Source organism: Streptomyces sp. NPDC001093, assembly GCF_040298985.1.
Classification (GTDB): Bacteria; Actinomycetota; Actinomycetes; order Streptomycetales; family Streptomycetaceae; genus Streptomyces.
Genome location: NZ_JBEPBF010000039.1, coordinates 1 through 55,730, shown reverse-complemented (window position 1 = coordinate 55,730; position 55,730 = coordinate 1). Strand labels below are relative to the sequence as shown.

At 72.5% G+C, this 55,730-nt stretch carries 57 protein-coding genes and 2 pseudogenes (1 of these 59 running past the window's edge); 27 read left to right on the top strand and 32 right to left on the bottom strand.

From position 1 onward, the window contains the following. Positions 1–453, top strand: the 3' portion of a protein-coding gene (locus ABT288_RS21000) for a succinate dehydrogenase/fumarate reductase iron-sulfur subunit (protein ID WP_351609797.1). The gene continues 297 nt to the left of window position 1, outside the view; the window shows 453 of its 750 coding nt (coding positions 298–750); its start codon lies off the left edge, out of view; its stop codon occupies positions 451–453. A 101-nt stretch (positions 454–554) separates the two neighbouring features. Here the strand turns inward: ABT288_RS21000 and ABT288_RS20995 are convergent, their stop codons facing one another. Then, positions 555–1,553 carry a GlxA family transcriptional regulator gene (locus tag ABT288_RS20995; protein ID WP_351609795.1) on the bottom strand — a complete coding sequence of 333 codons (999 nt, stop codon included), beginning with the start codon at positions 1,551–1,553 and terminating at the stop codon, positions 555–557. A gap of 144 nt (positions 1,554–1,697) precedes the next feature. Between ABT288_RS20995 and ABT288_RS20990 the strand changes: the two genes are divergently transcribed. From ABT288_RS20990 to ABT288_RS20970, 5 genes are all read left to right on the top strand, one after another. Beyond that, positions 1,698–2,288, top strand: coding sequence for a cysteine hydrolase family protein (locus ABT288_RS20990; protein ID WP_351609792.1), 591 nt, complete (start codon positions 1,698–1,700; stop codon positions 2,286–2,288). A 125-nt stretch (positions 2,289–2,413) separates the two neighbouring features. After that, a complete protein-coding gene (locus ABT288_RS20985; protein ID WP_351609789.1) occupies positions 2,414–3,559 on the top strand; it encodes a hypothetical protein in 1,146 nt (381 codons plus the stop codon). A 99-nt stretch (positions 3,560–3,658) separates the two neighbouring features. Continuing rightward, entirely contained in the window at positions 3,659–4,894 is a 1,236-nt protein-coding gene (locus ABT288_RS20980) for a CynX/NimT family MFS transporter (RefSeq protein ID WP_351609786.1), read from the top strand. 252 nt (positions 4,895–5,146) lie between these two features. After that, complete coding sequence (locus ABT288_RS20975; protein WP_351609784.1) at positions 5,147–5,917, top strand: GNAT family N-acetyltransferase; 771 nt, start codon at positions 5,147–5,149, stop codon at positions 5,915–5,917. Continuing rightward, the gene (locus ABT288_RS20970) at positions 5,917–6,726 is read left to right on the top strand and encodes a lysophospholipid acyltransferase family protein (protein ID WP_351609782.1); all 810 of its coding nucleotides are present in this window, start codon (positions 5,917–5,919) and stop codon (positions 6,724–6,726) included. Before ABT288_RS20975 ends, ABT288_RS20970 begins: the two co-directional genes overlap by 1 nt. Before the next feature lie 119 nt (positions 6,727–6,845). Here the strand turns inward: ABT288_RS20970 and ABT288_RS20965 are convergent, their stop codons facing one another. From ABT288_RS20965 to ABT288_RS20955, 3 genes are all read right to left on the bottom strand, one after another. Continuing rightward, complete coding sequence (locus ABT288_RS20965; protein ID WP_351609779.1) at positions 6,846–9,194, bottom strand: ATP-binding cassette domain-containing protein; 2,349 nt, start codon at positions 9,192–9,194, stop codon at positions 6,846–6,848. A gap of 28 nt (positions 9,195–9,222) precedes the next feature. Then, positions 9,223–9,417 carry an antitoxin gene (locus tag ABT288_RS20960; RefSeq protein WP_055705713.1) on the bottom strand — a complete coding sequence of 65 codons (195 nt, stop codon included), beginning with the start codon at positions 9,415–9,417 and terminating at the stop codon, positions 9,223–9,225. Positions 9,418–9,521: 104 nt separating this feature from the next. Continuing rightward, positions 9,522–10,529, bottom strand: coding sequence for an LLM class flavin-dependent oxidoreductase (locus ABT288_RS20955; protein ID WP_351609776.1), 1,008 nt, complete (start codon positions 10,527–10,529; stop codon positions 9,522–9,524). Between the two features lie 65 nt (positions 10,530–10,594). On the opposite strand from ABT288_RS20955, the gene ABT288_RS20950 reads away from it, so the two are divergent. Beyond that, complete coding sequence (locus ABT288_RS20950) at positions 10,595–11,086, top strand: phosphatase domain-containing protein (RefSeq protein ID WP_351609773.1); 492 nt, start codon at positions 10,595–10,597, stop codon at positions 11,084–11,086. Positions 11,087–11,099: 13 nt separating this feature from the next. On the opposite strand, the gene ABT288_RS20945 is transcribed toward ABT288_RS20950, so the two are convergent. Beyond that, positions 11,100–11,315: a dodecin gene (locus ABT288_RS20945; protein ID WP_153536743.1), complete on the bottom strand. Its 216-nt coding sequence runs from the start codon at positions 11,313–11,315 to the stop codon at positions 11,100–11,102. Between the two features lie 182 nt (positions 11,316–11,497). Between ABT288_RS20945 and ABT288_RS20940 the strand changes: the two genes are divergently transcribed. Further along, on the top strand, positions 11,498–12,751 hold the full coding sequence (locus tag ABT288_RS20940; protein ID WP_351609770.1) for an extracellular solute-binding protein: 1,254 nt from the start codon (positions 11,498–11,500) through the stop codon (positions 12,749–12,751). Positions 12,752–13,133: 382 nt separating this feature from the next. Continuing rightward, positions 13,134–14,168: an alpha/beta fold hydrolase gene (locus ABT288_RS20935; protein ID WP_351609841.1), complete on the top strand. Its 1,035-nt coding sequence runs from the start codon at positions 13,134–13,136 to the stop codon at positions 14,166–14,168. Between the two features lie 22 nt (positions 14,169–14,190). Here ABT288_RS20935 and ABT288_RS20930 read toward each other — a convergent pair whose 3' ends face one another. Beyond that, on the bottom strand, positions 14,191–14,451 hold the full coding sequence (locus ABT288_RS20930; RefSeq protein ID WP_351609767.1) for an SDR family oxidoreductase: 261 nt from the start codon (positions 14,449–14,451) through the stop codon (positions 14,191–14,193). 62 nt (positions 14,452–14,513) lie between these two features. Between ABT288_RS20930 and ABT288_RS20925 the strand changes: the two genes are divergently transcribed. Beyond that, the gene (locus ABT288_RS20925; RefSeq protein WP_351609765.1) at positions 14,514–14,885 is read left to right on the top strand and encodes an SDR family NAD(P)-dependent oxidoreductase; all 372 of its coding nucleotides are present in this window, start codon (positions 14,514–14,516) and stop codon (positions 14,883–14,885) included. Positions 14,886–14,917: 32 nt separating this feature from the next. Here the strand turns inward: ABT288_RS20925 and ABT288_RS20920 are convergent, their stop codons facing one another. Further along, complete coding sequence (locus tag ABT288_RS20920; RefSeq protein WP_351609762.1) at positions 14,918–15,877, bottom strand: SDR family NAD(P)-dependent oxidoreductase; 960 nt, start codon at positions 15,875–15,877, stop codon at positions 14,918–14,920. Between the two features lie 159 nt (positions 15,878–16,036). Between ABT288_RS20920 and ABT288_RS20915 the strand changes: the two genes are divergently transcribed. The 4 genes from ABT288_RS20915 (at position 16,037) to fumC (ending at position 20,723) form a co-directional block, all read left to right on the top strand. Beyond that, on the top strand, positions 16,037–16,621 hold the full coding sequence (locus ABT288_RS20915) for a TetR/AcrR family transcriptional regulator (protein WP_351609760.1): 585 nt from the start codon (positions 16,037–16,039) through the stop codon (positions 16,619–16,621). Positions 16,622–17,116: 495 nt separating this feature from the next. After that, a complete protein-coding gene (locus ABT288_RS20910) occupies positions 17,117–17,278 on the top strand; it encodes a hypothetical protein (RefSeq protein ID WP_351609758.1) in 162 nt (53 codons plus the stop codon). 293 nt (positions 17,279–17,571) lie between these two features. Then, positions 17,572–19,245: an NAD-dependent malic enzyme gene (locus ABT288_RS20905; protein WP_351609755.1), complete on the top strand. Its 1,674-nt coding sequence runs from the start codon at positions 17,572–17,574 to the stop codon at positions 19,243–19,245. Next, the gene (fumC, locus tag ABT288_RS20900; protein ID WP_351609752.1) at positions 19,242–20,723 is read left to right on the top strand and encodes a class II fumarate hydratase; all 1,482 of its coding nucleotides are present in this window, start codon (positions 19,242–19,244) and stop codon (positions 20,721–20,723) included. The genes ABT288_RS20905 and fumC overlap by 4 nt, the downstream gene beginning before the upstream one ends. A gap of 94 nt (positions 20,724–20,817) precedes the next feature. On the opposite strand, the gene egtD is transcribed toward fumC, so the two are convergent. The 4 genes from egtD to egtA are packed head-to-tail and all read right to left on the bottom strand — an operon-like array spanning position 20,818 to position 25,257. Then, the gene (gene egtD / locus ABT288_RS20895) at positions 20,818–21,777 is read right to left on the bottom strand and encodes an L-histidine N(alpha)-methyltransferase (RefSeq protein WP_351609750.1); all 960 of its coding nucleotides are present in this window, start codon (positions 21,775–21,777) and stop codon (positions 20,818–20,820) included. Continuing rightward, positions 21,774–22,589, bottom strand: a complete 816-nt coding sequence (gene egtC, locus ABT288_RS20890; protein ID WP_351609748.1) for an ergothioneine biosynthesis protein EgtC — start codon at positions 22,587–22,589, stop codon at positions 21,774–21,776. Before egtC ends, egtD begins: the two co-directional genes overlap by 4 nt. Next, positions 22,589–23,926, bottom strand: a complete 1,338-nt coding sequence (gene egtB / locus ABT288_RS20885; RefSeq protein WP_351609746.1) for an ergothioneine biosynthesis protein EgtB — start codon at positions 23,924–23,926, stop codon at positions 22,589–22,591. Before egtB ends, egtC begins: the two co-directional genes overlap by 1 nt. Next, positions 23,923–25,257 carry an ergothioneine biosynthesis glutamate--cysteine ligase EgtA gene (gene egtA, locus ABT288_RS20880; RefSeq protein ID WP_351609744.1) on the bottom strand — a complete coding sequence of 445 codons (1,335 nt, stop codon included), beginning with the start codon at positions 25,255–25,257 and terminating at the stop codon, positions 23,923–23,925. Before egtA ends, egtB begins: the two co-directional genes overlap by 4 nt. Before the next feature lie 278 nt (positions 25,258–25,535). On the opposite strand from egtA, the gene ABT288_RS20875 reads away from it, so the two are divergent. Beyond that, positions 25,536–26,396, top strand: coding sequence for a TIGR02452 family protein (locus tag ABT288_RS20875; protein ID WP_351609741.1), 861 nt, complete (start codon positions 25,536–25,538; stop codon positions 26,394–26,396). Here the strand turns inward: ABT288_RS20875 and ABT288_RS20870 are convergent. Both ABT288_RS20870 and ABT288_RS20865 read right to left on the bottom strand, forming a co-directional pair. Then, positions 26,381–26,827, bottom strand: a complete 447-nt coding sequence (locus ABT288_RS20870; RefSeq protein ID WP_351609738.1) for a type II toxin-antitoxin system PemK/MazF family toxin — start codon at positions 26,825–26,827, stop codon at positions 26,381–26,383. The two genes, ABT288_RS20875 and ABT288_RS20870, sit on opposite strands and share 16 nt — an antisense overlap. 205 nt (positions 26,828–27,032) lie before the next feature. Continuing rightward, positions 27,033–28,454 carry an amidase gene (locus tag ABT288_RS20865; protein WP_351609735.1) on the bottom strand — a complete coding sequence of 474 codons (1,422 nt, stop codon included), beginning with the start codon at positions 28,452–28,454 and terminating at the stop codon, positions 27,033–27,035. Between the two features lie 123 nt (positions 28,455–28,577). On the opposite strand from ABT288_RS20865, the gene ABT288_RS20860 reads away from it, so the two are divergent. After that, positions 28,578–28,952 carry an Lrp/AsnC family transcriptional regulator gene (locus ABT288_RS20860; protein WP_351609838.1) on the top strand — a complete coding sequence of 125 codons (375 nt, stop codon included), beginning with the start codon at positions 28,578–28,580 and terminating at the stop codon, positions 28,950–28,952. Between the two features lie 195 nt (positions 28,953–29,147). Here the strand turns inward: ABT288_RS20860 and ABT288_RS20855 are convergent. After that, positions 29,148–30,104, bottom strand: a pseudogene (locus tag ABT288_RS20855) (MFS transporter); the annotation flags it as partial. 110 nt (positions 30,105–30,214) lie between these two features. Here ABT288_RS20855 and ABT288_RS20850 point away from each other — a divergent pair. Beyond that, positions 30,215–31,192, top strand: a complete 978-nt coding sequence (locus ABT288_RS20850; RefSeq protein WP_351609732.1) for an ArsR/SmtB family transcription factor — start codon at positions 30,215–30,217, stop codon at positions 31,190–31,192. 264 nt (positions 31,193–31,456) lie between these two features. On the opposite strand, the gene ABT288_RS20845 is transcribed toward ABT288_RS20850, so the two are convergent. Continuing rightward, on the bottom strand, positions 31,457–32,020 hold the full coding sequence (locus tag ABT288_RS20845; protein WP_351609729.1) for an NADPH-dependent FMN reductase: 564 nt from the start codon (positions 32,018–32,020) through the stop codon (positions 31,457–31,459). A 99-nt stretch (positions 32,021–32,119) separates the two neighbouring features. Between ABT288_RS20845 and ABT288_RS20840 the strand changes: the two genes are divergently transcribed. After that, complete coding sequence (locus ABT288_RS20840; protein ID WP_351609726.1) at positions 32,120–32,800, top strand: TetR/AcrR family transcriptional regulator; 681 nt, start codon at positions 32,120–32,122, stop codon at positions 32,798–32,800. Positions 32,801–33,086: 286 nt separating this feature from the next. On the opposite strand, the gene ABT288_RS20835 is transcribed toward ABT288_RS20840, so the two are convergent. Next, a complete protein-coding gene (locus ABT288_RS20835; RefSeq protein WP_351609724.1) occupies positions 33,087–34,232 on the bottom strand; it encodes an FAD-dependent oxidoreductase in 1,146 nt (381 codons plus the stop codon). A gap of 16 nt (positions 34,233–34,248) precedes the next feature. Then, positions 34,249–34,911 carry a TetR/AcrR family transcriptional regulator gene (locus ABT288_RS20830; protein ID WP_351609721.1) on the bottom strand — a complete coding sequence of 221 codons (663 nt, stop codon included), beginning with the start codon at positions 34,909–34,911 and terminating at the stop codon, positions 34,249–34,251. Positions 34,912–35,076: 165 nt separating this feature from the next. On the opposite strand from ABT288_RS20830, the gene ABT288_RS20825 reads away from it, so the two are divergent. Together ABT288_RS20825 and ABT288_RS20820 are read left to right on the top strand one after the other, a co-directional pair. Continuing rightward, positions 35,077–36,090, top strand: a complete 1,014-nt coding sequence (locus tag ABT288_RS20825; RefSeq protein ID WP_351609718.1) for a LacI family DNA-binding transcriptional regulator — start codon at positions 35,077–35,079, stop codon at positions 36,088–36,090. Positions 36,091–36,254: 164 nt separating this feature from the next. Then, positions 36,255–37,691 (top strand): aldehyde dehydrogenase family protein, encoded by a 1,437-nt coding sequence (locus tag ABT288_RS20820; protein ID WP_351609716.1) that lies wholly within the window; start codon positions 36,255–36,257, stop codon positions 37,689–37,691. 24 nt (positions 37,692–37,715) lie between these two features. Here the strand turns inward: ABT288_RS20820 and trxA are convergent, their stop codons facing one another. Further along, entirely contained in the window at positions 37,716–38,099 is a 384-nt protein-coding gene (trxA, locus tag ABT288_RS20815; protein WP_351609713.1) for a thioredoxin, read from the bottom strand. 140 nt (positions 38,100–38,239) lie between these two features. Here trxA and ABT288_RS20810 point away from each other — a divergent pair, with 140 nt between their 5' ends. Further along, positions 38,240–39,679, top strand: a complete 1,440-nt coding sequence (locus ABT288_RS20810) for a dihydrolipoyl dehydrogenase family protein (protein ID WP_351609710.1) — start codon at positions 38,240–38,242, stop codon at positions 39,677–39,679. Positions 39,680–39,696: 17 nt separating this feature from the next. Here the strand turns inward: ABT288_RS20810 and ABT288_RS20805 are convergent, their stop codons facing one another. The 10 genes and pseudogenes from ABT288_RS20805 to ABT288_RS20765 all read right to left on the bottom strand — a co-directional run bounded on the left by ABT288_RS20805 (position 39,697) and on the right by ABT288_RS20765 (position 45,695). Then, positions 39,697–40,341 carry a peptide deformylase gene (locus ABT288_RS20805; protein WP_351609707.1) on the bottom strand — a complete coding sequence of 215 codons (645 nt, stop codon included), beginning with the start codon at positions 40,339–40,341 and terminating at the stop codon, positions 39,697–39,699. 637 nt (positions 40,342–40,978) lie between these two features. Further along, complete coding sequence (locus ABT288_RS20800) at positions 40,979–41,257, bottom strand: hypothetical protein (RefSeq protein WP_351609704.1); 279 nt, start codon at positions 41,255–41,257, stop codon at positions 40,979–40,981. A gap of 82 nt (positions 41,258–41,339) precedes the next feature. Continuing rightward, the gene (locus tag ABT288_RS20795) at positions 41,340–41,687 is read right to left on the bottom strand and encodes a tetratricopeptide repeat protein (RefSeq protein ID WP_351609835.1); all 348 of its coding nucleotides are present in this window, start codon (positions 41,685–41,687) and stop codon (positions 41,340–41,342) included. 62 nt (positions 41,688–41,749) lie between these two features. Further along, the gene (locus ABT288_RS20790; protein ID WP_351609702.1) at positions 41,750–42,058 is read right to left on the bottom strand and encodes a winged helix DNA-binding protein; all 309 of its coding nucleotides are present in this window, start codon (positions 42,056–42,058) and stop codon (positions 41,750–41,752) included. Continuing rightward, positions 42,055–42,306 (bottom strand): annotated as a pseudogene (locus ABT288_RS50275) (MarR family transcriptional regulator); the annotation flags it as partial. The gene ABT288_RS20790 and the pseudogene ABT288_RS50275, both read right to left, overlap by 4 nt. A gap of 60 nt (positions 42,307–42,366) precedes the next feature. Continuing rightward, on the bottom strand, positions 42,367–43,182 hold the full coding sequence (locus ABT288_RS20785) for an alpha/beta fold hydrolase (protein ID WP_351609700.1): 816 nt from the start codon (positions 43,180–43,182) through the stop codon (positions 42,367–42,369). Between the two features lie 120 nt (positions 43,183–43,302). After that, positions 43,303–43,464: a hypothetical protein gene (locus tag ABT288_RS20780; protein ID WP_351609699.1), complete on the bottom strand. Its 162-nt coding sequence runs from the start codon at positions 43,462–43,464 to the stop codon at positions 43,303–43,305. Continuing rightward, positions 43,458–43,712, bottom strand: a complete 255-nt coding sequence (locus tag ABT288_RS20775) for a hypothetical protein (RefSeq protein WP_351609697.1) — start codon at positions 43,710–43,712, stop codon at positions 43,458–43,460. Before ABT288_RS20775 ends, ABT288_RS20780 begins: the two co-directional genes overlap by 7 nt. A gap of 174 nt (positions 43,713–43,886) precedes the next feature. After that, positions 43,887–44,582 (bottom strand): class I SAM-dependent methyltransferase, encoded by a 696-nt coding sequence (locus ABT288_RS20770; RefSeq protein WP_351609694.1) that lies wholly within the window; start codon positions 44,580–44,582, stop codon positions 43,887–43,889. A 69-nt stretch (positions 44,583–44,651) separates the two neighbouring features. Beyond that, positions 44,652–45,695, bottom strand: a complete 1,044-nt coding sequence (locus tag ABT288_RS20765; protein ID WP_351609691.1) for a YncE family protein — start codon at positions 45,693–45,695, stop codon at positions 44,652–44,654. Positions 45,696–45,944: 249 nt separating this feature from the next. Here ABT288_RS20765 and ABT288_RS20760 point away from each other — a divergent pair, with 249 nt between their 5' ends. Next, positions 45,945–47,153: an MFS transporter gene (locus tag ABT288_RS20760; RefSeq protein ID WP_351609689.1), complete on the top strand. Its 1,209-nt coding sequence runs from the start codon at positions 45,945–45,947 to the stop codon at positions 47,151–47,153. A gap of 86 nt (positions 47,154–47,239) precedes the next feature. Here ABT288_RS20760 and ABT288_RS20755 read toward each other — a convergent pair whose 3' ends face one another. After that, on the bottom strand, positions 47,240–47,731 hold the full coding sequence (locus ABT288_RS20755; protein ID WP_351609833.1) for an inorganic diphosphatase: 492 nt from the start codon (positions 47,729–47,731) through the stop codon (positions 47,240–47,242). Between the two features lie 272 nt (positions 47,732–48,003). Between ABT288_RS20755 and ABT288_RS20750 the strand changes: the two genes are divergently transcribed. Beyond that, positions 48,004–48,483 carry an inorganic diphosphatase gene (locus ABT288_RS20750; protein ID WP_351609686.1) on the top strand — a complete coding sequence of 160 codons (480 nt, stop codon included), beginning with the start codon at positions 48,004–48,006 and terminating at the stop codon, positions 48,481–48,483. A gap of 168 nt (positions 48,484–48,651) precedes the next feature. Further along, positions 48,652–49,479, top strand: coding sequence for a ZIP family metal transporter (locus ABT288_RS20745; RefSeq protein ID WP_351609683.1), 828 nt, complete (start codon positions 48,652–48,654; stop codon positions 49,477–49,479). 22 nt (positions 49,480–49,501) lie between these two features. Here ABT288_RS20745 and ABT288_RS20740 read toward each other — a convergent pair whose 3' ends face one another. Beyond that, positions 49,502–51,259, bottom strand: coding sequence for an ABC transporter ATP-binding protein (locus ABT288_RS20740; protein WP_450864021.1), 1,758 nt, complete (start codon positions 51,257–51,259; stop codon positions 49,502–49,504). A 262-nt stretch (positions 51,260–51,521) separates the two neighbouring features. Next, positions 51,522–51,878 (bottom strand): ArsR/SmtB family transcription factor, encoded by a 357-nt coding sequence (locus tag ABT288_RS20735; protein WP_351609681.1) that lies wholly within the window; start codon positions 51,876–51,878, stop codon positions 51,522–51,524. Between the two features lie 200 nt (positions 51,879–52,078). Here ABT288_RS20735 and ABT288_RS20730 point away from each other — a divergent pair, with 200 nt between their 5' ends. Beyond that, complete coding sequence (locus ABT288_RS20730) at positions 52,079–53,059, top strand: cation diffusion facilitator family transporter (protein ID WP_450864032.1); 981 nt, start codon at positions 52,079–52,081, stop codon at positions 53,057–53,059. A gap of 198 nt (positions 53,060–53,257) precedes the next feature. On the opposite strand, the gene ABT288_RS20725 is transcribed toward ABT288_RS20730, so the two are convergent. Further along, the gene (locus ABT288_RS20725) at positions 53,258–54,112 is read right to left on the bottom strand and encodes an EamA family transporter (RefSeq protein ID WP_351609675.1); all 855 of its coding nucleotides are present in this window, start codon (positions 54,110–54,112) and stop codon (positions 53,258–53,260) included. A 128-nt stretch (positions 54,113–54,240) separates the two neighbouring features. Between ABT288_RS20725 and ABT288_RS20720 the strand changes: the two genes are divergently transcribed. Both ABT288_RS20720 and ABT288_RS20715 read left to right on the top strand, forming a co-directional pair. After that, positions 54,241–55,068, top strand: a complete 828-nt coding sequence (locus ABT288_RS20720; RefSeq protein ID WP_351609673.1) for a MurR/RpiR family transcriptional regulator — start codon at positions 54,241–54,243, stop codon at positions 55,066–55,068. Positions 55,069–55,454: 386 nt separating this feature from the next. After that, a partial coding sequence (locus tag ABT288_RS20715; RefSeq protein ID WP_351609670.1) for a hypothetical protein occupies positions 55,455–55,730 on the top strand: 276 nt, incomplete at its 3' end.

Below are 55,730 nucleotides of genomic sequence, written 5' to 3'. Positions count from 1 at the left end.
CCGTGGCGGGCGGCGGCCTTCCCCGTGATCAGGGACCTGGTGGTGGACCGGTCCGCGTTCGACCGGATCATCCAGGCCGGTGGCTACGTCACCGCGCCCACCGGGTCCGCGCCGGAGGCGCATGCCACACCGGTACCGAAGGCCGACGCCGACTTCGCGTTCGAGCACGCGGAGTGCATCGGGTGCGGGGCGTGTGTGGCCGCGTGTCCCAACGGCGCGGCGATGCTGTTCACCTCCGCCAAGGTCAACCACCTGAACGTGCTGCCCCAGGGCGCGCCCGAGCGGGAGACCCGGGTGCTGGACATGGTGGCGCAGATGGACGCGGAGGGCTTCGGCGGGTGCACGCTGACGGGGGAGTGCGCCACCGCCTGCCCGAAGGGCATCCCGCTGGTGTCGATCACGAACATGAACAAGGAGTGGCTGAGGGCCACCCGGAAGGCGGGGAAGCGGTAGCGCCTGCGCGGGAGGAACGTTCGCCGGAGTGGCGGGCGGGCGGGGTCGGGACGGTGCTCTCCCGGCCCCGTCTGGTTTTCCCCGGCTGCTCCCTTGGTCGCTCAGCGTGCGCTGTCCGAGGGGCGGAACCGGTTCCGGTACTCGGTCGGAGTGATGTCCAGGCGGCGGCGGAAGGCCCGTATGAGGGTGTCGATGGTGTTGAAGCCGCAGAGTGCCGCCACGCGGTCAAGGGTGTCGTCCGTCGTCTCCAGGCGGTTGCGCGCCGCTTCCAGGCGGGCGGATTCGACGTAGGCGCCCGGTGTGGTGCCGAGTTCGTCGCGGAACAGCCGGTTGAGCTGTCGTTCGCCGATGCTGGCGTGGGCGGCGAGATCGGCGACGGAGAGCGATCCCGCGATGTTCCGCGTGATGTACAGACGCAGGTCGTCCATGCGGCGGGATGCGGAGCCGGCTCCGATGGGCACGCTGAACTGACTCTGTCCGCCGGGGCGTTTGAGGTACATCACGAGCTGGCGGGCGACGCGCATCGCCGCGGGCTCGCCGAAGTCCTCGGCGACCAGGGCGAGCGACAGGTCGAGGCAGGCCGTGAGCCCCGCGCCGGTCCAGACGTTGCCCTGCCGGATGAAGATCGGGTCGGCGTCGACCTCGACGGACGGATGATCCGCGGCGAGCTGCTGGGCGGTCGACCAGTGGGTCGTGGCCCGCTTGCCGTCCAGCAGGCCGGCGGCGGCGAGGAGATGCGCACCGACGCAGACGGAGGCGACACGCCGCGACCGGCCGGCGAGTTCCTTCACCCGGACGACCACGGCCGGGTCCACCAGGGCGTGCACCTGACGCCGGTCGTCGACGTCGACGGAGCCCGGGACCACGAGGGTGTCGATGCGGCGAGTGGCCGCCTCGTCGAAGGTCACGTCGGGCAGGACCCGTACGCCGGCCGCCGTGGTGACGGGTGCCAGGGTCTCGGCCGCCAGGACGACGTGGTAGCCGGTGTCACCGTCCAGCTCGCGGCGCAGCAGGGCGAAGACCTCGGGTGGTCCGGTGACGTCGAGCAGGCCGACGCCCTCGAACAGCACGATGACGATGAATCTTCGGATCAGGCTCATTCGGTTCCCCCGTGGACGTCCGGGCAGCACGTCATTTTCTGCAAGTAGTACGACATTGCCGCCAACTGTGCCGGATCGTAGCGTCTACTCGGCCACCACAGATGGCCAGAAACTTCCGATGTGTGTTTGTGAGAAGGGATAGTTGTGCCTTCGAAGACCCTGCGCGACCTCAGCGCCCTCGACCAGACCCCGGCGTCGCTCGCCGACTCGACGCTGATCCTGATCGACATCCAGAACACGTACACCCAGGGCGTCATGGAGCTGGAGGGCTGGGAGCCGGCCCTGGACCGGGCTGCCGAGCTGCTGGAGCAGGCTCGCGCGGCGGGTGCCAAGGTCATTCACGTCCAGCACGACGGCGGGCCGGGCAGCCCGTACGACCTGGACGCCGAGGTGGGCCGGATCCACAAGAAGGTCGCGCCCCTCGCCGGTGAGCCGGTCGTCACCAAGCAGGCGCCCAACGCCTTTCACGGCACCGACCTGGGCGAGCTGGTGGACGGAGCCGGGAACACCGATGTGGTGCTGGCCGGCTTCATGACGCACATGTGCATCGCGTTCACGGCCCAGGGGGCGTTCCTGCGGGGCAACCGGCCCACGGTGGTGGCCGACGCCACCGCCACCCGTGCCCTGAGGACGGACGTGGCCGAGGTGTCCGCCGAGCAGCTCCACCACAGCGCCCTGGCGACGATCGCCGACCTGTACGGCGTGGTCGTACCGTCCGCCGCGTTCCTCGGCTGACGCCGGGCCATGTAACTCCGTTGCGGAGAACGGCGCTTGCCCTCCGGCACCGATGGGGGCAAGCGCCGGACACAACGCGCGTAGATGGGGATATCGCGCGCCATTCCAGAGGGGGAAGACCGAAAGTGCCCACCCGAAGAACCGTCCTCGGCGCCGCCGCCGCTGTCGGCGCCACCGCAGCTCTCACCAACCTGACCACGGCCGGTGCCGCGCACGCCGGCACGGACGCCGACCGGAAGACCGCCGCACGTGACAACATCCGTGCCGTCGACACGGGCATGCGCGGCAACTACGACACCCTGCGCGCCAACCTGACCAAGCACCTCGGCCCCGTCATCATCGTCAACAACGACATGGTGGGCGGCACCTACCACCTTGTCGACAACGGCACCGTGCTGGAGCGGATCCGGCCCGTGGACGAGGTCTTCGAGCTGGCCAAGTCCATCGCCCACACCCCGCTCGGCATCTACTCGATCTGCGCGCCCTACCTGGACCCGAAGAACATCCCGGCGTCACAGGCGAAGTACATCGATCCGCACGACCTCGCCATGGTCGCCTCCACCGGGCCGAAGGACACCGGCTGGACCGTGCCGCTCCAGGCCTTCGCCGACATCCTCGACACCGCCCGCGCGACGCTGGAGGAAGCCGGCCTTCCCACCGACCTGCACGACGCCTGCGCGTTCATCCTCGACCACGCGCACGATTACATCGCGGACACGATCCGCACCCGCGAGTTCGACATGAAGTCCTTCGAGGACTTCTCCAACGCGGTCTACCCGAGCATCCGCACCAACATGTACTGGTCGTCCAAGGTGCAGATCCAGGGCGTCGGCAACCTTCTGACGCGCTGGCGCAAGCAGGTCGGGGACGACGCCTGGTCCGGGCTGTACGCGGTGGTGCTGTCGCTGTGGACCACCTACGAGCTGAACCAGAACAGCATCATCATCAAGAACTACATGAACCAGGACAAGGTCGGCTCGCATCTCATCGACCTGATGACGGCGCAGCCCCCCGCCGACCCCGTGGCCGTCGCCCTGGACAACCTCGCGCGCATCGTCCAGGACAACATCGCCGCCGAAATGGTCTTCGCTGCCGACCAGACCACCGCCGACGCCCTCAAGGGCAGGCAGGACCTCCTCTCCACCGAGATCCTGCGCCTCCTCGGCGGCGGCACCACCGCCTCCGGCGCCGCCGCGCTCACCAAGGGGCAGACCAACCAACTCGTCTGCCCGTTCCACAACCGGTCGGCAGCGACCCCGGCCCTCGTCTGAGCACCCACCGGCCCGGCGCCACACACCGAAGGCTTCCCCCCGTCACGGAGACACCGTCTGCGCCCTGGGGGAAGCCTTCGGTCATGTCCAGGGGGAACAGTGAAGAACTCATCCGTCATTCACCGCGCGAGAGGACTCCGGGCACTCTGCGGCCTGGTACTCCTCGCACTGAACCTACGAGCCGCCATCACCGGCGTCTCACCCGTCCTCGGCCGGCTCCAGCACGCCTTCCACCTCACCGGAACCCAGGTCAGCGTCCTGACCACGCTGCCCGTGCTGTGCCTCGGCGTCTTCGCCTCGCTCGCCCCGCCGACAGCCCGGCGCATCGGCGCCGAAACCACCATCACCGCGGCGCTTCTCCTGCTCACCACGGGCATCCTGCTGCGCGCCCTCCCCTCGACGGTGCTGCTGTTCACCGGCACCGTCCTGACCGGCGCCGGAATCGCCTTCGGCAACGTCCTCGTCCCCGTCGTGATCAAACGCCGCTTCGCCGGCCGGGTCGGCTCCCTGACCGGCCTCGCCATGATGCTCATGGCATCCAGCGGAGCCATGGGCGCGGGCCTCGCCGTCCCCCTGAGCCACGCCGTCGGATGGCGCATCGCGCTGGCCGCATGGTCGCTTCCGTCCCTGCTGGCCGCGCTCGTCTGGAGCCCGCTGGCGGCGCGCGGCCGGCCCGACCCCGCCCCGCGCACGGCCTCCGCCGACGACACGGGCTCACTGCTGCGCTCACCGCTCGCCTGGGCGGTCGCCGGGTTCCTCGGCCTGGTGTCCCTGATGTTCTACGCACTCACGGCGTGGCTCCCCGAGATCATGCACGCCGACGGGTTCGCCCCCGCCGAGGCCGGGCTGATGGTCTCGGTCCTGCAGATCATCGGCGTCCCGCTGGGCTTCGCAGTCCCCGTCGTCGCCGCCCGGCTGACCACACAGCGCCCGCTCGTCATCGCCGTCGCCGCGGCCAAGGCCGTCGCCCTCCTCGGCCTGCTCTTCGCGCCGCACGCCGGATGGCTGTGGATCTGTGTGCTCGGGCTCGCCACCGGCAGTGCCTTCCCGCTCGCCTTCACCCTGCTGAGCCTGCGCTCCCCCACACCGCAGATCGCGGCCCGGCTGTCCGGCATGGCCCAGACCGGCGGCTACCTCGTGGCCGCGGCGGGACCGCTGACGATCGGCCTCCTGCACGGCCGCACCGGCGGATGGACGGCGCCCCTGTTGCTCCTGCTCGCCCTTCTGCTGCCGGAGACCGTCGTCGGACTGCTGGCCGGCCGCCCCGCGCTCGTCCAGCCCACCCGCACGCCCGGCGTGAGCGACGAATTGCCCGAACTCCAAGCGGTCCCGTGACGAAGGAGGGCATGCCCCCGGACATCCCCGTCGTGGAAGGCGTACGGCCGGTCGTCCGCATCCGCACGGCCGGTCGTCCGCATCCGCACCGAGCACGGCCCAGCGGCCGCGCCCCCGGCGTTCAGCATTCCCACATCCGTTCTCCGGCCGGCGGTCACACGCCGGCCAACCGGTGTCGGAAGAACAGGAGCGACGAGCCGTACGCACCCGCTCGCCGTCGTCGCCGAACCGGCCCGTGACCAGGAGAGAGCCATGACCGGCGTTTCCACCCTCGACCGCCCCCCGCAGCCCGCGGCACCGACCCGCTACACCGTCACCCTCGCCCGTGACGAGGACGACGTGCGGGCCGCGCAGCGGCTGCGGCACGACGTCTTCGCCGGTGAGATGGGGGCCCTGCTGGCCACGCCGCAGCCCGGCCTGGACGTGGACGCCTTCGACGCCTACTGCGACCACCTGCTCGTGCGCGACACCGGCACCGGACAGGTCGTCGGCACCTACCGGCTGCTGCCGCCGGAGCGGGCCTCGGTCGCCGGCCGGCTCTACTCGGAGGGCGAGTTCGAGCTGGCCGCGCTCGACCCCATCAGGCCCGGCCTGGTCGAGGTCGGCCGCTCCTGTGTGCACCCCGACCACCGCGACGGCGCCGTCATCGGCCTGATCTGGGCCGGGATAGCCCGCTACATGGTCGACCGCGGGCACGAGTGGCTGGCGGGCTGCTGCTCGGTGCCGCTCGCGGACGGCGGCGCCCTGGCGACGGCCACCTGGGAGCGGGTGCGCGCCAAGCACCTGGCACCCGAGGAGTTCCGGGTGCGGCCGCTGCTGCCGTGGGCCCCGAACGCCGAGGCCCCGGCCGGGCACAGCGAGCTGCCCGCCCTGCTGCGCGGCTATCTGCGCCTGGGCGCCTGGGTGTGCGGCGAGCCCGCGCACGACCCGGACTTCGGGGTCGCCGACCTGTACGTGCTGCTGTCGATGCGCCGGGTCAACCCGCGCTATCTGCGGCACTTCCTCTCCCTCGTGCCGGCCTGATGAGCGTCTGGCTGCCCAGCGCGCCCTGCACCCCGGGCGCCTGTGTGGAGCAGGCCCGGGCCGCCACGGCCGTACCCCGGGCCGTGCTGCGGCTGACCGCGGTCGCGGTCCTGGTGCTGGCCGGGCTCGTGCTGTCCCCGCTCGGCGGGAGGATTCCCGCCGAGTGGGTCAGGCGGTGGTGCCGGGCGATCGTGCGGGCCGTCGGCGTCCGGGTCCGCTTCACCGGCACGGCCGCACCGGCCGGCGGGCTGCTGCTGGTCGCCAACCACGTCTCGTGGCTGGACATCCCGCTGCTGACCGCCGTACGCCCCGCCCGGATGCTCGCCAAGACCGAGATCCGGCAGTGGCCGGTCGCGGGTGCCCTGGTGGCACGCGGCGGGGCCCTGTTCATCGAGCGGGACCGGATCCGCGCCCTGCCCGGGACGGTCGCCAGGATCGCCGACGCGCTGCGCGAGGGAGCGGCCGTCGCCGCGTTCCCGGAGGGCAGCACCTGGTGCGGGCGGGCCCACGGCCGCTTTCGCCGGGCCGTCTTCCAGGCCGCGCTCGACGCCGGCGTACCCGTGCAGCCGGTCGGCCTGCGCTACCGGCAGGAGGGCGGCGGGCCGAGCACGGCGGCGGCGTTCGTCGGCGAGGACACCCTGCTCGCCTCCCTGTGGCGGGTGGCCCGCACCCGGGGCCTGGTCGCCGAGGTGGACATCCTCCCGGTCATCCCGGCCGGCCGCCACACCACCCGCAAGTCCCTCGCCCGGGCCGCACAGCCCGGCCGCGTGGGCGAACCGGACTGGACACACGCCGCGTTGGTGCCGTAGCCGCGCAACGGCGCCCGCGAGGTGACCGGTCGGGGCTCCAGACGCGCATCAACAAGCAGGTGATCCCCTGCAAGAAGGCCGACCGCGCTCGACCGGAGCAGCTGACGGCCCGGTACGGCTCAGGGCATGACCCGCGCCAGATAGGGCGCCGTGGCGCTGCCCGCCGCCGTGGCCACCCGCTCCGGCGGACCCGAGGCCACGATCCGGCCGCCCCGGTCACCGCCGCCGGGGCCCAGGTCGATGACCCAGTCGGCGCCCGCCACCACCGTCATGTCGTGCTCGACCACCACGACCGTGTGCCCGGCGTCGACCAGCCCGTGCAGCCGGTCCATCAGCACCTCCACATCGGCCGGGTGCAGCCCGGTGGTGGGCTCGTCCAGCAGGTAGACGGTGTGGCCGCGCCGGCCGCGCTGCAACTCGCTCGCCAGCTTGATTCGCTGCGCCTCTCCGCCGGACAGCTCGGTCGCCGGCTGCCCGAGGTGCAGATAGCCCAGGCCGACGTCGAGCAGCGTGCCGAGGCTGCGGGCGGCGGCCGGGATGTCGGCGAAGAACGCCGCCGCGGCCTCCACCGTCAGATCCAGCACCTCGGCGATGTTCCGCTCCCGGTAGGTCACTTCCAGGGTCTGGGGGTTGTAGCGGGCGCCGCCGCAGTCCGGGCAGGGCGCGTAGGTGCTCGGCAGGAACAGCAGCTCGACGCTGACGAACCCCTCGCCCTGACAGGTCTCGCAGCGCCCCCCGGCCACGTTGAAGGAGAAGCGGCCGACGCCGTACCCGCGAGCCCGCGCCTCCTCGGTGCCGGCGAACACCTTGCGTACGACGTCGAACAGGCCGGTGTAGGTGGCCAGGTTGGAACGCGGGGTGCGCCCGATCGGCCTCTGGTCGACCCGGACCAGCCGGTCCACGCCCGCCGACTCCTGCGTCAACTCGCCGATGAGCGTGGACTTTCCGGAGCCCGAGACCCCGGTGACGGCGGTGAACGCGCCGAGCGGGAACTCGGCCGTCACCGCGCGCAGGTTGTGCCGGGTCACCGGACCCACCTTCAACCAGCCGCGAGGGGAGCGGACTTCACGCGCCGGGCCGGGTGACTCGTCGAAGAGGAACGCGGCCGTCGCCGAGTCCTCGACCGACGCCAGCTCGGCCGGCGGCCCGCTGTACAGCACGCGTCCGCCGTGCTCGCCCGCGCCGGGGCCCACGTCCACCAGCCAGTCGGCGCCGCGCACCACCTCCAGGTGGTGCTCCACCACGAACACCGAGTTCCCGGCCGCCTTCAGCCGGTCCAGCACGGTCAGCAGGGCCTCGGTGTCCGCCGGGTGCAGTCCGGCGGACGGCTCGTCCAGGACGTACACCACCCCGAACAGCCCGGAGCGCAACTGTGTGGCGAGCCGCAGCCGTTGCAGCTCGCCCGCCGACAGGGTGGGGGTGGAGCGGTCGAGGCTGAGGTAGCCGAGGCCCAGTTCGACCACCGGCGCGATCCGGGACCTCAGGTCCCCGGTGAGGACCCGCTCGGTCTCGGTGCGGCCGGTGGGGCCGTCGAGAGCCGCGGCCAGGTCGGTCAGCGGCAGCGCCGCCAGTTCGGCGATGGTCCGGCCGCCGAAGGTCACCGCCAGCGCCTCGGGCCGTAGCCGGCTGCCCCCGCACACCGGGCAGGGCGCGCTGGTCAGGAACCGTTCCGCCTTCGCCCGCAGCGACGCGGACCTGGTGTCCGAGAAGGTCTTGAGCACATAGCGGCGGGCGCTCATGTACGTGCCCTGGTACGGCCGTTGGATGCGGTCGGCGTCGCGGACGGGGTGCACGGTGACCACCGGCTGCTCGTCCGTGAACAGGATCCACTCGCGCGCCTGCGCGGGCAGCTCGCGCCAGGGCCGGTCCACGTCGTGGCCGAGCGCGTCGAGGATGTCGCGCAGGTTCTTGCCCTGCCAGGCACCGGGCCAGGCGGCGATGGCGCCCTCCCGGATCGACAGCGAGGGATCCGGGACCAGCAACTCCTCGGTGGTGCCGTGCACCTGGCCGAGGCCGTGGCACTCCGGGCAGGCACCGGCCGCCGTGTTCGGCGAGAACGCGTCCGAATCGAGCCGCTCCGCGCCCGGCGGATACTCCCCGGCCCGGGAGAACAGCATGCGCAGCGAGTTGGAGAGATTGGTGACCGTGCCGACCGAGGAACGCGAGGTGGGGGCCGCGCGGCGCTGCTGCAGCGAGACCGCGGGCGGCAGCCCGGTGATCTCGCCGACCCGGGGCGCCCCGACCTGGTGGATCAGCCTGCGCGCATACGGCGCGACCGACTCGAAGTACCGCCGCTGGGCCTCGGCGTAGATCGTGCCGAACGCCAGGGACGACTTCCCCGAGCCGGAGACACCGGTGAACACGGCGAGCACGTCCCGGGGGATGTCCACGTCGACGCCCTTGAGGTTGTGCTCACGGGCGCCCCGGACACGGATGTAAGGGTCGTACGGCTCGTGGGGGCTGTGCATGGGGGGAGACTCTATCCGCCCCCGTGCGCTACGACTGCGGCGGGTTGTCCCGGTTCGGCCGGGTGCCGAACTCGTCCCTCAGCTTGTCCTGACCGGCGTCCACCTGCGACTGGTATGTGTTCCCGGTGCGCTGGTCGATGTAGTCGCCGCCCTTGTCGATGCCCTTGTCGGCCATACCCTCATGGCCCTTGAGCATGCCCTTGATCTTGTCCATGAAGGACATGGCAGCCCTCCTCGTCGCTTGCGGCTTGCCCTCCAAGGGTCACCGGGCCCGGCCGGGTTCGCATCTCGGGGCCCTGGGCCACTGGGGCCTCGAGCGGCCCGGCTTCAGCGGCCCGGCGTGAACAGCGCGGCGAGCCGCCGGAAGGAGTGCAGCAGGGCCGTACGGTCGTACGTGCTGGTGGTGACCAGGACCTCGTCGGCGCCCGTCTCCTTCAGCACCTTCTCCAGCTCGTGTGCGACCTGGTCCTCGGTGCCCGCGATGTGCCCGGCGAGAGCGGCCTCGTGGAAGCCGCGCTCCTTCGCGGTCATCGGGCGGGCCTCGATCTCCTCGGCCGGGGAGAGCGGCGGGAAGGTGCCGTGGGTGCGCGCGTACGCCATCGACCAGGCCTCGGGGACCAGCAGCCGCCGGGCCTCCGCCTCGGTGCGGGCGACCGCGACCGTCCCGGAGATCACGACGTACGGCTCCGACGCCCAGCGGGAGGGACGGAACAGGGAGCGGTACTGGTCGATGCCGCGCAGCATCTTCTCCCGGCCGCGCAGATCGCCGATCACCATCGGCAGTCCGGCGCGGGCCGCGATCGACGCGCCCTCGCCCATGGCCAGCACGAACGGCGGCACCCGCAGCCCTTCGGCGGGACGGGCCCGCACCCCCGTCGGCGAGCCGCCCTCGAACCAGCCCAGCAGCTCGCCGAGCTGCGCCGCGAAGTCCTCGGCGACGTCCCTGTCCCGGCCGAGGGCCTTGCGCACCCCGTCGGTGAAGCCGACGGAACGCCCGAGCCCCATGTCGATCCGGCCGGGGAACAGGGACTCCAGGACGCCGAACTGCTCGGCGACGACGAGCGGTTGGTGGTTGGGCAGCATCACCCCGCCGGTGCCGACCCGGATCGTACGCGTGGCCGAGGCGACCGCGGCGGCCAGTACGGTCGGCGCGGAACCGGCGACCCCGGGCACACCGTGGTGCTCGGACACCCAGAAGCGGTGATAGCCGAGCGTCTCCGCCTCCCGCGCCAGCGCGACGGTGTCCCGCAGCGCCGCGGCGGGCGGGTGCCCCTCGCGGGTGCGGGAACGGTCGAGGACGGAGAACCGGGTCCGGGCGGTCACTGTGCTGCTCACGCAGGGTTCAACGCCCTGGCGAGCCCGGAATTCCTGACCCGTCGGCGCCTGGCTAAGGTGGGCCCGTGACCGACAGCAACAGGCGCCCGCTCGCCGTGTTCGACCTGGACAACACCCTGGCCGACACCGCCCACCGGCAGCACTTTCTGGAGGCGCGGCCGAAGAACTGGGCCGCCTTCTTCGCCGCCGCGCCCGCGGATCCGCCCCTCGCCGAGGGCATCGCGCTCGCCGTGGACAGCGCCCGCGAGTGCGAGGTGCTGTATCTCACCGGCCGCCCCGAGCGGTGGCGGCGCGACACGCTGGACTGGCTCGCGGCCCAGGGGCTGCCCGAGGGGCGTGTGTACATGCGGAGCAACGCCGACCGCAGGCCCGCCCGGTTCACCAAGCTGGAGATCCTGCGCCGGCTCGCCCAGGACCGTGAGATCCGTGTCCTCGTGGACGACGACGAGATGGTCTGCGACGACGCCGAGCGCGCCGGGTTCACCGTCGTACGCGCCCGCTGGGCCGCGAAGTCCGCGGCGCTCGAGGAGGCTCAGGAGCGGGAGGGCCGCACCTGACGTCGGGAGACGGTCAGTCGGCGTCCTCGATGCGGAAGCCCACCTTCAGCCCCACCTGGTAGTGCTCGATCCGTCCGTTCTCGATCTGGCCGCGGACCTCGGTGATCTCGAACCAGTCGAGGTTGCGCAGGGTCTGGTCGGCGCGGGCGATGCCGTTGCGGATGGCCTGGTCGATGCCCTCGTGCGACGTGCCGACGATCTCGGTGACCCGGTAGGTGTGATTCGTCATGAGGGTGCTCCTCTCGTGTCACGCCGTACTCCACCGTGCCCCATCCCCGCCGCGCCCGCCCCTTGACCTCCGCATTGGTCCATACCAAAATCCAGCACACCCGTACGAGTTCACCGCTCGTCCCCCCACGTCGGGCCCCCACCCCTGTCCGCGTCCCCTTGCCAGACAGAACAGGACCCCTCGTGAGACGTCGTCTGCTCGCCCTCGTGTGTGTCACGGCTTCCCTGGTCAGCGCCTGCGGGATGCTCCCCGGCGGCCACGAGCGCAAGACGGTCACCGTGTGGCTGATGAAGGACAGCGCCTCCGCGGAGTTCCTCCGGCGGTTCACGGCCGACTTCGAGCGCACCCACAAGGACCTGCGCCTCGACATCCGCATCCAGGAATGGACCGGCATCGTCGACAAGGTCCGCGCGGCGCTGAAGGACGACTCCGGCCACGGACCCGATGTCATCGAGGTCGGCAACACCCAGGTGCCGCTGTACGCCGACGGCGGCAAGCTCGCCGACCTCACGCTGGAGTCGATGCGCGACTGGGGCAAGGACCAGTGGCTGCCCGCCCTCGCCGAGCCCGGCAAGGACGCGAACGCGCAGTACGGCATCCCCTGGTACGCGGCCAACCGCGTCGTCATCTACCGCAAGGATCTCTTCCAGGCCGCCGGTATCACCCGCCCGCCGAGGACCCGCGAGGAGTGGCTCGCCGACACCGAGAGGCTCAACTCCGGCGGCGACCAGGGTATTTACCTGGCCGGACAGGACTGGTACACCCTCTCCGGCTTCGTCTGGGACGAGGGCGGCGACCTCGCCCGGCAGAAGGACTACAGGTGGGAGGGCGCCCTCGACACCCCGGCCGCGCTGCGTGGCATGGACTTCTACCGGCGGCTGCAGGCGCTGGGCCGCGGTCCGTTGGACGCCGACGAGGAACATCCGCCCCAGGCCGGGGTGTTCGCCGGCGGCAAGGTGGCGCAGATCGTCGCCGTACCGGGACTGGTCCAGTCGATCGTGCGGCAGAACCCGGACCTGAAGGGCAAGCTGGGTTTCTTCCCGGTGCCCGGGAAGACCGCCGCGCGGCCCGGCACCGTCTTCACCGGCGGCTCCGACCTCGTCGTCCCGGCCGGCACCAAGGACCAGTTCGCGGCGACCGCCGTCGTCGGGGCGCTCGTCGGAGCCAAGTGGGACACCGAACTCGCCCGCACCATGAACTACGTGCCCAACAAGACCACGCTGGCGAGCAAGGTCGAGGGGGAGGAGGGGGTCGCCGCCATGGCCGCGGGCGCGGCACACGGCCGGGCGACCCCCAGCACCCCTCAGTGGGCCGACGTCGAGGCCGACAACCCGATCAAGGAGTACATGACCCGGGTGCTGTCCGGGGCGAATCCGGCGACGGAGGCCCGCCGGGCCTCCGCGAAGATCACCGAGAAGCTCGCACCGGACGTCTGAGTCACCGCAGACGAGCATGGGCACGGCGTCGGCCGCGACCTGTGAGGAGCCCCGGTGCGCGCGGGGCCGATCGCCAGCCGGGGCGCGTGTCCGCGTCCAGGGCCATGACGCGCGGCTCGAGGTCCGCGCCGTCGGCGGTGAACCGGACCGACGGTCCGATGAGTTGAGCAGTCAGGAGGTGGGCCGGCGTCCGCGTATGCACTATGTCGCACGCTTGCCGGGGCGACCGCTGGAATCGCCCGGATGGAGCAATGGGTACATGGATCGTCACGTTGCGCCGTCAGTCATACGAGTGTTGCATGGCAGAGGAGCGAAGCGCCGTGGGGGCCCACCCATGAAGGTCTTCGAACAAGGAGATTCATCGATGGAAATGCGCGGATCCATGCATAGCCGTCGTCAATTCCTTGGAGCCGCAGCCGCAACTGCTGTGACGGCCCAGGTCGGCTTGGGGGACAGTGCTCAGGCGCAGTCGGAATCGCCAGAGCATGTGGCTCATCCCGGGGTCGAACCCGCGAAGCGCACGTCCTTTGGTCCGGTGAAGCAGATCCACGCCGGGGAACTCGACGTGGGGTACGTCGAAGCCGGACCGGCCCATGGGCAGGCGGTCCTGCTCATGCACGGCTGGCCCTACGACATTCACAGCTACGAGGCGGTCACGCCGTTGCTCGCAGCCAAGGGGTACCGTGTGATCGTCCCCTACCTGCGCGGCCATGGCACCACGCGATTCCTGTCGAGCAAAACGCCCAGGAACGCACAACAGTCGGCGTTCGCCGTCGACATCGTCGCGCTGATGGACGCCTTGAAGATCGACAAGGCCATTCTCGCCGGGTACGACTGGGGATCGCGAACGGGCGACATCATTGCGGCCCTCTGGCCGGAGCGTTGCAAAGCGCTGGTCTCGGTGACCGGCTATCTCATTGTGAATGTCGAAGCCAACAAGATACCGACGCCGCCGAAGAGTGAATGGGCGTGGTGGTATCAGTACTACTTCTCCACCGAAAGAGGCGTACTCGGCCTCCAGGAGTACCGGCGCGATCTGGCCAAACTGGTCTGGAAGTTCAACTCTCCGACCTGGAACTTCGACGAGGCGACCTTCGATCGGACGGCAGCGGCATTCAGCAACCCCGATTACGTCAGTATCGTGATCGACAACTACCGCTGGCGCCTTGGGCTCGCGAAGGGTCAGCCGCGGTATGACGAGCTGGAAAAGCGTCTGGCCGCGGCGCCGGTCATCAAGGTGCCGACGATCACCATCGACGGAGCGCACGATCCGTTCACCCCTGCGGGGAACGGGTCCGCGTATCGCAAGAAGTTCGCAGGCACGTACGCGCACCGGACCCTGGACGTAGGGCACAACGTTCCGCAGGAGGATCCGCAGGGGTTCGCGGCGGCTGTCGTGGAGGTCGACGGGTTCTGACCGGTGCGGCGCCGCGAGGGACCTACCAGGTCTGCTCGGAAGCGCGGACCAGCACCTCGTTGACGGACACCCGGCGGTCGCGCGTGACGACGAAGGCGACCGTGTCCGCGATGTCCTCGGGGCGCAGCATCTCCATCCCGGCCGGCTGCTGGTCCAGCGACGCTCTGATCTCGTCTCGCGAGCGCGTGACGAACTCGGTGTCCACCGTCCCGGGTTCGACCACGCTCACGCGCAGTCGCTGCCGCATGACCTCCTGGCGCAGGGCTTCGGTGAACCCGTTCACCGAGCTTGGTCATGCTGTAGACCGCCGTGCCCGGCCGTGCCACACGCCCCGCGGTGGAGCTGATGTTGACCAGGTCCGCGACCCGGCGGGGCGAGTCCTGCGCCGCGCTCGGCGCCAGCAGCGGCATCGGCGAGGCAACCGCCCTGAGCCTCGCCGCGGAGGGTGCCGCCGTCGCCCTGGTCGCCCGGCGCCGTGACCGGCTCGAGGAACTGGCCGGGAAGATACGCACCGAGGGCGGGGCGGCCCTTGTGGTGAAGGCCGACATCACGGAGCGGGAACAGGCGACGGCCGCCGTGGAGCGTGTGGTGGTCGAACTCGGTCGCCTGGACATCCTCGTCAACAACGCGGGTGTGGGCATGCCCGGACCGGTCCTGAACGCGCCGGCTCAGGAACGGTCACCAGGGCTACGGTGTTCTGCAGACGTGCGGACATGACCGTCTCCTTGATCTGGATCGAGATGGTTCCGTCAGTCGGCCGTGGAGGCGGCCGCGAGCATGTCGAGGGAGACCTGCCACAGGCGGGCCGCGCTGTGAAGGTCCACCGCGTGGGCGGCGACTCCCCGGCGCACACCAGGCCGGTGCGGGCCGGCCTCGTTGCAGTCCTCGAAGTACCGGCCGGTCACGCCCTCGGCCAACGGAGAGGCGGCGAGCAGCACCGAGGTCGCGGCACCCTGCTCGATGTTCTTCCAGGACACGTCGGTGCTGGTGGGGTCGAACGAGGCCGGGCTGTTGGAGATGTCCCCGATGTGACGGCCGAGCCGGGTGCTGGTGATGCGGCCCGGGTTGAGGGCGTTGACGGCGATGAGGTCGGTTGCCCAGCGGCGGCCCGCCTCGACCGCGAACAGGACGTTGGCGGTCTTGGACTGGCTGTAGGCAGCCCACGGGTCGTAGGGGCGCTGCTCGAAGCTGATGTCGTCGAAGATCACGCCGCCGTTGACGTGGCCGACCGAGCTGACGGCGACCACGCGTGCACCGTGGGCTGCTGTCAGGGCGCTGTGCAGGCCGGTGGCGAGGGCGAAGTGGCCGAGGTGGTTGGTGGCGAACTGCATTTCCCAGCCCTCCTTCGTCCGCTCCAGCGGCGAGGCCATCACGCCGGCGTTGAGGACCAGGATGTGCAGCGGCCCTCGCCATGCCGCCACGAAGGCGTGCACCGATTTCTGGTCGGCGAGGTCGAGCGGCGCGGCGTCGACCGTTCCCCGACCGTTCGCCGGAGCGATCTCCTCCGCGACCTGCATGCCCGCTGCCAGGTCGCGGACGCCGATGGTCACCTCGGCGCCGGCGGCGGCCAGGACTCGGGCGGTTTCCTGTCCGATGCCGGAAGCGCCCCCGGTGACGATGGCGCGCCGGCCGCTGAGGTCGATGCCTGCCAGTACCTCGGCAGCGGTGGTCTGCGACCCGAACGGGGTCGTGAGGAGGTTGTCGGTCATGGATTCTCCAGGAAGGCGACGGGGTCGGGAGGCGAGGGCGCGTCCGATGGCGCACAGCCGGGGGGCGTCGTACCCTCGTATCCGGAACTGGTTCCGGTTACCCCTCCGAGGCTAAGCGGAACCGGTTCCGGTTTCAAGTGCGACGAGGAAGGGAGTCCGGTGACCGGCATCGAGGGGGGCTCGGCGCGGCACAGCAGGCCGCTGCGCGCCGACGCGCAACGCAATGAGGACCGACTGCTGGAGGCGGCAGCGGCCGCGTTCGCCCGTGAGGGAGCCGGTGCGTCGGTCAAGGACATCGCCCGTGCGGCAGGTGTCGGCGTCGGCACCCTCTACCGCCGGTTCCCGTCCAAGGAACTGCTGATCGAGGCGATCTACCGGCAAGAGGTGCAGCGACTGTGCGAGGCGGCACAGCACCTCACCGCCACACAGCCACCGGTGGACGCGCTGCGGACCTGGATGGAGCGCTTCATCGACTTCATGGCCGCCAAGCAGGGCATGGCCGACGCGCTGGCCGTGGTCCTTACCGACGAGAGCGAGAAGGTACACACCCGGTCGCTGCTCGCCGACGCCATCGCCCACCTGCTCGGCGCCGCGGAGGGCCAGTCGGTGGCACGGCCAGGGATCGAGGCGCAGGACGTGCTGATGGCCCTCGGCGGAATCAGCCTCATGGCCGCCAGCGAAGAACGACGCGACCTGGCCACCAGACTCATCGACCTGCTCCTGTACGGCGTCGTCACGAGCTGACGCGATCCGCACGACTGCCGCCCCTCGACTCCCTCGACGCCGCGATGGCCGACGCCGGGCGGACCAGTGGTCAGTCGGTGCGGGCGCGCCCCTGAACGCGGGAAACGACCTGGGCAGCCTCCTCGGTGGCGTCGAGGCCGGGTGGTCCGACGAGTCCACTCACCGCAGCCACCGAGCAGGAGCTGCGGCAGGCCGTACCGACACGGCTCGCCGCGGCCTTGGGTGGTACCGGTGCCTTGCCGGTGTCGGTCGGCGAAGGGCGACTGTGCGTCTCCTCCGACGGCGGGATCCCGCTGCGGCGGGCCGACGCCGGTCGGTGCGCTGGGCACCCGCATCGGGAGGAATGCGTCCGCCGCCCGCCTCAGGAGGCCCTCCGCACCGGCAAGGCGCAGGGCACTGTGTCCCCGGTATGGCCATGACCTCGCCATGCCGTTCTTTCCCCTCGACCCGGTCGGAGGCCGCAGCGCGACAGCGCGCCGGCGATGGTCACCGCCGTTGTCGTCGAGGGCCCGGGCCCGTCGCTCGACGCCGGACCGGAGCGGGCTGGACGGCCCGCCGCCCCAGGCCCTGCGCGGCGGGCTGGACGCCGAGGCGACCGCGCACCGGGTACTCGATGCCGCGTCCGCGGTGGACCACCACGAGATGTGGCGGTGCTGATCCTCCGACGCGACGAAGAGCGAAGTCGCGCACCCTCTCGGCCAGTCGTTAGCCTGAATTCATACTCCGGCACTGATGACGTCCCCATCGATGTGTGGGGCGGGCCCGCCGGGCCGCGCGCGTCGGCGAGCGACCGTCCTATGGGGACGCCGGCCTCAGACCTCCATATTCCGCCGCCCCGGGGTCGGTCCGACCGTCGCAGGTTCCGATCAAGATCGCACTCCCGCATGGAGCGTGTCCGCGCACTCACCCCGGGCAGAGCCGACTCGGCTTTCGCACAGAGGGAGATCGTCATGACCGACAGCCACGCGCGGACCCCGGCCATCCCCGGCGTCCTCGTCGATCCACTGCGTAACCGTGGCGTGGCCTTCACACCTGAGGAACGGGAAGCCCTCGGCCTCACGGGGCGCCTGCCCTCCGCGGTGCTCACGCTCGACCGGCAGGCTCAGCGTGCCTACCAGCAGATGCAGGCTCAGAGCAGCGACCTCGCCAAGAACGTGTACCTGGAACAGCTGCACGACCGCAACGAAACCCTGTACTTCAAGGTACTCACCGAGCACCTCGCCGAACTGCTGCCGATCGTCTACGACCCCACCGTGGGCGAAGCGATCGAGAAGTACTCCCACGAGTACCGACGCCCGCGCGGCATCTTCCTGTCCGTCGACCGGCCCGACGACATGGAGAAGGCCTTCGCCACGCTTCAACTCGGGCCCGAGGACGTCGACCTGATCGTGTGCACCGACGCGGAGGAGATCCTGGGCATCGGGGACTGGGGTGTGAACGGGATCCAGATATCGGTCGGGAAGCTCGCGGTCTACACCGCGGCCGCGGGCATCGACCCGCGCCGTGTCGTTCCGGTGTCGCTGGACGTGGGCACGGACCGCACATCGCTGCGGGAGGACCCGCTGTACCTGGGCAACCGGCATCCCCGTGTCCGTGGCGCCGACTACGACGCGTTCATCGAGAAGTACCTGGAGACGGCGTCGTCCGCGTTCCCCGACGCGCTTTTGCACTTCGAGGACTTCGGTCCCAGCAACGCACGGCGGATCCTGGAGCAGTACGGCGGCCGCTACCGGATCTTCAACGACGACATGCAGGGCACCGGAGCCATCACACTGGCCGCGGCCCTGTCCGCCGTCAAGGTCAGCGGTGTGCGGATGCGTGACCAGAAACTGGTCGTCTTCGGCGCCGGGACCGCCGGCGTGGGCATCGCCGACCAACTGCGCGACACGATGATCCGCGACGGCGCGGACGCGGAGCGCGCCGCCGCACAGGTGTGGCTCGTCGACAAACAGGGACTGCTCACCCGGGACATGACCGACCTGCGCGACTTCCAGCAGACCTACGCGCGTGATCCTGCCGAGGTCGCGGAGTGGGAGCGGCGCGATGGTCAGGTCTCACTGCTGGAAACGGTGCGCAGGGTCGAGCCGACCATCCTGCTGGGCACCTCCACCGCGCACGGCGCGTTCACGCGTGAGGTCGTCGAGGCCATGTCCGAGGGCACCGAGCGGCCGATCATCTTCCCGATCTCCAACCCCACCTCCCGGATCGAGGCCATGCCCGCCGACGTCATCGCCTGGTCCAGGGGGAAGGCGCTCGTCGCGACCGGCATCCCTGTCGAGCCCGTCGAATACGACGGCGTGACCTACCATATCGGGCAGGCCAACAACGCGCTGCTGTACCCGGGCCTGGGCCTGGGCACGATCGTCTCCGGTGCGTCCCAGGTGACCGCGGGCATGCTGCTCGCGGCCGCGCAGGCCGTCGCCGACCAGGTCGACCCATCGGGGCCGGGCGCCTCCCTGCTACCGCCCGTGGACGACCTGCGGGAGTCGTCCGCGATCACCGCGACCGCGGTGGTCGAGGCGGCGCTCGACGACGGCGTGGCCAGCTCCAAGCCGGTCGACATCGAAGAGGCTGTCCGCCAGGCCATGTGGCAGCCGGTCTACACCGACGGAGCAGCGGCATGAACAGGCGACACTCCGCCGCCGACCGCGCCGGGTCGGCCGGGCGGGACGAAGGCCCGAAGATCCTCGACATCCCCATCGGCCTGCACGCGACCGGCACCCGGCGGGAGACCGACTCCATGGGAGCCATCGATGTCCCCGCGGACCGCTACTGGGGCGCCCAGACACAACGGTCCCTGATCCACTTCTCCATCGGGGACGACCGGATGCCCAAGGCGGTCTACCACGCCTACGGCTACGTCAAGAAGGCCGCCGCCGCCGTCAACGGGCGCGCCGGGCGGCTCCCGGCCTGGCAGGCCGACCTGATCCAGCGGGTGGCCGACGAAGTCATCGCGGGCGACCTGGACGATCACTTCCCGCTGTACGTGTGGCAGACCGGGTCCGGTACGCAGTCCAACATGAACACCAACGAGGTGATCAGCAACCGCGCCATCCAACTGGCCGGCGGGGAGCTGGGCAGCAAGTCCCCGGTCCACCCCAACGACCACGTCAACATGGGACAGTCGTCCAACGACACCTTCCCCACCGCCATGCACATCGCCGCGGTCAAGGAGATCCACGAGCACCTGCTGCCCAGTGTGCGGGCGCTGCAGCATGCCATCGAGACCAAGGCACGGCAGTGGCACGACGTGGTGAAGATCGGCCGCACGCACCTGGAGGACGCCGTCCCGCTCACCGTGGGGCAGGAATGGTCCGGCTACGCCCACCAGTTGCACCAAGCCATCGGCCGGGTCACCAGCGCCGCCGAGGGCCTGTACGAGCTTGCGATGGGCGGCACCGCGGTGGGCACGGGTCTCAACGCCCCACCCGGATTCGGCGAGCAGGTGGCAGCCGACATCGCGGACGCGACCGGGTACCCGTTCACCACCGCGCAGAACAAGTTCGCCGCCCAGGGCGGTCTGGATGCCATGGCCGGCGCGTCCGCCGGGCTGCGGGCGCTGGCCGTGCCCCTGATGAAGATCGCCAACGACATCCGGTGGCTGGCCTCCGGCCCCCGCTGCGGCCTCGACGAACTCATCCTCCCGGCGAACGAGCCCGGTTCCTCGATCATGCCGGGCAAGGTCAACCCGACCCAGTGCGAGGCGATGGTCATGGTCTGCATCCAGGTGCTGTCCGAGGACGAGGCCATCGCCTTCGCCGGCACACAGGGCAACTTCGAACTCAACGCCATGCGCCCGGTCATCATCAACAACTTCCTGCACGCGGCGACCATCCTCGCCGACGCCTGCACCAAGATGCGCGAGTACTGCATCGAGGGCACCGAGCTCAACCGCGACCAGATCGACAGCTACGTCGACCGGTCCCTGATGCTGGTCACGGCCCTGTCTCCCGTGATCGGTTACGACAAGGCCTCCGCGATCGCCCACAAGGCCGACGACGAGGACACCACCCTGCGTGCCGCCGCACTGGCTTCCGGTTACATCAGCGCCGAGGACTTCGACCGCATCGTCCGGCCCGCCGCCATGGTCGGCCGGACATAGAACAGCACACTGCGGGGGCCGCCGCCGTGGCCGCGGGCGCGGCGCACGGGCAGGCGGCCCCCACACTCACCGAGCCACACTCACCGAGCCACACTCACCGAGCCACGCTCAGCGACAGCGCGAAGCGGCCCTGCGCGTCCGTCCACCAGTGGGTCAGCTCAAGCCCCGCAGCGGCCAGTTCGCCGGTCACGCCCTCCTTGCGGAACTTGGCGGACACCTCGGTGCGCAGCTCCTCGCCGGCCGCGAAGTCCACGGCCAGGTCCAGCGCGGGCACCTTCACGGTCTGCGCGGTACGGGAGCGCAGCCGCATCTCGATCCACTCGCGCTCGGGGTCCCAGAGGGCCACGTGGTCGAAGGCGTCCGGATCGAAGTCCGCGCCCAGCTCACGGTCGACCACGGCCAGCACGTTCTTGTTGAACGCCGCCGTCACCCCGGCCGCGTCGTCGTACGCCCGGACCAGCACCTGTTCGTCCTTGACCAGGTCCGTGCCGAGCAGCAGCCCGTCCCCGGGGGCGAGCAGGTCGCGTACGGAGGCCAGGAAGCGGGCGCGTTCGGCGGGCAGCAGGTTGCCGATCGTGCCGCCGAGGAAGGCCAGCAGCCGGGGGCCGGGAGTCGCGGGCAGGGCCAGCGGGGCGGTGAAGTCGGCGATCAGCGCGTGGACCTCGAGGTCCGGGCGGTCCGCGACGAGCGCCTTTCCGGCCTGGACGAGGGCGCTCTCGCTGACGTCGACCGGGACGTACGCCGCGGGCGAGAGCGCGTCGAGGAGAAAGCGAGTCTTCTCCGAGGAGCCCGAGCCGAGTTCGATCAGCGTGCGGGCACCGCTCGCCGCGGCGATCTCACCGGACCGGGTGGCGAGGATCTCCCGCTCGGCGCGGGTGGGGTAGTACTCGGGCAGTTCGGTGATCTGCTCGAACAGCTCGCTGCCGCGGGCGTCGTAGAACCACTTCGGCGGCAGCCACTTGGGCTGGACGGTGAGGCCGTTCAGGACGTCGGCGCGCAGCGCGGCGTCCGTCGCGTCCTCGGGGAGGGTGCGGGTGACGTGCAAGGGGCTCACGTACAGGGCTCCTTCGATGATGGGGGTCCCGCCGCTCGTGCGGAGTCGAGAGTGGGGGAGGACGCGGGATCCTCCAGCGGGGCGAGCAGCACGCCGGCGCGGCTCGCGGTGAGCACGGTGCGGTCGGGGACCTCCTGCCAGAGCGGATCGTCGTCGTAGGGCTCGGAGGCGACGACCGTGCTCAGGCCGGGCTCCGTGCGGTACCAGAGGGTGTCGCCCCAGGCGGTGGCGGCGATCGTCGTCCCGTCCGTCAGCAGCAGGTTGAGCCGCGAGGCCGGGGCCGCCCCGGCCAGCTGACGAACCGTTTCACCAAGGGCCTGGTCGGGCTCGTCGCCCGAGCGCAGCCGGTGCAGGACCAGGGCCCAGACGAACGCCGAGTCGGTGCGGGCCTGCAGCGACAGCAGCTCGACCGGGGGCAGCGCGGAGACCAGCGGGGCGACCGAGTCGGGCCAGCCGGCGAGGGCGCCGTTGTGGCTGAACAGCCACCGGCCCGAGGCGAACGGCGCCGCGGCCGCCTCGGCGTCGGCCCCGGCGAGCGTCGCGTCCCGTACGGCGGCGAGTACGCAGCCGGAGCGCACCACCCGGGCCAGGTCGGCGAAGGACAGGTCCGCCCAGACCGGCCCGGCCCGCCGGTAGCGTGCCGGGAGAGGGTCGTCCTGGGCGTACCAGCCGACCCCGAAGCCGTCCGCGTTGACCGTCCCGTAGCGCTGCCGCCGGGGCGCCCACGACTGGCGCACCAGACTGTGCTCCGGCTCCAGCAGGAGCCGGCCGAGCTGCTCCTCGGGCCCCACATAGGCCAGGTGACGGCACATCAGACGGCCTCCGAGCGGGCGGTGCGGAACCCGGAGAAGATCTGCCGCCGGATCGGGTAGTCCCAGTTGCGGAACGTGCCCCGGCAGGCCACCGGGTCCACGGCGAACGAACCGCCGCGCAGCACCTTGTGGTCGGAGCCGAAGAACACCTCCGAGTACTCCTTGTACGGGAAGGCCCGGAAGCCCGGGTAGGGCAGGAAGTCGCTGGCCGTCCACTCCCACACGTCACCGATCAACTGCCGTACGCCGAGCGGTGAGGCACCGGCCGGGTAGCTGCCGGCCGGCGCGGGCCTGAGGTACCGCTGGCCCAGGTTGGCGTGCTCCGGCGCCGGGTCCGCGTCGCCCCACGGGTAGCGCATGGAGCGGCCGGTGGCCGGGTCGTACCGGGCGGCCTTCTCCCACTCCGCCTCGGTGGGCAGCCGCCGCCCGGCCCAGCGGGCGTAGGCGTCGGCCTCGTACCAGCACACGTGCAGCACCGGCTCGTCGGGCGGGACCGCCTCGGTGACCCCGAAGCGGCGTCGCAGCCAGCCGTTCCCGTCCCGGCGCCAGAACAGCGGCGCGGTGATCGTGTGCTGCCTGATGTGGGCCCAGCCTTCCGGGGTCCACCAGCGCTCGGTGTCGTAGCCGCCGTCCTCGATGAACGCCTGGTACGCCGCGTTCGTCACCGGGGTGGTGTCGATCCAGAACGGCGCCACCTCCCGGGCGTGCGCCGGGCGTTCGTTGTCCAGCGCCCACGGCTCGGCCGAGGTGCCCATCGTGAACGGGCCGCCGGGGACCAGGACTTCGGCCGGTCCGGTGAACAGGGGAGCGGGTTCCGGGTCCGGGGCGGTCAGGGCCTGCGGGCCCTTTCTGAGCTGATGGGTGATCAACATGGTCTCGTCGTGCTGCTGTTCGTGCTGGGCGATCATCCCGAAGGCGAACCCGGCCTCGGTCAGCCGGGTGCCGTGGAAGTCCGCGCCCGCCAGCAGGTCCATGACCCGTCCGCGCACCTCGGCCGCGTAGTGGCGGGCCTCGGCGGGCGGCAGCAGCGGCAGTGAGGGCCGCTCGGCGCGCGGGTGCTCGAAGGCGTCGTACAAGCTGTCGATCTCGGGCCGCATGGCGTCCCGGCCGCCGACCGCCCGGAGCAGCCACAGTTCCTCCTGGTTGCCGATGTGCGCGAGGTCCCACACCAGCGGGGACATCAGCGGCGAGTGCTGGGCGGTGAGATCGGGCTCCTCGACGCAGCTGGTCAGCAGCGTGGTGCGGTCCCGGGCGGCGGTGAGGGAGGCCAGCACCCGCTCGCGCAGCGTCTCGCTGTCCACCTCGGTCGTCGCGGTGTCGGTCTCGGGCGCGGTCATGTGCGGATGTCCTTCCTCCTGTTGCCGGTGCGGCCGGACCGGTACGGGGGCAGGTCCCCGCTCGCCGGCCGGTCCAGCAGGTCGTCGGCCGGGCAGCGGCCCCGGGCGACATAGCGGTCCAGGTACGCGGCCACCGCGCCGGTCACCTCGGCGGTGGCGCCGAGCCGGGGCAGGGCCTCCAGTGCCGCCGCGAAACACACGGCGGCGGCCTCGCGCAGCTCCGGGTCGGCGAGCCCGAGCCGGGCCGCGTCGGTCCACAGCGGGTTGTGCGGGGCGGGCAGGTTCAGGGCCCGCTCCGCGAGCGGCTTGACGCTCCGGTACGCCGTCTCGGCGGCCGCCGGGTCGTCGAACAGCGCCGCCGTCACCGCGAGCGGCACGATCCAGCCGTCGTCGCCGGGCTGCGCGTCGATCATCCGCAGCTCGAGGTGGCCGCGCGGCCGGACCGGCGGGAACAGCGTGGTCAGGTGGTACTCCAGGTCCGCCCGGGTGGGCGGCCGGGGAGAGCGGGAGCGGGTCCACTCCCGGAAGGTGAGCTCCTCGGGCACGTCCCACGGCCCGCTGTCCCGGCGCACGCACATCACCGGTGAGTCGAGCACGTGCCGGGCCCAGGCGGCGCGCGGCTCGCTCTCCAGCGGGGGAGCGCCCGCGCGCCCGGCGCCGATCTCCATCCACATCAGCTGCCGGGTGGACCGCCAGCCCGTGGGTTCGCGGCCCATCAGCGGGGAGTTGGCGAACGCGGCCACCAGGACCGCCCCCAGCTGATGGGCCAGCCACCAGCGGCGCCGGTAGCCGAGCGGGCCCGGCTCCTCGTGGCCGGCGTCCACGCAGACCTGCACGGAGGCGGAGGCGCACATCATGTGGCGGCCCGCCGGACCGTCGCGGTCCAAGCAGGTCTCCATCGCGTCGTAGCGCGGCTCGTGCAGGAATCGGCGGGGGGCGTGCCAGGGGTCGTGGCCGATGCCGACCAGACCGAGCCCTTCCCCGGCGAGGACGGCGCGGACGGTCTCCAGATCGGCGGAGACGGTGCCGATGCACTCCATCAGGGAGGCGGCGGGCGGCGAGCTCAGCTCCAGCTGGCCGCCGGGTTCCACGGTGAGCGGCGACCGCAGGGGCAGGGCCCGCAGCGCGGCGTACACCGCTTCGAGTCGTTCGGATGACACGGGGAGCTGCGGCGTCCGCAGCTCATGAACCAGCCACTCCAGTTCCACACCGAGCGCGCGCGGCGGCCCGGTCTTGAAGCAGATGCCCCGGACCAGGGCCTCCACCTCGGCTTCGGCGACGGCGGTACGGTGGCCCGTACAGTCGCCACCGTCGCTCTGTGAATCGGACATGTCGGGATCCTCCTGAGATTCCACCATGCCACCGGCCCGGTTCGGACAGGGGGCCGGGCAGGCGCGCGTTCCACCCAAGACCCTCGAGCCGATTCGCACAAGGGTGCCCCTCGGGACGTTCTGATTCGGTCATCTCCGTTTCCGTAGGCGTTCGCGGGCCGTTCCGGGGGGCGGGAAACTCCGTTGCACCGCATCACCAGCATCACCCAGGATGCGTGCATGAGCACGACGGGGGAGACCGCGCAGGCCGCGGACACGGCGCCCACGGGGGTGGCGCCATGAGCGCGCGCCTGCGCGGGATCGCCGCGGAGACCGAGCAGATCGTGGCGGCGGGCCGCTATCGCGCGCCCGACGGCCGCGAGGTGTCCCTCGCGGCGCGGATCGAGGCCGCGCGGGCCGGGACGCGGATGTCCGGCCCGGAACCGGTTCCCGTTCCGGAAGCGCCTGCCGGACCGACGGCCGACACGGTCTTCGAGGTCACGGGCGAGAGCAGTCTGGAGGCCGCCCGCCGACTGGCCGGTGCTCCGGTCGCCGTCCTGAACTTCGCCTCCGCGCGCAATCCCGGCGGCGGCTACCTCAACGGCGCACAGGCCCAGGAAGAGGCCCTGTGCCGAGCCTCCGCGCTGTACGCCTGCCTGCTGGAGGCCCGGGAGTTCTACGACCATCACCGCGCCCACCGCGATCCGTTCTACACGGACCGGGTGATCCACAGCCCCTCCGTCCCGGTCTTCCGTGACGACCGGGGCCGGCTGCTGGCCGAGCCGTACTTCGCGGGCTTCCTGACCGCGGCCGCCCCCAACGCGGGCGTCGTACGGCGTACGGAACCGCAGCGCGCCGCCGAGCTGCCGGGCGCGCTCGCGGTGCGGGCCGAGCGGGTGCTGGAGACGGCCGCCGCCCACGGCTACGGCCGGCTGGTGCTCGGCGCCTGGGGCTGCGGTGTGTTCCGGAACGACCCGGCGCAGGTGGCGGGCGCGTTCCGGGCCCTGCTCGGCCCCGGCGGCCGGTTCGCCCGCACGTTCGAGCACGTGGTGTTCGGGGTGCTGGACCGGACGCCGGGAGCGGTGGTGCGGGAGGCGTTCACCCGGGCGTTCCCGGAATCCCGGGCCGGGGCGCCGTACGCCGGTCAGGTCCAGCCGTAGCGCTCGTGCAGCCGCTGCCGGACGAGGTTGAAACGCATCCGGTCCAGCGCGCACGCCTCTCGGCGCATGCCCTCCTCGTGCAGCCGCAGCACACGGTCCACGTCCACCCACGAGTCCCGGCCCGACCGGTCCCACGGCCCGCTGCCGATCGCGACCCACTCCCGGTCGCCGTCATGCCGCTTGCTGGACAGCTGTACGGCGAGGACGGTGCCGGCCGCCTCCCGGGCGACGACCAGCACCGGGCGGTCCTTGCCCCGGCCGTCGTTCTCCTCGAAGGGCACCCAGGTCCACACGATCTCGCCGGGGTCCGGGTCGCCGTCGTGGGCGGGGGAGTACTCGGTGCGCACCCGGCCGACCTGGCGCGGGTCGGCCTCGGTGGTCGCGTGGGGGCCGTAGCGGCCGGGGACGTTCTCATCGGTAAGCGTGGTCACGGGGGCACCCTAGTGGGCCGCCCCGCGTCCGTCCGTCACCCCGACCTTCCGCGGGCACGATGGACCGGCTGCCGGCGGTACAGGGCAGGGAATTCCTGGCGGCCGGCTGACCAGGAGGGGCGGGGCGGCGGGAGACTCCAGGCGGTCGCTCGGTCGGGAGGGGGCGGGCAGGCGGCCCGAGCCCCTGATACAGGTGAAGCGGCCGTCAGGCGGCCCGCGTTGCCGACGCGGACTCCGGCGGCCACCGTTCGTGCCAGCGCAGCTCCGCCTCCAACTGGGCGGCGAGGGAGACCAGCAGGGGTTCGCTGTGGGCGGGGCCGAGCAGCTGGGCGCCCACCGGCAGGCCGCCACCGGCGAATCCCGCGGGTACGTTCACGCCCGGCCAGCCCAGCACGTTCCACGGCCAGGCGTACGGGCAGGCGGCGATCATCGCGCGGTCCGTGGCCAGCCCGCCCAGCCGGTACAGGGCGCCGATCCGGGGCGGGGGAGCGGCCGTCGTCGGCGCGAGGATCACGTCGTACGACCCGAAGAACCGGCCTATCCGCCGGTGCAGCACAGCCTCCGCGCGCCGGGCCGCCCTGAGCGGGGCCCCGCCGAGCAGCCGGCCGAGCCGGGCCGCGTCCCGGGTGCGCGGGTCGAGCAGCGCCGGGTCGGGCGCCTCGCGGACGTGCTCGGCGATACCGGCGGTGGCGCGCGGGACGAAGGCCAGCCCGATCTGCCCGTACGGCGGATCGGCCTCTTCTACCTCGTGCCCCAACGCGGCCAGTCTCCCGGCCAGTTCGACGACCCGGGCACGGACCTCCGGGTCCAGCCGGACCGGAACGGCGGTGAACGGCGGCTTCAGGGACAGGGCGATGCGCAGCCTGCCCGGGTCGCGGCCGACCGCGTCCGCCACCGTCAGCGCGGGCGGCCGGTGGGGGTCCCGGTCGTGGTTGCCGCTCGCCGCGTCCAGCAGCAGGGCCGCGTCGGCGACTGTGCGGGCGAGGGTGCCGTTGACCGTGATGCCCTGGAACGCCTCACCGCGCGGCCAGGTGGAGATGCGGCCCCGCTGCGGCTTGATGCCGATCAGACCGGTCCACGCGGCCGGGATGCGCACCGAGCCCGCGCCGTCGGAGCCGAGCGCCGCGGGGACGAGCCCGGCCGCGACGGCGGCGGCCGAGCCCCCGGACGAACCCCCGGGTGTGTGCCCGCGGTGCCACGGATTGCGGGTGTCCCCGAACGCCGGCCCCTCGGTGAACGGCCACTGACCCAGCTCGCACGTGTTGGTCTTGCCGACGATCACGGCGCCGGCTGCGCGCAGCCGCCGCACCGCCTCCCCGTCCTCGGTGACCGCGGGGAACTCGCCGGGGCAGCCGAACGCGGTCGGCTCCCCGGCCACGTCCATGTCGTCCTTCACCGCCACCGGCACCCCGAGCAGCGGGCGCCGCGCCCCGGCGGCCAACTCGCGGTCGGCGGCGTCCGCTTCGGCGAGCGCGGCCTCGGCCCGTACGATCCGGAAGGCGTTCAGCGTCCCCTGCGTGGCCTCGATCCGGGCCAGCGCCCGCTCGACAAGCGCCCGGGAGGTCACCTCCCCGTCGGCCAGCGCACGCCGGGTCTCCACGAGACCGGCGGAACGGTCGTGCGTCATGGGCGGGCACCTCCGGGGCCTCCGGGACCGATGTCTACCGAACGGTAACGTCACATCCGGGCTGCCGTACGGGTTTCGCCCCGTTGCCTCGCCCAGCGCCGAGGGAGGGGCCGAGCTGACGGGGTGTGGCGTGCAGGCGCCGCCGGGCCGTCTCGTCGGCCGCCCGCGCGGGAGTCACGCCCTCGCGGTGCATCAGATCAGCGCGCCGCCCTCAACCGTGGCGTCCAGGCGCTGGTGTCGGTCCAGGCGCGCCCGCTCAACCGCACGGTGATCGACACCTTCAAGGGCTTCGCCGGCTCCCTGCCGGAGGTCCTCCATGTCTTCGTGCTCTCCGGCGGTGACGACTTCCTGCTCCACGTCGCCGTACCGGATCTCGACCGGCTGCACTCCTTCCTCGTCGATCGCCTCAGCAAGCGCGCCGAGATCACCGGCCTCCGCGCCTCGATGATCTTCCGGCAGGTCGGCAACACCGCCGCCCTCGCACGGCTCCCCTCCTGAGCCTTCGGCAACCCCGGTCCGCCCGCCGCTCCGTGCGCCGAGGTGCCGTAGCAGGCCCAGTGCGGTCAGCAACGCGACCAGGGCGCACAGCCCGGACCAGCCGTATCCCGCGTACGCCCGGGAGCCGAGCCAGGAACCGAGGCTGCCGCCCAGGTAGGCGCAGGTCATGTAGGCGGTGTTGAGGCGGCTGCGGACGCCGGCGGCGAGGGCGTAGACGCGCACCTGGTTGGCGACCATGCCGGACTGCATGCCGATGTCCAGCAGCAGTGTGCCCGCCACCAGCGACAGCAGGCCGGGGGTGCCGCCGAGGCCCCCGAGGGCGAGGATCGCGGCGGACGCGAGGACCAGCAGGAAGCAGACCAGGTTCACCGGGTCGGCACCGCGCCGGTCCACCAGCCGGCCCGCGACCGGAGTGATGAGCATCGTCACCGCGTTGACCAGCGCGAGCAGACCGACCGCGTCCGTGCCGAGGCCGTACACCGGGCCCGTCAGCAGCAGCGCAACCCCGGTCCACACCGCGGAGAACCCGGCGAACACCGTCGCCTGGTAGAAGGAGGAGCGGCGCAGGGCCGGTTCGGCGAACAGGAGGCGAACGGGCTCGGTCAGCAGCCGCGGGTAGCGCAGCCGGGACGGCGCCGCCGTGCTCGGGAGCGCGCGGGCCAGGAGCAACGCCACCGCGAGGGAGAGCAGCGCCGCCAGGGCGTACGGTGCCCGCCAGCCCAGCCGGTCGCCGAGGGCGCCGCCGGCCGTGCGCGACAGCAGCATGCCCGCGAGGGCCCCGCTCAGCAGCGTGCCGCCGACCACGCCCCGCCGCTCCGGCGGGACCAGTCCGGCCGCCAGCGGGCCGGCCAGCGGGGCGATCACCGTACTCGCGCCGACCAGCACGCTCGCCGCGAGCAGCGGCGGCAGCGCGGGCGCGGCGGCAGCGGCGCACAGGCCGAGGCTCGTCAGGCAGAGCAGGGTGACCAGCAACGGGCGGGGCGGCAGCCGGTCGCCGAGCGGGACGAGCAGGAAGATGCCGGCCGCGTACCCGAACTGGGTCGCGGTCACCACCCCGGCCGCCGTGCCGGGGGAGGCGCCGAGACCCGCCGCCACGAGCGGGGCCACGGCCTGCGGGAAGTACACATTGCCGACCGCGACCCCGCAGGCCATCGCCAGCAGCGCAACGAGCCGCGGGGTACGCTGCCCGGTGTGGTGATCCGTCATGTGCCGAAGTCCACGCCCTGCGCGGGCGGTTGGCGAAGGATGTAGCCGGGGGCTTAATGATCAGCTTCCGGCTCGGGGTCGACGACCTCGCCGACACCCGGTTCGCGATCTCCCCGCTGGGCGAGCTGATGGAGAGCCTCCGGGTTCTGCGGGCCCCCGCCCTGCACCCTCTGCACCGCGGCTGGCGCCGCACCGTGCTCGCCGCCCTCGACCCCGCCGATCTGCCCCTGCTGGCGGCCCTGGTCGGTCCGACCCTGGCCCTGCCCGACTTCCTGACGCCCCGGCCCACCCGCTACACCGCCACGCTGGACGAGGAGCTGACCGTCGTACGGGCCACGCCCCCGGAGGTCGTACGACGCGACCTGCGCGCCGCGCACGCCCCGCGTCCGCTCCCGGGCGCGCTGCGGCGGGCCGGCGCACCCGGCGACGGCCCCGTCCTCGAACTCCTCGACGCCCTCTGCTCGTTGCTGCACCGCTACTGGCAGACGGCCCTGCAGCCGCACTGGCCCCGGATCCGGCTCGTCCTGGAGACCGACATCACGCACCGCGCGGGGCTGCTGGCCACCGGCGGCGCGCGGTCGCTGTTCGCCGGTATGCATCCGAACCTCGGCTGGCGGGGCGGCGTCCTGACCATCGACAAGATGATCGGCCGGCACGCGGTCGACGGCGCCGGACGGGGTCTGCGGCTGGTCCCCTCGGTGTTCGCGCACAAGCCGGCGCCCCCGATCAGCGCCGACGCGCCGCCGATGCTCGCCTACCCGGGGCGCGGCACCGCCACCCTGTGGGAGCCGGAACCGGCGCCCGACGCCTCCGCGCTCACCGCCCTGCTCGGCGCACCCCGCACCACCCTGCTGCGGCTGCTCGCGGAACCCCTGCCCACGGTGGAACTCGCCCGCCGGCTCGGCGTGACCCCGAGCGCCGTCTCCCAGCACCTGCGGGTCCTGGACGCCACGGGCCTGGTGACCCGCACCCGGGACGGCCGCCGGGTGCTGTATCGGCGCAGCGCGCTGGCGGAGCGCCTGGTCGGGCACTGAGGGAGCGGCGCACGCGCTGAGGGGAGCGGGGGCGCGGCGCGGGGCCGGCCGGGTGGTGGGCTCGTGGTGAGGCGCGCGAACGCTGCGGGCGGCCCGTGCCCGCGGCTCGGCATGACCTCGGCGTGGATGGAGCGGCTTCGCGGCCCCGGCGGTGGAGACCGGTTGGCCTCGACTGAGCCACGCGAACGCGGAAAGGGGCCACGCGAACGCGAAAAGGGGCCGGACGCGTCCGGCCCCTTCACGGTGCGTACCACTCAGTACGACTCAGGCGGCCGCGGTCTCGCCCACGTTCCCGTGCAGACGGGCGACGACCTCGGTCAGCTGGGCGGCGACCTCGGCGTCGTCGACCGGGTGGGTCTCGGCGAAGCGGGTCAGGGAGCCCGGGATGGACAGCTTGATGTCCTCGATGACCTTGCCGCCGGCGATGCCCACGGCCTTGCGGGCCTCGTCCTGCGCCCAGACGCCGCCGTACTGGCCGAAGGCCGTGCCGATCACGGCGACCGGCTTGCCACCGAAGGCGCCGGCGCCGTACGGGCGGGACAGCCAGTCGATGGCGTTCTTCAGGACGGCCGGGATGGTGCCGTTGTACTCGGGGGAGAAGAGCAGGAAGGCGTCGGCGGCCTGCGCGGCCTCGCGCAGCTTGGTGGCGGCGGCCGGGACGCTGCCCTCGACGTCGATGTCCTCGTTGTAGAAGGGGACGTCGGCCAGGCCTTCGTACAGCACGACCTCGGCGCCCTCCGGAGCGAGCTTGACGGCGGCCTCGGCCAGCCGGCGGTTGGTCGAACCGGTACGAAGGCTGCCGACGAGCGCGAGGATGCGAACAGACATGGGAACTCCAAGAGGCTGAAACGTCGCCGTTACGATCCGGACCGAGGTCCGCTTAGTTTTCTAGCACCTTAACCGGACCGCGGTCCAGTTTTGTTCCCCATGCTTTACGCTTGCTTCATGTCCAGCGCTCTGCCGCCGTTCCCGCCACCTCAAGAACCCCTTGACGTCCCTCAGTTGCTCGAGGTCGGCATGGGGCCCGAGGAGCCGTGCCTGCGTGCCGACGCGGCGCGCAACCGGGCCCGGCTGCTGGAGGCGGCCGCGCGGCTGATCGCGGAACACGGAGTGGCCGGGGTCACCATGGAGGCGGTCGCGGCGGCGGCCCAGGTGGGCAAGGGCACGGTCTTCCGCCGGTTCGGCGACCGGACGGGGCTGCTGATGGCGCTGCTCGACCACTCGGACCGGACGCTGCAGGCCGACTTCCTGGGCGGGCCTCCGCCGCTGGGGCCCGGGGCGCTGCCCCTGGAGCGGCTGCGGGCGTTCGGCGTGGCGGTGCTGTACCGCCGGGTCGAGCAGCTCGACCTGCATCTGGCCGCCCAGACGGAACCAACCCGCCGGTTCTCGCACCCGGCGGTCACCGCGCTGCGCACCCACGTGACGATGCTGCTGCGGCAGATCGTGCCGGAAGCAGACTGCGAACTGCTGTCCCAGACCCTGCTCAACTCGCTCGACCCGGCCCTGATCCACCACCAGACCAGGCAGTGCGGGATGCCCATGGAGCGGCTGGAGACCGGCTGGATCGACCTGGTCGCCCGGGTCACCGGCACGCGCGCCCCCAGCTGAGCCCGCACTCGACGCCCGGCGCCCTCCCCGACACCCCGCCCGCACCCCTCACGCGGCCACTCCGCCGAGTCCTGGGCGGCGATTCGCGCGCAGTTGATCCGCCGGGCGCGGGGCCCGGCCACTCCATGGCGACCGGGCCGAGCCCGGGCCGGCGATCCGCGCCCGGTCTCCCCGCTGAGCCCCGCTCGGCCACCCGCAGTCGCCCACCGGGCGGCGGCCGTCCGCTTGGCGCCACCCATGGCAACCCCGATCCACATCCCCCCATGGCAGCTCCGCTCAGCGCCCGTCAGCCGCTCCGGGGTGCGAACTGGTCGAGCAGGCCCTGTGGCACGTCGGCGCGGAACAGGAGCGCGGCATTCTGCGCGGACTCCGCCGCGGACGCCTCCGCGCGCCGGAACATCCGGTCTTCGTAGGCGGTGAGCGCGGCCCCGGTGTCGTCGGGGTGCGCGGCCAGTGCGAGGCCCAGTTCGGCGCCGTCGAGGAGCGCCAGATTGGCTCCCTCGCCCGCGAACGGCGACATCAGATGGGCCGCGTCCCCGAGCAGGGTGATCCCGGGCACCCGGTCCCAGCGGTGGCCGACCGGCAGGGCGTGGATCCGCCGGGGCACCAGCGCCCCGTCCGCGTCGCCGATCAGGGCCCGCAGGGTCTCGTCCCAGCCGTCGAACTCCTTCAGTACCGCCGCCTTCGCCGCCTCGGTGTCGCCGAAGTCGATGCCGTCCAGCCAGTCCTCCGCCGCCTCGACGGCCGCGTACACATGCAGACTGCCGTCGGTCTCGCGGTGCGCGAGGAAGCCACGGCCCGCGCCGAGCGCGAAGAGCATCCCGCCGCCCACGACCGCCGCGCTCGCCGGATGGCGCAGGTCCGCCTCCCGCAGGTCGGCCTCCACGAAGGACACACCCGTGTACGAGGGCCGGGCGGGGGAGAGCAGCGGGCGGATCCGGGACCACGCGCCGTCCGCGCCGACCAGCAGGTCCGTGGTGAACCCGGTGCCGTTGGCGAGCGTGACCTCGTGCCGGCCGTCGCCCAGCGGGCGCGCTCCGGTGACCTTGGCACCCCAGCGGACCGTGCTCCCGGGCAGTGAGCCGAGCAGCAGCTCGCGCAGGTCGCCCCGGTCGATCTCGGGCCTGCCGCCGGCGCCGTCGTCGTCCTCGGCGAGCCGGACGGTGGCGTGCCGGTCCAGGACACGCATGGCCTGGCCGCCGGTGTGGACCCGTTTCAGGAACTCCTCGTGCAGCCTGGCCGCCCGCAGCGCCTCCTGGCCGGAGTCGTCGTGGATGTCGAGCATGCCGCCCTGGGTCCGGGCGGTCGGCGCGGGGTCCAGGTCGAAGAGGGCGGCCTCGATGCCGTGCACGTGCAGCACACGGGCGAGCGCGAGCCCGCCGAGCCCCGCGCCGACGACGGCGATCGGGTGGTGGGGGCGATGGCTGGTCATGGGACCTCCTGGCGGGTCAGTCGGGTACGGCGGTGCGCTCGATGCCGTTGATCAGGGTCTGGAAGGCCCAGGACAGACGGGCCTCGGGGGTGCCGGCGAGCAGTGCCCCGGCGCTCGCGGCGATGTGCGGATGGGTGTCGGCCGGCGCCTCGCGCAGGGCGCGGGTCAGGGCCTGCCAGTCGCCCGCGGAGTCCTCTCCGGCGTGCTCGGCGGCGGTGGCGGTGGCGTGCTGCAACAGCAGGTCGACGCCCCACGCGGCCTGTTCGCGCGGTACTCCGCCCGACTGGAGCAGGTCCAGCAGGGTCTCGATGAGCCGCAGATAGTTCGGGCCGCTCGGCCACGCGGTCAGTGCCGAGCGGGCCAGGCTCGGATGCTCCAGGAGCATCGCGGTGTAGGCGGTGAGCACCTTCTCCAGCCGCTGCCGCCAGTCGCCCTCCGCCGGGGCCGGGGCGACCGTGCCGAGCAGCTCGTCCAGGACGGCGGCGTGCAGTTCGTCGGTGTTGCGGACGTACACGTACAGCGAGGCGGGACCGGTGTCGAGCTCCTGTGCCAGCCGCCGCATGGTCACCTTGCGCAGTCCTTCCGCGCGCAGGATCGCGACGGCGGCGGTGACGATGCCCTCCCGGGTCAGGGCGGGCTTGGCGGGACGCTCGCGGCGGGAGCGGGGAGCAGCGGTCATGCCTCCACGGTAACGAACATGTTCGGCACGAACAAGTACGTGACGAACGTGTTCGTCGACGATCGTGCCGTCTCCTCCTGCTCAGTCGAGAAACCGCCTGGCCCTTTTCGTCGAAAGCCGAACCACGTCGCCCCGCCTCTTCCCGGCCCCCGCCCCTCTGTCAGGATGCGGTCTGTCATGGTGCAGATACCGAACACGCCCACGAGTGCCGATGTGGCCCGCCTGGCGGGCGTCTCGCGCGCGACCGTGTCCTACGTCCTCAACAACACCAGCGCCGTACGGATCAGCGAACCGACGCGCCGCCGCGTGCGCGAGGCCGCGCGGGAACTGGGGTACGTCCCCCACGCCGCCGCCCGCAGTCTGCGCGCCGGGCACAGCCGTATGGTCCTCATGCCCGCCCCCGCGATCCCGGTGGGCCCGCTCTACAGCAGGTTCCTCAACGAGCTGCAGTGGGAGCTCGGCCGGCTCGACTACACCGTCGTGCAGTACGGCACCGTCGGCCTCCAGGGTGACGAAGCCGCCCGCGCCTGGGCGGAGTTGCGGCCGGTCGCCGTCCTGGTGCCCGGCGCGGGACTCGGGTCGCAGGGCGTCGGGGTGCTCAAGCGCTCGGGTGCCCGGGCCGTGCTCACCCTCGGTCCCGAACGCGTCGACGGCGCGCACGCCCTGCTCATGGACCACGAGGCCGTCGGCGCATGCGCCGGCGCCCATCTGTACGCCCGGGGCCGGCGCCGGATCGGTGCGGTGGTGCCCGAGGAGTCCGGCCTGGAGGCCTACTCCCGCCCCCGGCTCGCCGGTGTGCGCCAGGCGCTGCACGGCACGGACGCCATCGTCACCGGGCTGCCGCTCGCGTACACCGAGGAGTCGGCCGCGCAACTGGCCGTACACCTGCGGGAGTCGGACCTTGACGCGGTGTTCGCCTACAACGACGAGTACGCGATGCTCCTGATGCGCGCCCTGCAGGACGCGGGGGTGCGCATCCCCGAGGACGTGGCCGTCATCGGCGCCGACGACCTGATGCTCGGCCGGCTGCTGCGGCCCCGGCTCAGCACGGTGCACGTCGAACTGCCCTCGGGCCGCGACCTCGCCGAACTGGTCGACCGGGTGGTCCGCGACCCCGGGGCCGAGCCGGAGGTGCACAGGGTCCTGGGAGCCTCGGTGGTCCAGCGCGAGTCCACCTGACGGTGGGGCATCGGTGGGAGCCGGAGCGCGGATGACGCCGGCCGGGTACACCTCCCGGTGGTGACGGGGTTCCGGAGAGGCGTCACCGCGATGTAGTTTCGCGCTCAACCAAATGGCGTCGAGGCGGGAGTTCCGTGCCGCCCGGCGATCGATCGGAGAGCCGTATGCCGCTGCTCGACCCGAAGACCTGGCAGGACCGCAGCCTGGCCGGACCCGCCCACACCGTCACCGAGCCCGCCACCGGCGACGCGCTCGGCACCGTCACCCTCGCGGCCCCCGAGGATGTCGGCCACGCGGCGCGGCTCGCCCGCGCCGCCCAGGCCGACTGGGTCCGCACGCCGCACTTCCAGCGGGCCCAGGTGCTGCGCAGGGCGGGGGACCTGTTCACCGGGCACGCCGACGAGTTGCGCGAGTGGCTCGTGCGCGAGTCCGGATCCATCCCGGGCAAGGCGGACTTCGAGCTCCACGTGGCCGCCCAGGAGTGCTACGAGGCCGCCGCCCTCGCCTCCCGTCCGACCGGCCAGGTACTGCCCAGCGAGGCGCCCCGGCTGTCGTACACCCGCCGGGTCCCGGTCGGCGTGGTGGGCGTGATCTCCCCGTTCAACGCGCCGCTCATCCTGTCCATCCGCTCCGTCGCGCCGGCCCTGGCGCTCGGCAACGCCGTGGTCCTCAAGCCGGATCCGCGCACCGCCGTCTGCGGCGGCCTCGCCCTCGCCGCCGTCCTCGCGGCCGCCGGCCTGCCCGAGGATCTGCTGCACGTACTGCCCGGCGGCGCGGAGACGGGCCGGGCGCTGGTGGAGGACCCGCTCGTCCCCGTGATCTCCTTCACCGGCTCCACCGCGGCGGGCCGCGCCGTCGGCGAGGCGGCCGGCCGCCAGCTGAAGCGGGCCCACCTCGAACTCGGCGGGAACTCGGCCCTGATCGTCCTCGCGGACGCCGACCTCGACGCCGTGATCTCCACGGCGGCCTGGGGCTCGTTCTTCCACCAGGGCCAGATCTGCATGACGACCGGGCGGCATCTCGTACACGCCTCGCTCTACGACGAGTACGTCGAACGGCTCGCCGCCAAGGCCGACTCGCTGGCCGTCGGCGACCCCCACCGCGAGCAGGTCCACCTCGGCCCGGTCATCGACGCGGGACAACTCGCCAAGATCGACGGGCTGGTGCGCACGAGCATCGCCCGCGGCGCGAAACTCGCCGCGGGCGGCACCCACGAACAGCTCTTCTACCGGCCGACCGTGCTGGCCGACGCGGGCGACGACACTCCGGCCTACACCGAGGAGGTCTTCGGGCCGGTCGCGCCGGTCCGCTCCTTCACCACCGCCGAGGAGGCGGCGGCGCTCGCCGCGGACAGCCCGTACGGCCTCTCCCTCGGCATCGTCAGCCGGGACACCGCGCGGGCCCTCGACCTGGCCGAGCGAATCCCCACCGGCATCGTCCACGTCAACGACCAGACCGTGAACGACGAGGCGGTGGCCCCCTTCGGCGGCGTCGCCGCGTCCGGCACCGGCGCCCGCTTCGGCGGCGAGGCCAATCTGGACGCCTTCACCGAGCTGCGCTGGACGACCGTACGCGGCGACGTGGCGCCGTACCCCTTCTAGGGGCAGCCGCACCCGTGCCAGGGGCTACTGGGCGGTGCCGCCCTGGGCCTCCTGGGCGGCGATGCTCTTGCGGACCTCGTCCATGTCCAGCTTCCGGGCCTGCCCGATGAGGTCCGTCAGCGCGGCCTCGGGCAGGGCGCCCGGCTGGGCGAAGACGGCGACCTTGTCCCGCACGATCATCAGCGTCGGGATCGACTGGATGCCGAAGGCCGCGGCCAGCTCCGGCTGGGCCTCGGTGTCCACCTTGCCGAAGACCAGGTCCGGGTTGTCCACGGCGGCCTTCTCGTACACGGGTGCGAACTGACGGCACGGCCCGCACCAGGCAGCCCAGAAGTCGATCAGAACGAAGTCGTTGTCGGTGACCGTCTGGTCGAAGTTGTCCTTGGTCAGCTCCACGGTGCTGCTCATGGCGTGGGTCCCTCTTCCTGGTGTGGGGTGTGCCGACGGCGGAAACACGGCCGTCGGACCGCCTATTCCACACGTGCACGTCTGTGTTCGGCGCACGTACCCATGTGGCCGTCGCGCACACCACCCAGCAGACTGACCCCATGACGGAAACGACGGAATCGGAATCCATCGCGTACGACGTCGTGGTGCTCGGGGCCGGGCCCGTGGGGGAGAACGTCGCCGACCGCACCCGCGCGGCCGGCCTCACCACCGCGGTCGTGGAGAGCGAGCTGGTCGGCGGAGAGTGCTCGTACTGGGCGTGCATGCCCAGCAAGGCACTGCTCCGGCCGGTCATCGCCCAGGCGGACGCCCGCCGGCTGCCCGGCCTCGCCCAGTCGGTCCAAGGGCCGCTCGACACCCCGGCCGTCCTCGCCCGCCGGGACGCGTACGCCTCACACTGGAAGGACGACGGCCAGGTCGGCTGGCTCGACGGCATCGGCGCCGACCTGTACCGCGGCCACGGGCGGCTCGCCGGCCCCCGCACGGTCACCGTGACGGCGCCCGACGGCACGGTCACCACCCTCACCGCCCGGCACGCGGTCGCCGTCGCCACCGGCACCCGCGCCCAGCTGCCCGACCTGCCCGGCCTCACCGAGGTGAAGCCCTGGACCAGCCGCGAGGCGACCAGCGCCAAGGCCGCCCCGGACCGGCTGATCGTCGTCGGCGGCGGTGTCGTCGCCACCGAGATGGCCACCGCCTGGCAGGCCCTCGGCTCCCGGGTCACCCTGCTGGTGCGCGGCAAGGGGCTGCTCAACCGCATGGAGCCGTTCGCCGGGGAACTGGTCGCCGAGGCGCTCACCGAGGCGGGCGCCGACGTCCGCACCGGCACCTCCGTGGAGTCCGTCACCCGCGAGAACGGCACGGTCGTGGTCGTCACCGCCGCGGGCGACCGGATCGAGGCCGACGAGATCCTCTTCGCCACCGGCCGGATCCCGCACACCGACGACATCGGCCTCGACACCGTCGGCCTGGAACCCGGCTCCTGGCTGGACGTCGACGACACCCTCCGCGTCACCGGTACCGACTGGCTCTACGCGGTCGGCGACGTCAACCACCGCGCCCTCCTCACCCACCAGGGCAAGTACCAGGCCCGTGTCGCCGGCGCCGCCATCGCCGCCCGCGCGGCCGGTGACACCGTGCAGGACGAGTCCTGGGGCGCGCACACGGCCACCGCCGACCACCACGCCGTACCCCAGGTGGTGTTCACCGACCCCGAGGCCGCCGCGGTCGGCCTCTCCCTCGCCGAGGCCGAACAGGCCGGCCACCGCGTCCGCGCCGTCGACGTCGAGTTCTCCGCCGTCGCGGGCGCGGGCCTGTACGGCGACGGCTACAAGGGCCGCGCCCGCATGGTGGTCGACCTGGAGGAGGAGATCCTGCGCGGCGTCACCTTCGTCGGCCCCGGCGTCGGCGAGCTCATCCACTCGGCGACCGTCGCCGTCGCCGGCCGGGTCCCGGTCGGCCGCCTCTGGCACGCCGTCCCGTCGTACCCCACGCTGAGCGAGGTGTGGCTCCGGCTGCTGGAGGCCTACCGGGACAAATGACCAATGGTTGAAGGACGTTACGGCAGCTCGAAGCCGAGTGCCTCGGCCGCCGCCTCGGGTGTCGGCCGGTTCCACAGCGCGGCGACCGCCTCGTTCGTGGACAGCGAGCGCGGTTCGGCGCGGTCCAGGTAGAGGGTGCCGTCCAGGTGGTCCGTCTCGTGCTGGACGATCCGGGCGGGCCACCCGGTGAACACCTCGTGCAGCGCGCGCCCGTGCTCGTCCTCGGTGCGCAGCCGCACCTCGGCGTGCCGGGCCACCACCGCCTGCCAGCCCGGCACGCTCAGACAGCCCTCGAAGAACGCGGCACGAGCGGTGCCGACCGGCTCGTACACCGGGTTGACCAGGACACGGAAGGGCTGCGGCACCCGGCCCCGGGCCACCGCGACCTCCTCGGGCACCGGCGCCGGGTCCTCCATGACCGCGATCCTCAGCGGCACGCCGACCTGCGGTGCGGCGAGGCCCACGCCGGGCGCGGCGTGCATGGTGACGCGCAGGGCCTGGACGAAACGGGCCAGCAGGGCGGGGCCGAGCTGACCGTCGTACGGCTCGGTGCCGCGCCGCAGCACCGGCTGCCCGGCGGCGACGATGGGCAAGGGGCCGCCGGCGGCGAGGAGTTCCTCGACCCGCTCGGCGAGCGGCGCGTGATCACGGAGAGGGGCCATCGCGCCAGCATGCCATGCCAACGGGCCGCCGACGGGTGCACCTGGTCAGGGCGCCGTGAAGGAGCGTGGCCCGGCGCGCCGGTCACCGCGGCCCGGGTGGGGCAGCGGCGGCGACCTCGCCCGACCCGGCCGCCGGCCAAGGACGTCATCTCCCGCCGGTCTGCCTCGGTTCGCGGACACGGAGGAGGGCCCTAGGGAAGACTGACGGCCCATGGCGGTCTTCGTCTTGCTGCCGCTGGAGCCGCCGCTGTCCGCCCGGCACCCCCCGCCGGACGACTGGTCCGGCCCCCGGGCACGGGGTGCCGTACCGCACGACGAACTTGCGCGACCACGGCCCCGCTCCGACCCGGAGGACACGGATGGCGTTCTCGGTACGGCCCCTGACGCCGGACACCTGGCCCGACTTCGCCCGGCTCGTGGCCGAGCACGACGGGGTCTGGGGCGGCTGCTGGTGCATGGCGTTCCACGAGGAGGGCGTCGGCCGCACCAGGACGCCCGAGCAGAACCGGGCGGAGAAGGAGGCGCGGGTCCGCGAGGGCAGGGCACACGCGGCCCTGGTGTACGACGGCCCCGACTGCGTCGGCTGGTGCCAGTTCGGCCCGCCCGCCGAACTGCCCAGGATCAAACACCGCCGCGCCTACGAGGCGGCCGCCCCGGCCCCGCCCGACTGGCGGATCACCTGCTTCTTCGTGCATCGCGCCCGGCGCCGCACGGGTGTGGCCCCGGCCGCGCTCGACGGCGCCCTGCGCGGGATCACCCGGCCGGGCGGCGGCACGGTGGAGAGCTTCCCGCAGGACACCGAGGGTGCCCGGGTGTCCGCGTCCTTCCTGCACAACGGCACGGTGGCGCTGTTCGAGAGCCGGGGCTTCAGCCGCGTCCGGCGGCTGGGCAAGAGCCACTGGGTGGTCACCCGCACGGTGCGCGTCCGCCTGAGACATGCCGAGGGCCCGGCCCCCTGCCGGGAACCGGGCCCCCGCCCCGCCGCTCACCGCTGCGGCTCACTCCTGCGGGAAGTCGCCCGCGAGCGCCGAGGCGATCCGCAGATGCGGCTCCGCCTCCTCGTGCCGGGCCTGCCGCTGGAGCGTACGGCCCAGCATCAGCCGGGCGTAGTGCTCCACCGGGTCACGCTCGACGATGATCCGCAACTCCGCTTCGGCGCGGCTCAGTTGGGCCGAGTGGTAGTAGGCGCGGGCCAGCAACAGCCGGGGTCCGGTCTGCTCCGGCACCTCCTCGACCAGCCCGGTCAGCACCCGCGCCGCGCCCGCGTAGTCCCTGGCGTCGAAGAACTGCCGCGCGCGCTCCCAGCGCTCGTCCGGTGTGCCGTGGTCGTAGTACGTGGTCTCCACTTGCGTCTCCACTCGTGACCTCCTTGGACGGCCACAACGGAACGCGTTTGTTCAATATTCCACTAACCCTGTCGGGCCTCCAGCGCGGCCGGCTCCGCGTCGGCGCGTTCGGTGATCAGGGTCAGCACCCGGCCGGTCACGGCGCGGTCCTCCTCGGAGATGCCGGCGTAGATCCGCGCCGTCAGCGGTGCCGTCTCGGCCGAGGACTCGGCGTACACCCTCCGGCCCGCGTCGGTGATGCCGATGCGGGACCCCTCCGCCGCGCCGAGCAGCCCGGCGGCGATCGGCTCGCCGGCCGTCCCGTGAGCGTCCGCCGCGGGGACCTTCAGTGCGCCGGTGACGCCGTCGACCAGGGGCGCGGTGGTGGTCATGGCTGCTCCGTCTCGAGATCGGTGGTGCCGAACGGATCAAGCGGTGCGTCGAGCAGGACCGTCCACTCCCGGGTGAACTCCCGTGCGCGCGGACTGCCGGGACCGCCGAGCGGTGCCAGCAGCTGCCGCAACAGCCCTTGGACGACATCGATCGCCTTCCGGGTGACCTCACGGCCCTGCTCTGTGAGTTCGAGCCGTACGGCGCGCGGGTCGGCGGCATCCCGGGTGCGCTCGACCAGGCCGGTGCTACAGGGACGCGACCAGCGCGTACATGGCTACTGTCTTCCGGGGCATGCCCGGTGCGCACGTCACCCCTCGGTGGCCACCTGTGTGGTGAGGAAGTCCAGCAGGGCCGAGTTGAAGCGCTCGGGCTGTTCGGCGCCGGGCAGATGCCCTGCCTTCTCGATGACGACGACGGTCGCGTGGGGGACGAGGCGGTGGATCGCCTCGGCGTCCGCGACCGGCGTGTAGACGTCGTCCGCGCCGACGACGATCAGAACCGGTTCCCGTACGGCGGCCAACGTGTCCCCGTAGTCCGGTCGTTCAGCCCGCCCCCGCAGTGCCGCCGCCGCGCCGTGGGGGTCGGTGGCGCGCATCATGCCCAGGACGCGCTCCGCGACATCGGGCATCGCGGCGACGTTGTACGGCGCGAGCATCTTGTCGATCACCTCACCCGCGTAGCCGTCCATCCCCTCGGCGAGGAGCCGGTCGGCCAGCCGGTTGCGGAACGCCCTCCCCTCGTCGGTCTCGGCGGGGGAGGAGGTGTCGGACAGGACGAGGGCGTGCACCCGCTGCGGGTGGCGGCGCCGGAACTCCATGGTGATCTGGCCGCCCATGGACACGCCGCCGACCACCGCGCGCTCGATCTCCAAGTGGTCGAGGAGCGCGGCGAGGTCGTCGGCGAAGTCGGAGAGGAAGACCTTGCCACGGGTGACGCTGCTGCGGCCGTACCCGCGCAGATCGGGGGTGATGACCCGGTATCCCGCTTCGGTCAGCGCCCTGGCCTGGGGTGCCCACAGCGTGCGGTCGAAGGGGTGCCCGTGGATCAGCAGGACCGGCAGCCCGGCCGAGGGCCCGAGGTCGTCGTAGTGGAGGGTGGCACCGCGCAGGGCCACGGCGTTCATGTCGGACACACTGACTCCAGGATCGGCGGGTCGGCAGACGTGTCGGTGACGGTCGGGGCCCGCCGTGCCCCGCCTCCCCGGCAGCCCGTCGCAGCGTAAACCCTGCCCCTGGGGGCAAGGTCAACTCTCCCGGCCCGAGCGCCGTAGGTCCCGGCCGGCGCCGATGGCTGCGGCGGCCAGCAGGCCCAGTGCCATGCTCTCGGCCAGGGAGCCGGGGTGCGCAGTGGCCCGGACGAGGGCGAGGAGGTTCTGGCCCGTGGCGAGGGGCGGCCCGGTCACCATGTGCGGCAGGGCGGTGGACAGCCGAGCGTGAGCCAGTAGGGGGTGACCGCGGCGGGTCCGATACCGAGCAGGAGCGGCGCGAGCCAGAGACGGGTGGTGGGGTGGTGGACGTCGGCGATGAGGGTGGTGGAGGGTTCGGCCGAGCGCGGGAGCAGTCCGGTGGCCGCGGTGAGCGCGAAGAGTGCGACGGTCAGGACGCGGCGGGTCTGGCCGGTGAAGGTCGGCAACGCGGTCGCGGGGTCCCCCACCGGGACGCCCCGTGGCCCGTGTTCGGGACGGGATCGCCGCATTCCGTCCCGGCCCTGGCCGCCCTCACACCCGGCGCCGGCCTGACCACGTCCGTGGGGGCGGCCGCTCTCCCGCTCGCCCGCGTCGGCCCTACGCCGACGAGCGATCACGATGGGGCGGTTTTGCCACGACCGTCAGGGGCGACGGAGCCTGACGGCCAGGAAGTGCGGCTGTTGGTGGGTCTTCTCGTAGCGACGCGGATCGGCCGACCGGGCCGCATCCCGCGCTCGCGGCTCCTCCAGCGCCTCCAGCAGGAACCCGGCCCCCAAGAGCTCACCGAGGAACCGCTCCAGCGTCATCCTCCAGTAGCTGAGGGAGAATCCGTTGCCGAAGGGCAGCTCGACGCGTTCGTGAGCGAAGTAGGAGCCGCCGAAGTAGCCCCAGTCGCCGGTGGGATGCGTCGTGGACACGAGCAGGGTGCCACCCGGCCGCAGGACGCGCCGGATTTCGGCGAGCAGTTGTCCGCGCGCGTCGATGTGGTGATAGACGAGAGCCATGGCGACCAGGTCGAACGACTCGTCCGCCAGAAAGGCCAGCGGCTCCTCCAGATCGTGATGGTGCAGGACGGCATCCGCCCCGAGCCGCTCCCGCGCGGCGTGCAGGAGGCTCTCGCTCCCGTCGACCCCGACGACCCGGGCGGCTCCCCGTTCCAGGAACTCCGCGGCGTAGTGGCCGGCCCCACAGCCGAGATCCAGGACCCGAAGTCCGGTCACCTCACCGGCGAGCCGCAGCATGGCCGGTCGATCCGTATGCGCGTGGTACGCGCTGTCCGTGGCCTGCGAGGCGAACTGTTCGCCCATCGCACCGTGATAAGCGGTCTCGGCACTCATCGGAGCATTCTCGCAGCCGACCGTGCTGCGTCGGCAAGAGGCCGGCACCGCACCCGAGGAGTCGGCACCTCAGGGAGACGCCGGCCGGTAGACGAGGAGGGCCGGATGCCCGTCGGAGCCGTGGGCGACGGGGTAGTAGCTGCGGTGGGTGGTGGGATCGACGGCGACGACGTGGGCGCCGTCGGCCAGGTGGGAGCGGCCGGTGACGGTCAGGTGCCGGCCGCGGTTGTCCGCGGTGGTGACCCAGCCGGACTCGGCGGCGACGTAGAGGTGGCGGGCGGAGGGGTCGTAGGCGAGGACGTCGGGGTCCTGGCCGACCTGGTCGGACCCGGTGACGTGAAAGGTGGTCAGGTCGACGGTGAGGAGGCGGGCGTTGCCGTCGCAGGCGACGAAGGCCAGCCGGTCGGCGGGGGCGAGGATGAGCCCGTGGTCGTGGTCGCAGCCGGGCAGCGGGACGCGGCGGGTGATGTGGAGGGTGGCCGGGTCGATGACGGCGAGCTGGTCGCGGGTCTGGACGTCGACGAGCATCCGGCGGGTGGCGGGGTCGTAGGCGACGTTGCCGGCCTCGCCGCCGAGGGGAACGGTGCCGCGGGCCGCTCCGGTGGCGGCGTCGACGACGGTCTCCGAGCCGCCCGACTCGTTGGTCGCCCAGACGGTGCCGTGCACGGGGTCGTAGGCCATTCCGTCGGGGTAGTCGCCGGTGGGGCCGCGGTGCACAACGGTGCCCGTGGTCTCGTCGATGGCGGCCACCTGGTCGGCGTCCGTGGCGGTGGCGTACACCCGGTGGCGGGAGGGGACGACCAGTATGCCGTGGACGCCGGGCAGCCCGTCGATGGTCCGTACGACGCGGTCCGCACGGACGTCCACCTCGATGACCTGACTCGCGCCCAGGTGAGCGATGAACAGGAGCCCGCGGCCGGGGTCGAGGGCGGCGTAGTCGAATCGGGAGCTGTCGCCCGGCAGGTGGATCCGGGCCACCGGATGGAGGGGAAGCGCCACTTCGGGTGGTCGGCTGCCACCGGTGAGCAGCACACCGGACACGGCGGCGGCGAAGGCGGCGACCAGGCCGGCGACGAGGCCCGGCACGGCTCGCGGGCCGAGGCGACGGATCATGTGCGGCTCCCCCGGGTGGGCGGAGAGGAGGCCGGGCTGCCCCCACCGCCCGTGGACGGCGGGCTGTGGCGAGGGTACCGGGCCCCGATGTGTGGGCGGCGCGCCGGCCCGTGCGGCGGTTCTTCGGTACCGGAGTCCTGGGCGCGTTGAGTACGTTTGCGAGGTACGCGGCGCCGGCGTGGTGGCCGGCCCGGGGGCCGCGTTCGTCGGGGTGTCGGCTGCGGAGGCGCTGTGGGGATGAATCATCCGGTGTCCGAAGGGCGGGAGGCGGACCGGCCGTCGGTGCGGATGGGGCCGTGGCGGTTCGTGGTCTGGTTCGGCACGGTCAGTCTGCTCGCCGATTTCGTGTACGAGGGCGCCCGTTCGATCACGGGCCCGCTGCTCGCCTCGCTGGGCGCGTCCGCCCTTGTCGTGGGCGTGGTCACCGGCGCCGGTGAGGCGGCGGCGCTGGGACTGCGGCTGGTCTCCGGCCCGCTGGCCGACCGCACGCACCGCTTCTGGGGCCTGGCGATCGCCGGGTACGCCCTGACGGTCGTCTCCGTCCCGCTGCTGGGCGTCGCCGGGGTGCTGTGGGCCGCGTGCGCGCTGGTGATCGCCGAGCGGGTCGGCAAGGCGGTGCGCTCACCGGCGAAGGACACCCTGCTGTCGCATGCCACCGCCGCCACCGGGCGGGGCCGCGGCTTCGCCGTCCATGAGGCGATGGACCAGATCGGCGCCCTCGTCGGCCCGCTGCTGGTGGCGGGCGTGCTCGCGCTGACCGGGAACGCCTACGGGCCCGCGCTCGGTGTGCTCGCCGTGCCCGGCATCGCCGTACTGCTGCTGCTGTTCTGGCTGCGGGCTCGGGTGCCGGACCCGGAAGCCTACGAACGCGAGGTCACGGCCGCAGCACCCACGACGCCCGACGGCCAGGACGTGCGCCTGCCGAGGGCGTTCTGGACCTACGCAGCGTTCACCGCGGCCACCACGAGCGGGTTCGCGACCTTCGGCGTGCTCTCCTACCACCTGGTCCAGCGCCATCTGCTGTCCACCGCGTGGGTGCCGGTGCTGTACGCGGCGGCCATGGCCGTGGACGCGGTCGCCGCGCTGGCCACCGGATGGCTGTACGACCGGTACGGCCCACGCGTGCTGATCGCCCTGCCCGTCCTCACGGCGGGCGTGGTGGCGCTGGCGTTCACCGACACGGTCGCCGTCGCGGTGGCCGGGTCGCTGGTCTGGGGCGCGGCCATGGGCATCCAGGAGTCCACCCTGCGCGCCACGGTCGCGGACCTGGTGCCCAGCGGGCGGCGCGCCACCGCCTACGGCCTGTTCGCCGGTGTGGTCGGCGCGGCGAGTCTGGCCGGGGGCGCGCTGACCGGCGGGCTGTACGGCTACTCGATTCCCGTGCTGATCACGGTGGTTGTCGCCATCCAGGCCCTGGCGGTGGTGTTGCTGCTGGTCACCAGGGGCAGCCAGCGCTGACACAAGGGCGTTGGCCCTCGCCGGCGGTCGAGGCCGGCTCCGGCGAGGCACTGCCGTGACGCACCCTGTCGCATGGCCGGGACGGCTCACGGCCGTTCGCCCGGGACTGCGCGCCGCCGGGAGGCTTCGATCTCCTCGTACGCCGCGTCCCGGCCCTCCCAGTGAGAGCCTTCGACGGACTTGCCGGGCTCCAGGTCCTTGTAGACCTCGAAGAAGTGGGTGATCTCCAGCCGGTCGAACTCGGCGATGTCACCGATGTCCCGCAGGTTCGCGTAGCGCGGGTCGTGCGCGGGGACGCACAGCACCTTTTCGTCGGGGCCCTGTTCGTCCTTCATGCAGAACATGCCGATGGCCCGGCACTCGATGGTGCAGCCGGGGAAGGTGGGTTCGCCGGTCAGGACGAGCGCGTCCAGCGGGTCGCCGTCGCGGCCGAGGGTGCCGTCGATGTAGCCGTAGTCCGCCGGGTACTTGGTGGAGGTGAACAGCAGACGGTCCAGACGGATGCGGTGCAGCGCGTGGTCCATCTCGTACTTGTTGCGGGATCCCTGGGGGATCTCCACGGTCACCATGAACTCCACGTCGTCCTCCATGTCGTAGGTCCTCCGCGGGGCGGCCGCAACCACTGGCGAGATCAGTGGGTGTGCCCTTCCAGTGTGCTCCTCGATCCATTCCGGGCATCCACCGGTGATGCGGAAGCGGACAAGGTCATCGTGGGCCCCGCCTGGTTGCCGCGGCGGCCGCCCGGCAGGAGACTGCTCGTATCCGGCGATGGGCCTGCCGCCAACCGCCCAGCCGCGGTGCCGATGGCGTCCACCCGCTGACCACGCTCACGTCTGAGGAGGTCAGGGCCATGCCCCGGATCACCGTCGACATCGACGCCACCGCTTCCTCCACCATCCGAACGTCCGACGACGGAGCCTCCGGCCGCCTCACCTCGACGGGCTGGCCGGTCGGACACGGAAGAATCCCCGACACCCTGGACGCCGACGGGTTGCCGCTGGACGCCCTGGTGCTGATGCCCGAACCCGCCCTGGCCGGCAGCACCGTGCCCGCCTGGCCGCTGGGCGTCCTGCACCGGACCGGGGCACCGGCCGCGCCCGCCGCGCCCACGCTGCTGTGCGTGGCCGAGGACCCTTCCTTCATCGACCTCGTCGACATCGACGACCTGCCCCGCTGGCACGCCGAAGCCGACGCCTGGGCCGCCGTTCTGGCACGCCTGCAGCGCCGGCCCGTCGGCGAGGTCGTCGCCTGCGGCTCCCGCACCGAGGCCGAGCACCTGATCAGCGACGCCCATCACGCCTACGAGCGGCTCACGGGATGCCTGGAATGACGGCTCGTGGGACCCCTCGGAAACACGGACCGGCAACGGGTCCGTCAAGATTCACCCAAGCGCCGCACAGGAAACCATAGGTAAGGCTCACCTAACCTATGCTGTGGTCGTCCCCAGGCAGCCCGCCCCCACCAGGCCGCCCCCAGAGCACGACCCGGAGTTCTCCCCATGTCCAGCGCCAACATCGCCCTGCTCGGCGCCATCGCGGGCCTCACCATCTACCTCGGCCTCCCGCTCGGCCGGCTGCGCACACCGACGCCCCGCCTGAGGGCCGGGCTGAACGCCGTAGCCATCGGCATCCTCGTCTTCCTGGTCTGGGACGTCCTCACCCACGCCTGGGAACCGGTCGACGAAGCGCTGAGTGACCATCGCTGGGCGACGGTCGCCTCCGGCGGCCTCGTCCTCGCCGCCGGACTCACCGCCGGACTCGCCGGACTGGTGTACTACGACGCCTGGATCGCCCGCCGCCGAGCCGCCGCCCAGCGTCCCGCCGGTCCCGGCGCCGCCGCGGCGACGGAGCTGGCGCCGAAGACCCGCAGCCAGGCGGCCTCCCTCGCCCTGATGATCGCGACCGGCATCGGCCTGCACAACTTCGCCGAGGGCCTGGCCATCGGCAACTCCGCCGCCAAGGGCGAACTCTCCCTCGCCGTGCTGCTCATCATCGGCTTCGGCCTGCACAACGCCACCGAGGGCTTCGGCATCGTCGCCCCGCTCGCCGCCGAGGGCGAACGCCCCACCTGGGCCACCCTCTTCTGGCTCGGCCTGATCGGCGGCGGACCCACCTTCCTCGGCACCCTCGTCGGCCAGCACCTCGTCAACGACACTCTCTCCATCGCGTTCCTGGGGCTGGCCGCCGGCTCCATCCTCTACGTCGTCATCGAACTGCTCGCCGTGGCCCGCAAGGCCAATCTGAAGACGCTCACCACCTGGTGCGTCCTCCTCGGTCTGCTCCTCGGCTTCGCCACGGACGCCGTGGTGACCGCCGCCGGAGCCTGAGCATTCCCACGCCCCCCGGCCTTCAGCCGGAGGCCAGGAACTGGGTGGCGGCGAGCTCGGCGTAGAGGGGGTCGCGGGTCACGAGTTCGCGGTGGGTGCCCACGGCACGGACCCGGCCCGCGTCCATGACCACGATCCGGTCGGCCGTGGTGACGGTGGACAGCCGGTGTGCGACCACCAGCACCGTCGTGGCGCGGGCGACCTCGGTGACCGTGTCGCGCAGCGCGGCCTCGTTGACCGCGTCCAGCTGGCTGGTGGCCTCGTCCAGGAGCAGCAGGCGGGGGCGCCGCAACAAGGCACGGGCGATGGCGACACGCTGGCGTTCGCCGCCCGACAGCTTGGTGCCACGGTGTCCCACCAGCGTGTCCAGGCCCTTGGGGAGGCGGGCGACGAGGCCGTCGAGGCGGGTGGTCTTCAGCACGCGGGTCAGCTCCGCCTCGTCCGCGCCCGGGTTGCCGAGCAGCAGGTTGTCGCGCAGGGAACCGGACAGCACCGGGGCGTCCTGCTCCACATAGCCGATGGCCGACCGCAGTTCGGGCAGAGGCCAGTCGGCGAGGTCGCGGCCATCGACGGTGATACGGCCCGACGTGGGGTCGTAGAACCGCTCGATGAGCGAGAACAGCGTGGTCTTGCCCGCGCCGGACGGGCCGACGAAGGCCGTCATGCCGAGCGCGGGCACCGCGAAGCTCACGCCGTGGTGGACGTAGGGCAGATCGTCCGCGTAGCGGAAGCGGACGTCGTCGAAGACGACCGCGGCGGGCCGGGCACCGGGTTCGGGAAGCGGTGCGGGCTCGGCCGCCGGTTCGGCGGGCAGGCGCAGCGCCTCCTGGATCCGGGCCAGTGCGGCCGCTCCCGCCTGGTACTGCGTGACGGCGCCGACGACCTCCTGGATCGGCGACATCAGATAGAAGACGTACAGCAGGAAGGCGATCAGCGTGCCGACGTCGATGGCGCCGGTCGCCACCCGGGCGCCGCCCACCGCGAGCACGGTGATGAAGGCGATCTGCAGGGCCAGCCCCGCCGTGTTGCCCGCCGCGGCCGACCACTTGGCCGCCCGCACGCTCTCCCGCCAGGACCGCTCCGCCGCGTCGTGGACGGCCCGCTCCTCGCGGTGCTCGGCACCGGACGCCTTGACGGTGCGCAGCGCGCCGAGGACGCGTTCCAGCGAGGCGCCCATCGCGCCGACCGCGTCCTGCGCCTGCCGGCTGGCGCGGTTGATACGGGGCACGATCACCCCGATCACCGTGGCCGCCCCGCCCAGCACGCCGACGGTCACGCCGAGCAGCACGGGGTCGACGACACCCATCATCACCAGCGTGGCGACCAGAGTGAGCCCGCCGGTGCCGAGGCCCACCAGCGACTCGGTGGTGACCTCGCGCAGCAGCGTGGTGTCGGAGGTGACGCGGGCCATCAGGTCGCCCGGCTCGCTGCCGTCCACCGCGCTGACGCGCAGCCGCAGCAGATACGACGACAGGGTGCGCCGCGCGCCGAGCACCACCGACTCGGCGGTGCGCCGCAGTACGTAGGAACCCAGCGCGCCGATCGCCGCGTTGGCCACCACCAGCGCCGACATACCGAGCAGCGCCGCGCTGACGGAGCGGTGGTGCGCGAGGCCACCGATGAGGGAGCGGGTCACCAGGGGAAGGGCGAGCCCGGTGCCCCCGGTGATCAGCGACAGCAGGGCGCCGAGCAGCAGCATCCCGCGGTGCGGCCGCACGTACTCGAACAGCAGCCGCCGGGTGGACTCGGCGGCCGGGGCGGCGTCCGCTGCCGCGCTCACGAGGCGCGGCCCGGTGCGCCGGGTATGCGGGGGCGGCAGCCCAGGGCGTCCGTGCGCCCGCACCCGCCATCGGCCCGACCGGCGACGCTCACGGTGGTGGCCTGGTCGTCCGCCACGGAACCCGCCTCCCCCCAGCAGTCTGTTCGCCTGCCCGAAGGATACGGGGGCCTGCCTTCCCTCCACACCTGACATTCCGCGCGTCGCCCCCTGCGGCACGCCGCCTCCGCCGAGGGCCTCTTGGCCCGCCCCTCGTTGCGGGACGTCAGTCGTGGGGCGGCAGGTGGCCGATCTGGTGGTCGGCGATGTTCAGTGCCTCGTCGACCAGACGGCGCAGATGCCCGTGGCGCAGGGCGTACACGACCCGGCGCCCCTCCTTCCGGGTCGTCACGAGCCCGGCCAGGCGCAGCCGGGCCAGATGCTGGCTGACCGACGTCCGAGTGGCATCGGTCGCCCCGGTCAGCGTCGTGACGTCCGCCTCGCCCTCGCCGAGCCGCCGCAGCAGAGCCAGACGGGTGCGGTCGGCCAGCAGGCCGAGGACCTCCACGGCGACGGCGAGGCGCTCGCCCTCATCCGCTTGTTGCGAGGGGTGCGCACCTGACAGATGCATGCGTGCGTTCATGTGCACATAATGGTGGAGCAGCAGCACCGGCGTCCACCTTCGACGAGCCGGCCGTCCACGAAAGGTGCACCGTGAACGAGCAGACCCACACCCACGAGCCGCCCGGGCACCAGCACGCTCACGCCGACGGCCACCACCACGGCGGCCACGGCCATGATCACGGCCATGAACACCCGCACGGCGTCGGGCGGTGGTCGAAGGTGCGGCACCAGCTCGCTCACCTGGTCACTCCGCACAGCCATGAGGCCATGGACAAGGTCGACTCCGCGATGGAGACCTCCCGCGAGGGGATGCGCACGCTGTGGCTGTCGCTCACCGTCCTCGGGGCGACGACCGTGGTCCAGGCGGTGATCGTGGCGGTGTCCGGGTCGGTCGCGCTGCTGGGCGACACCATCCACAACGCGGCCGACGCGCTCACCGCCGTACCGCTCGGCATCGCGTTCGTCATCGGGCGGCGGGCGGCCGATCGCCGCTACACCTACGGATACGGTCGCGCCGAGGACCTGGCCGGCATCGCCATCGTGCTGACCATAGCCGCCTCCTCCGCGCTGGCCGCCTACGAGGCCGTCGACCGCCTGCTGCACCCCCGCGACGTCAGCCACCTGTGGGCCGTTGCCCTCGCCGCGCTGGCCGGCTTCATCGGCAACGAGTGGGTGGCCCGCTACCGCATCCGCACCGGCCGCAGGATCGGTTCCGCCGCGCTGGTCGCCGACGGTCTGCACGCCCGCACCGACGGCTTCACCTCCCTCGCCGTCCTCCTCGGCGCCGGCGGCGCCGCCCTCGGCCTGCGCTGGGCCGACCCGGCCGTCGGGCTGCTGATCACCGCCGCGATCCTCATGGTGCTCAAGGACGCCGCCCGCGAGGTCTACCGGCGCCTGATGGACTCCGTCGACCCCGCCCTGGTCGACCGCGCCGAGCGGGCCCTGCACACCGTCGAGGGCGTCGAGCATGTCGGCTCGGTACGGATGCGCTGGATCGGCCACTCCCTGCGAGCCGAGACGGACATCGTCGTCGACCCGCGGCTGAGTGTCGCCCGGGCGCACGCCATCGCTGTCGAAGCCGAACACGCCTTGATGCATGCGGTACCCCGGCTGACCGCGGCCACCGTGCACACGGACCCGCACCCGACTCCCGGCAGCGGCGACCCCCACGCGGTTCTCAGCCACCACGCCACCCGCTGACACCCCCGGCACCCGTGCGATCACCGGCGGGTGCCGCAGCCGTCAGCACGGGAAGCCGGCCCCGAGGTGAAAGAGGACTCGCGCAGGGTCGAGCACCAGCTCAGACAGCCCCGGCACAAGCCCGTCACCGATAGCTCGGCATGGGCGTGTTGGACGCGTTCTCCGAGGTCGGTGCGGGCGGCCAGTCGGCTCGGACGTTCAGGTGTGCGCGAGCTGGAGCACGGCGATGCCGGCCACCACGGTGACGCTCGCGGCCAGCCGTCGGCCGCCCAGTCGCTCGCGGAAGAGCACGGTACCGAGCAGCGCGGCGATGACAATGCTTGTCTCGCGGAGTGCGGCGACGGACGCCAGGTCGCCGTGGTCCTGCGCCCATACCACCAGTGCGTACGCGGTCAGTGAGAGCACCCCACCAGTCAGTCCGCGCATCGGGGCGGCGCGCAGCCGGGCTGACAGGCGGCGCCCGCCCAGCACGAAGGCACCGGCGCAGAAGAGCATGCCCTGCAGCAGGAAACTCCAGGCTATGTAGCCGAAGACGCTGTCTGAGCGCCGTACGCCCGTGCCGTCGACGATTGTGTATGAGGCGATCATGACGCCGGTGCCGAGGGCAGCCGTCAGTGCCGGCAACTGGGCACGGTCCGGCAAGCCGTCCGCCAGGGCCAGGGCGACCAGCCCGGCGGAAATGATCAGGACTCCGGTGAGTTCGGGGGCTGACAGCTCCTGGCCGAGAACGCTCACCGAGAGGACGGCGACCAGCAGGGGTGCGACGCCGCGCGCCACCGGGTACATCTGACCGAAGTCACCGAGCCTGTAGGCCTGGAGCAGCAGCGTCTGATAGGCGACCTGGAGCACGGCTGACGCCGCGATGAACGGCCACGCGGCAGAGCCAGGGAGCGGGGTGAAACAGACCCAGATCGCGCTGACGCCGACGAAGACGAGGTTGATCAGCGTGAAGCCGGCGAGCTTGTTCGGAATCGCGTGCGCCAGTGCGTTCCACACGGCGTGCAGCACCGCTGCGGTCAGCACCACTACGGGTACGGCAGTGCCGGCTTGCATGAACACATTCATGAGCGTCGACCGTTCCAGAAGCTGAAGCGTCAGGGAATTGAATTCCGCAGTATGCTACAGGAATGGAAGATGATTCCCCGATCGGAAGTGCTTCTGCCGGCGCACGGGCTGTTGACGTGCGGAATCTCGCCGCCCACGTACGCGCCCGGCTGCCGCAACTGCGCGACGCGGAGGCAAGGGTCGCTCAGGTCCTGCTCGATCAGGGACCTGAACTGGTGCGGCTGAGCGTGAGCGACGTCGCCGCGATGGCGCACACAGCGCCCTCCTCCGTGGTCCGCGCCTGTCAGCGGCTGGGCTTCCGCGGCTATCAGGAGGTGAAGATCACGGCAGCCCGGGAGGCGCCCCGGCCCACCACGCCGGAAGGCGCCGATCCCACCTCCCGCGCGTTGGCCGACACCGTGCAAGCGGCACGCGAGGCCCTGGACGGGCTGTCCGCGACAGTCTCTCCCGACGACCTGCGCACTGCTGCCGAGGCGTTGCACGGCGCGAGCCGGATCCTGGTCGTCGGTGCCGGCCTGTCCACCGCGGTGGCCACCGACGCGGCCTACCGCCTCAGGGCCCTGGGATGCGCCGTCGACGCCCCCACCGACCCACTCACCGCCGAGGTGGCCGCCTCGCTGCTCCCCTCGGACGCCGTCTGCCTGGCCGTCAGCCACACCGGCGCCACCCGAACCACCGTGGACGCCGCCCGACGCGCCCACACGCGCGGAGCCACCGTCATCTCGCTCACCAGCTACGCCCGTTCGCCGCTGACCGAGACCAGCCAGTGCACGCTACTTGCCGGCGGCCAGGACCTCACTCTCGGCCTCGAAGCCGTGGCAGGGCGCCTCGCTCATCTCGTCGTGGTCGACGCACTGGCCCTCACCCTGCTGGCGCTGCGCGGTTCGGACGCCCAACAGGCCCTGGCCCGCTCCGCAGAGGTCACCGCTGCTCACGCGTACTGACCTTGCGAATCCGCCGCGCTCATGCGCCGGTGAGAGCTGCTTGTGCACGGCCGGGTGGCGCGGGACATGACGGCGGGCTCTCGGCATCCCTGAACAGGGACTTCGTTACAGCATGAGCAACCCTTGACCGACGTCATCCCCGTGGCCGCATGTCGGTTTCACCGGGATCGATCAGGCCGTCGGCCACATGGGGAGTTCATCGGCGGGCTGCCGACGTGACCAGGGCGGAGTCCGTCGGGGCCCCCGCGAACCTCCTTGATCCATGCCGTAACTTGACTCCACTCGGGGCCATCCGGCCCCCTCGGAAAGGCGACGACTTCGTGGACTCGTCCTCCTCGAACAGACCCCGCCCCGGACGTGCCGTCACAGCAACGACAGCGCTCGGCTTGCTGATAGCAGCGGCGGGGATCGTCCAGCCGACCGCGGCGTTGGCCGCGACGCAGGACAATCCGCCGGCGGTTCCCACCGACTTGAGCACCTCCCCGGCCACCTCCTGCCAGGCCGACGCCCTCGTGGGCGACGGTGACGTCACCCTGTACGCGAAGGTCTCGGACCCCGACGGCGGCACCCTGGGCGCCGATTTCCGCCTGTCGCCGCACGGCAGCGAATCCGGCGACGCGATCGCCGAATCCGACCCGGCGAAGCTGACCACGCAATCCGGC

Coding starts and splice junctions, on each gene's coding strand:
- ABT288_RS20905 (WP_351609755.1), top strand. CDS start 17,572: ATGACCGACAGCCACGCGCGGACCCCGGCCATCCCCGGCGTCCTCGTC.
- ABT288_RS20945 (WP_153536743.1), bottom strand. CDS start 11,315: ATGACGAATCACACCTACCGGGTCACCGAGATCGTCGGCACGTCGCAC.
- ABT288_RS20750 (WP_351609686.1), top strand. CDS start 48,004: ATGCCCCGGATCACCGTCGACATCGACGCCACCGCTTCCTCCACCATC.
- ABT288_RS20850 (WP_351609732.1), top strand. CDS start 30,215: ATGATCAGCTTCCGGCTCGGGGTCGACGACCTCGCCGACACCCGGTTC.
- ABT288_RS20725 (WP_351609675.1), bottom strand. CDS start 54,112: ATGCAAGCCGGCACTGCCGTACCCGTAGTGGTGCTGACCGCAGCGGTG.
- ABT288_RS20820 (WP_351609716.1), top strand. CDS start 36,255: ATGCCGCTGCTCGACCCGAAGACCTGGCAGGACCGCAGCCTGGCCGGA.
- ABT288_RS20995 (WP_351609795.1), bottom strand. CDS start 1,553: ATGAGCCTGATCCGAAGATTCATCGTCATCGTGCTGTTCGAGGGCGTC.
- ABT288_RS20960 (WP_055705713.1), bottom strand. CDS start 9,417: ATGTCCTTCATGGACAAGATCAAGGGCATGCTCAAGGGCCATGAGGGT.
- egtA (WP_351609744.1), bottom strand. CDS start 25,257: ATGTCCGATTCACAGAGCGACGGTGGCGACTGTACGGGCCACCGTACC.
- ABT288_RS20865 (WP_351609735.1), bottom strand. CDS start 28,454: ATGACGCACGACCGTTCCGCCGGTCTCGTGGAGACCCGGCGTGCGCTG.
- ABT288_RS20790 (WP_351609702.1), bottom strand. CDS start 42,058: ATGACCACCACCGCGCCCCTGGTCGACGGCGTCACCGGCGCACTGAAG.
- ABT288_RS20780 (WP_351609699.1), bottom strand. CDS start 43,464: ATGGTGACCGGGCCGCCCCTCGCCACGGGCCAGAACCTCCTCGCCCTC.
- egtC (WP_351609748.1), bottom strand. CDS start 22,589: ATGTGCCGTCACCTGGCCTATGTGGGGCCCGAGGAGCAGCTCGGCCGG.
- ABT288_RS20965 (WP_351609779.1), bottom strand. CDS start 9,194: ATGCACAGCCCCCACGAGCCGTACGACCCTTACATCCGTGTCCGGGGC.
- ABT288_RS20920 (WP_351609762.1), bottom strand. CDS start 15,877: ATGACCGACAACCTCCTCACGACCCCGTTCGGGTCGCAGACCACCGCT.
- fumC (WP_351609752.1), top strand. CDS start 19,242: ATGAACAGGCGACACTCCGCCGCCGACCGCGCCGGGTCGGCCGGGCGG.
- ABT288_RS20835 (WP_351609724.1), bottom strand. CDS start 34,232: ATGACCAGCCATCGCCCCCACCACCCGATCGCCGTCGTCGGCGCGGGG.
- ABT288_RS20845 (WP_351609729.1), bottom strand. CDS start 32,020: ATGTCTGTTCGCATCCTCGCGCTCGTCGGCAGCCTTCGTACCGGTTCG.
- ABT288_RS20970 (WP_351609782.1), top strand. CDS start 5,917: ATGAGCGTCTGGCTGCCCAGCGCGCCCTGCACCCCGGGCGCCTGTGTG.
- ABT288_RS20830 (WP_351609721.1), bottom strand. CDS start 34,911: ATGACCGCTGCTCCCCGCTCCCGCCGCGAGCGTCCCGCCAAGCCCGCC.
- ABT288_RS20805 (WP_351609707.1), bottom strand. CDS start 40,341: ATGGCCCCTCTCCGTGATCACGCGCCGCTCGCCGAGCGGGTCGAGGAA.
- ABT288_RS20925 (WP_351609765.1), top strand. CDS start 14,514: ATGTTGACCAGGTCCGCGACCCGGCGGGGCGAGTCCTGCGCCGCGCTC.
- ABT288_RS20825 (WP_351609718.1), top strand. CDS start 35,077: ATGCGGTCTGTCATGGTGCAGATACCGAACACGCCCACGAGTGCCGAT.
- ABT288_RS20785 (WP_351609700.1), bottom strand. CDS start 43,182: ATGAACGCCGTGGCCCTGCGCGGTGCCACCCTCCACTACGACGACCTC.
- trxA (WP_351609713.1), bottom strand. CDS start 38,099: ATGAGCAGCACCGTGGAGCTGACCAAGGACAACTTCGACCAGACGGTC.
- egtB (WP_351609746.1), bottom strand. CDS start 23,926: ATGACCGCGCCCGAGACCGACACCGCGACGACCGAGGTGGACAGCGAG.
- ABT288_RS20840 (WP_351609726.1), top strand. CDS start 32,120: ATGCTTTACGCTTGCTTCATGTCCAGCGCTCTGCCGCCGTTCCCGCCA.
- ABT288_RS20770 (WP_351609694.1), bottom strand. CDS start 44,582: ATGAGTGCCGAGACCGCTTATCACGGTGCGATGGGCGAACAGTTCGCC.
- ABT288_RS20735 (WP_351609681.1), bottom strand. CDS start 51,878: ATGAACGCACGCATGCATCTGTCAGGTGCGCACCCCTCGCAACAAGCG.
- ABT288_RS20745 (WP_351609683.1), top strand. CDS start 48,652: ATGTCCAGCGCCAACATCGCCCTGCTCGGCGCCATCGCGGGCCTCACC.
- ABT288_RS20935 (WP_351609841.1), top strand. CDS start 13,134: ATGCATAGCCGTCGTCAATTCCTTGGAGCCGCAGCCGCAACTGCTGTG.
- ABT288_RS20810 (WP_351609710.1), top strand. CDS start 38,240: ATGACGGAAACGACGGAATCGGAATCCATCGCGTACGACGTCGTGGTG.
- ABT288_RS20765 (WP_351609691.1), bottom strand. CDS start 45,695: ATGATCCGTCGCCTCGGCCCGCGAGCCGTGCCGGGCCTCGTCGCCGGC.
- ABT288_RS20975 (WP_351609784.1), top strand. CDS start 5,147: ATGACCGGCGTTTCCACCCTCGACCGCCCCCCGCAGCCCGCGGCACCG.
- ABT288_RS20875 (WP_351609741.1), top strand. CDS start 25,536: ATGAGCGCGCGCCTGCGCGGGATCGCCGCGGAGACCGAGCAGATCGTG.